Consider the following 49,065-nt stretch of genomic DNA (forward strand, 5'->3'; position numbering starts at 1 on the left):
TCGGGCTCAGCCAGCGGCCCGACGTCGCACAGCCCGATTGCCCGCGCGAGCGCGTCACTCACGCCGGGACAGGCCACATCGGCGTTCGTATGCGCGCTGAACAGCGCCGCACCGCCACGGATCAGCGTTGCCACGACCCGGCCACCCGCATCGGTCTCCGCGACGCCGTGAACGCCCCGGAGGAACAGCGGATGATGGGTGACCAGGAGCTGCGCACCACGATCAACGGCTTCCCGCGCGACATCGACCGTTGGGTCGACGGCGAACAGAACATGCCGGACCGGCATATCCGGGTCGCCGACGGTGAGGCCCACCACATCCCACGGCTGTGCCCAGGATGACGGATAACAACGTTCGAACTCGGCAATACAGTCGGCCACAGTGCAATATGGTGCGGTCACCGTCCGGACACTACCCAACCGTGATCGGGCTGGCCGCTCCGGCGCGTCCATACCGAGGCCGCGTACGGCTACGGAACGCCGCGACGTACCGTGATCTGTGCGGCGGAAGGACCCGGACCGCACGTACATGCTGATCCAGGCATGCTCACGGCCAGGAGGCGCGATTATGGCGCTTCCGCGCCTGTGCGGGCCTCAGGAGACCTACCCGGAGATGGGGATTGCGACATGGTGGATGTGTCCGTACGGTTCCAGATCGCCGGAGACGCCGAGGTGGTACTGAACCTGCCCACCACCCAGGCGGTGCGCCTAGTCGAAGCCATCATGCACAACGTGGCCGAGGCGATGGCGGCGCAGGCGCGCGGGGGCCAGCAAAGCCCACCAGGCCCGCAGGTCCAGCAGAACCAGCACCTTCAGCCGAGCCTCCAGGGAAGCATCGGCTGGGGGGATACCCAGCTGCGGGGCGAGCCGCCGCCCTCGGGCCCCACCCGACGCCCCCTGGGCTGACTGTACGGGCCGCCCGGCTCCCGCTGGCCGGCCCGCGAACGACGGAGGCGAGCCCACTGGATCATGGCGGGCCCGCCCGGCGGGAGCCGGCATCCGCTCCCGCTTCTTCCGGGTGCACACGGTGCTCGGTGGCGCTGGGACCGGCGGACATCACCGGTCGCGGCACCACCCGCCCGTCAGTACTGAGGCACGCCGCCGGCCTGCCTCGGCGCCAGCGCGCACCCGGCCGTTGACGCACATCTGGACCGCTGACGTACATCTGGTTGGTGCCATGCGCCTGGGCCTACCGCATACCACGGGCACCGCTGTGTACCGGAGTACCACCGGGCACCGGAGCACCAGCGCGTACCGGGGCACCAACGCGCCCTGGCACAGAGCCGACGCGGTTTTCGCGTATGCGGTTTTCTCAAACGCAACACAACTCTAGATCAACCCGGTACAACTCCGCACAGCTGCCCAGCGGAAGGGACACAGATCACCCATGGCGGGGGACCTACCAGCCAACGAACAAATTGTCATGATTCATACGGATGCGCAGGCGAGCGGCGCGCCTGCCGGGGAAGCGGATCCGGCCGAACCGCTCACGGCCGCGCGGGAGGGCACGCGGATACTCCACCGCTACGGCCGGCTCAATATCGTCAACACGGCCGGCGCGACCTCCTCCCCGCGACCGAACGCGCGTGCCACCCCAACCACTGAGACGCACATCACCGTGATTGACCCAGCTGAGCTGAACCGGATCGAGCGCCTCGGCCTGGCAGCCTTCCAGCTGCGGAACAGCGCCGACTACATGCGGGCCAAGCAGGACCGGATCAGGGCCGACGAAGCCTGGGACATGGACCGATCCTGTACCGATGTCCCGCCGCCACGAAGCTCGCCCAGACGTGCCCCGGACGCCGTCAGCAGCCCCCCGGCCGAGCGCTCCCCCGGCTCCCCCGGCGCGGGCACAGCGCGGCCGCTGACCGCCACCCCCATCGCCACCGCCGCCGGCGACCAGACGGGCGAACCGGTCGGGCACGCCGCTCCCGCCATGCCCACCAGCGGCTTCATGGAAGGCAGCATCGCCATCGGTCTGGTCATCGTCGAGGGGCCGACAGCCGATCTCCAGTTCACCGCCGCGGAACGCACCAAGGTCGTCGCGGAGGTCCAGAACGGGCTGTCCTGGTATGCAACCACCAATCCCGCCGCGGACCTCACCTTCAGCTACGACATCAGGATCGTCCGGATCTCGACGCCCGCGAACCCCGCCGCCGCCGATCTGGAGGCGCTCTGGCGGGATTCCGCCATGGGCCAGCTCGGATACACGTCGAACTTCGACGGGGTGTACGAGTTCGTCGACGATCTACGCGAGTTCCATGGCACGCGATGGTCCTACTGCGCGTTCGTCACCAAGTACCCATTGTCCGACTTCGCCTACAGCTCGGTCGGCGGCCCCCGGCTCGTCCTGTCCTACGACAACGACGGTTGGGGCCCGGACAACCTCGACCGCGTGTTCGCCCACGAGACCGGGCACATCTTCGGCTGCCCGGACGAGTACGCCGCCAGCGGCTGCGGCTGCGGTGGCGCCTGGGGACGGTTCGGGGCCCCCAACGGCAACTGTGACAGTTGCGCACCCGACAGCATGACCTGCCTGATGCGCTCCAACAGCTTCGAGATGTGCCGGTACACCCCTAGCCACATCGGCTGGGGCCGCGGGGTGGCTGGCAACCCGGTCCTGGTACAGGGCGACTTCGGCCAGGCCGGCAACTTCGAGCTGGTCGTGCCTTCCGCGTTCGCCGGCATGACCCACCTGTGGCGTGACAACGACGCCCCGGGCCTGCCCTGGCGGGAGCCGACCCAGATCGCGCAGGCAATCGGCCGGATCGACGCGCTCACCATGATCCAGAGCCGGCTCGCGGCCCCCGGCGCGCTGGAGGTGATCGCCCGGACCGGCACCTCGCTGGTGTTCCTCTGGCGCGACAGCGGATCGTCGCTGCGCTGGCACGAGCCCACCCAGCTGGTGAACGGCGCCGCGGGGATGCCGTCGCTGATCCACAGCCGGTTCGGCCGGCTGGGTACGTTCGAGCTGCTCGTCCCGGCTCCAGACGTCGGCCTGCTGTACCTCTCCCGTGACAACGACGTCGCCGGTTACCCGTGGAGCCGGCCCGTTCTCGTGGCGGCGAACCTCGGCCGGGTCGATTCGGTCAGCCTCATCCAGAGCAGCTTCGGCGCCGGCGGCCTGGGCGCCGGCAATCTGGAGGCCGTCGCGTCGGTCGGTGGCCGGCTCGTGCACCTCTACCGCGCCGATGACGGGCTGTGGCGGACCTCAGTGGTGTTCGCCGAAGGCACGGCCGGTAATCCCGTGCTCGTCCAGAGCCAGTTCGGCCGGATAGGCAACTTCGAGGTCGTCGCGCCATCCGCCGCCGGCGGCCTGGTCCACCTGTGGCGGGACAACGACGCGTCCGGCTTTCCGTGGAGCGCGCCGCGGGTGTTCGCCACCGAGCTCGGGCACGTCGACACGGTGACAATGATCCAAAGTTCGTTCGACCGGCATCTGGAGGTCGTCGCGAGAGTCGGCGACCGGCTGTATGCCATGGCGCGTACGTCGTCGGGGACATTTGACTGGTTGCCCCCCAGCCGGATCTTCTAGTCCGGCTGGCAGCCCGCCCGTGGACCGGGTCCCGGGGGATCACCCGGGTTTCCGCCGGAGCGGCGAAACCGATCCGGCGGGTCCGGGCGCTGCCGCTCGGGGGAAAGCCGATCGGCGGCGTCCCAGGGCATTCCCTCCCCCAGCCGCCGCTTGCCTGCCAGACGTGCGAGCCAGGCGTCGACGAAAAGGTTCTCCGTCGCGGTCAGGGTCTCGCGCAGGCCCGCCGGCACGGTGTGGGTGAACACGCCTACGACACCGGGCAGGCGGGCCAGCGCGTCGGCGCCCCCCGGCGGGGACACGACCAGGGCAAGCCGCGGTAGCAGGATCGCGGTGACCCGTGCCAAGCCGCGCAGCGTGCCGATCACCTGCCGCTGGTCGCTCCCGGCCGCTGCCGGCTCCGTGTCCCGGTCGCCTGGATCATCACCGGCGTCCTCGGGACCAGCAGGCCCGCGCGACGGCACAGACCCTGCCGACGCGATGACGACCAGCAGCTCCGGTGTGGGTTCGACCACGCAAACGCCTCCCGCCACACCCCACATCTGGGCAACCATATGTCGCATAACAGTAACGCACAGCTGTCCATACACCGTCAGCGCACCCGGACAGCGCCGGACAGCGCGGACCACGAACGGCCCTCAGCGACGCACGCACGATCCCGCCCGGTCACCGTCCGCACGGCAGCCGAGCGTGCCGACACGACATCGAGCGTTCACCGGGCGACTGGCCCATCATGAGCTCGGAGCCTGATCGCGTCCAGCGCCCAGGACCCGCCCCGACCTGAAACGGGTGTTCCCGCCATGACCGAACGACTGGCCCTGTTCCCGCTGGGAACCGTGCTGCTCCCTGGTCTCCTGCTCCCCTTGGAGATCTTCGAGCAGCGCTACCGTGTGCTCGTCGCCGACCTGCTGGACCTTGCCGCGGGCGAACCGCGCCGCTTCGGAGTCGTCGCCATCCGCCACGGGCGGGAGACCGGGACGGACCGCATACCGGTCTTCCACGAGATTGGCTGCACCGCGAACCTCCGCCGGGTCGACCCACATGCCGACGGACGTTTTTCGATCGTTACCTCGGGCGGAGCAAGGTTCCGGGTGCTCGCGGTGGACCAGACCAGCCGCCCCTACCTCATGGGTGACGTGGAGTACCTCAGCGACGGCATCGGTGACGCCCAGGAGGCGGCCGCCCAGGTCCCCGTCGTGGCGAAGCTGCTCCGCGACTACGCCGCCCGGCTCGCCACCTCCCGGGCCGCCGAGATCCGACTTCCCGATCTTCCCGATGATCCCCGGATGTTGTCCTATGTGGTCGCGGCCTCGATGGTGACCCAGACAGCCGAACGCCAGGCGCTGCTCGCCGCGCCCGACGCCGCGGCCCGGTTGCGGGCCGAGCGGACAATCCTCCGCCGTGAGCTCGGGCTCCTCGAACGGTTCACCGCCATCGCCTCTGACGAGCACATCCGGATCACCCCCAGCGCGAACTGAACAGTGGGCGGCCCCGCCCGCGGCTGTCCTTCTCAGCCCGTCGGATCAGCCGGCCGGCCCGCTCCACCACGCGACCTCAGCGAGACCGACAACCAGCTCAGGATCGCGAGCGTGAACAACGACACGCTGGGCAGGACGAGCAGGAAGCCGGACGACCGTAACCGGAAGTCGACAAGCTGGACGGCAAGATCGCCAGCCTCGTGCGGAAGCTGCGCGATGACCCGCGCGGAACGCAGCCCGTGGCCGATCCAGCTGGCCAGCACGGACCCGGCGATCCCGCCCAGCGCGAGTCCCACCGGAACCGGCCAGCCTCCGTTGCGGCCCCGCCAGAACGCGAACGCTCCCCCGGCCAGGCCACCGACCCCGCAGATCATGGCGAAGTACACGTCAGCCCCGGCCTGAGCGCCGAAAGCGAGCTCGCTTCCGTCAATCGCGGCCCGGACATCCAGACGCGGAGCCGCCGCGGCCCAGAGCAGTCCGAGCAACAGCCCAGCGGCGGCCATGGCAACCGCGCACACGACACCGGTGAGGATCTCGGCCCGTCCCACCGCCCAGAAACGGTAGCCACGGTCAGTGGTCACGTACGGGTCATCCGAATCGGCGGCGACCCCCCCGAGAGCGCGCGGCCGCGGAGCCTGGGGTGAGCCCGGCGTTCCTGCATCGTGCGCGTCCGGCAACGGCTTTGTCACCATTCATTTATCGCTGACATCTGTGGCATCCATGATATTTGTGACATTCGCGGCCTTTGGGGCTCTGCCCGGACCGACGGCAGCGTGGCAGGACGCCTGCTGGGCATCGATCCGCGTGATCGATCCGCGCGGCCGACGATCCATCAGGCACGCGCTAGCCCCGGGCATTGCCGGCACGCCGCAGCGCCATGCTGGCCGCGGTCAGCGTGATGACCGCGACCACCGCGCACACCAACAGGTCCGCGGCGGCCGCGGCCCAGTCGACGGACGGGCGGAACGCGGCGGCCAGCACATCCACCGCGTACGTGCTGGGCACCAGGTCCCGTAGCACGTTGGCTCCGGCGGGCAGCCGGTCCGCCGGGATGATGCCCACGAACAGCACGACACTCATGCCGACCTGCCCGGCGACGGTGGCCAGTTCCTGCCGTGGGGCAAGCAGGCCGATCGCGGCCCCGATACCGGCGAGCGAGGCGCCCGCCAAGGCGGCCACCGGTAGCAACAGCCACAGGCCCGACAGCGGAAGGTCAAAGAGCAGCGCGCCCACCACGGCCGTGATGACCGTCCCCGGCACCGCGAACGAGGCATAGGACGCGGCGGTGCCGAGGACCACCGCGCTGCCGGGAATCGGCAACGTCAGGTAGTAGTCGAGCGCCCCGGCCGCGCGCAGCGCCCCGAAGCGCTGCGCGAGCAGGTTGAGCGCGACGAAGGCCACCACCAGCACGGTTGACCCCGCGACCACCTGTTCGCTGGTTGTTTCGTTTCCGGTGTCGACGACCCCCCGCAGCAACAGCATGATCCCGAGGGACTGGAAGGCCGCGACGAACAACAGCGGCACCCGGGCCACCCGCCCGCGTGCAAGCTGACCGGCGTAGACAGCGCGCAGCGCCGGACCGAAGCGGGTGCTGGGTGGCAGCAGCACAGCGCCAGCCACGGTCACGGCGGCACCCACCGTGCCGCCGTCCTGACCGGCACCGCTCTGACCAGCACCGCTCTGACCAGCACCGCTCTGACCAGCACCGCTCTGAGCCAGGGATGGCTCACCGGTGGACTGGGATATCGCGTTATACGCGGCGGCGGTCATGTGCGCTCCAGGGTGCGGGACGCGCCACCAAGGGCAAGGTAGACATCCTCAAGGGACGGCGTCGCCAGGGTGAAGTCGTCGAGGGCGGCGAAGGCCGGACCGGCCGTGAGCCGCGCGAGTGCCTCGCGCGCGTCGGCCGCGGTCATCCGCGTGCTCCACCGGTGACCGGTGATCTCAGCGTGCTGGGCGAGCCGCACGATGGTCGGGTCATCGCGCGGCGGCTCGGACCGCCAGACCAGGTCCAGCCGGACGTCCCCGCTCACCGACGCCTTGAGCCGCCCGGGAGTGTCACAGGCGATCACCCGGCCGGCGTCGAGGACGGCGACACGGTCGAGGACCGTCTCCGCCTCCAGGACGTTGTGCGTGACCAGCAGCACGGTGACGCCCGTGGTGGCGCGGCGCCGTTGCAGCGCCGACCACACCGCCCGCCGGGCCGTCGGGTCCAGCCCGGTCGTCGGTTCGTCCAGGACGAGCACCTGGCGGTCGCCGACCAGCGTGCAGGCAACCGCGGCCAGCCTGCGTTGGCCACCGGACAGGTGCCGCAGCGGCCGGCTCGCGATCGGCGCCAGCCCGAGCTCGTCCATGACGGCTGTCCGGGCCGCCCGGGAAGCGGCGCGGCCCAGCCCGCGCAGGCGGGCGGTCGTCTCCACCGCGACACCCACCGGGAGATCCGCGAGGGCCGTGTCAGCCTGACCGAGATAGGCCGCCAGCCGGGGCGGGATGTCCGGCCGGGCGACGATGTCCCACCCGAGCATCTCGATCGACCCTGCGTCCGGCCGGATGAGCCCCATGAGCTGGCGCACCAGCGTGGTCTTCCCGGCCCCGTTCGGCCCGAGGACGCCGAACACCTCGCCCCGCTCGATGTCGAGGTCGAGGTCGCACGTGGCGAGGACGGCACGCTCACCGACGCCGTGCCGGCGGGTGAGCCCACGCACGGCGTAGCTCAGCACGCGGCCCATTGTCGCAGCCCACGCGCATGGGGGTGGCCGGAGGGCGGGCGCGGGATATGCCCGCTGCCTGTCCCGGCCACGTTCAGCACTCGCCCTTCGCCGGCCGGCGGGCCTGACCGCGGGTCCGGACCCGCAGCGAGCCCAGTATCCACAACGCCTCGACCCCGTCCTTCCAGGTCAGTTTCTTCCCGTCCGCCCGGGTGCGGGCCTTGTAGCTGATCGGCACCTCGAACGGCCGGATACCACGGGCGAGCAGCTTGGCTGTCACCTCGGCCTCCATCCCGAAACCGACCCGAACGACGTCCAGCTCGCGGTACAGGCTGAGCGGCATCAGCTTGAAACAGGTTTCCAGATCGGAAATGTAACTGTCGAACAGGATGTTCGCGGCAAGCGTAACCGCCTTGTTGCCCATCACATACCAGAACGAGTACGCGGTGTTGCTGCTGAACGTCCTCGAACCGTAGACAACCTGGGCCTGGCCAGCGACAACCGGCTCGAGCAGCGCCGGGATCTCTTCGGGCGCATACTCAAGATCCGCATCGCAGATGACGAGATAGTCACCGGTTGCGAGCTGGCTCGCGGCCCGGACCGCCGCGCCCTTGCCACGGTTCACGGCCTGGTGGACGACAACCACTCGCTGATCATCGATGCCGTCGAGAATCGCCCGGGTCCCGTCCGTGCTGCCGTCGTTGACCACTACGAGCTCGACCTCGCAGGGGTAGCTGACATCAAGCACCCGCTTGACCGCGGACGCGAGGGTGGCCTGTTCATTGAACACCGGCATCAAGACAGAAAGCTTCACATTCGCGAACATTACGCCGTGATCATCCGCTGGCCGTTGACCACCACTGTCGGATGGCGCCAGGCCGCAGGCTCGACCAGGGGGTCCGCGGGGAGCCCGACCACGGCCGCGTACGCTCCCGCTTCGATACGCCCCGACGGCCGCTGGCCGTCAAGCCCGGCTGCCCGCGCCGCGCCGGAGGTCGCCGCGCGCAGCGCGCCGAGGCGGCCCAGCCCGGCATAGGCCAGCCGGTCGAGTTCCCGGGGATCGACGCCGGGCGGACGGTTACCCGCGCCGCCCGCATCGGTACCGTAGATCAGGGAGACACCGGCGCGATGGAGCAGCGCCGCGTTGCGCCCAGGCACGGGGCCGGCCCCGGAGTGACACTGCAGGGTCGACACCACCGGCACGCCAGCGGCGGCGATCCGGTCGACGGTTTCGGGCGGCAGCGGCTCCAGCGGGACGTGGGCGAGCTCATCCACGCCCGCCCGCAGCGCCAGCTCCACCGCTGCGACGGTCAGCGCGTGCGCGATCACCGGTAGCCCGGCCGTATGCGCGGCTTCCAGCACGATCGCGAGCTCGTCGTAACGCAGTGGCGACCGCCCAGGCCGCGCCGGGCCCGCAACGTCCCCGAGACACACCTTGATGAGATCAACACCGTCCGCGATGAGGCTGGTGACGACTTTGCGGGCCGCGGCGGGGCTGTCGGCCACAGCCAGCGCGTCGAGCGGGTCCTGTCCGGCCCCGTTCCGGCCAGCCGGGTCGTCTCGGCCCGGCATAACGCCGTTCGACCCGCCCCGGCCCCCGCGCGCCCGGTCCGCGGCCGGTGGGTCTGCCGTCATCTCGCCCTCGGCCCCGCGGCCCGCCGCGCGGCGAAACACCAGCCGGCGTCCGCGGGAGCCGCCCGCCGCGTCCTGGTCAGCGGCTTTCCGGTCGCCGGGCGGAGCGGGCCGCGGATGTCGCGGGTCCGCGGCGCCCACCACCCGCGGGCCGGTCCCGGCAACCGCGATCGGCGCGGCGACACGCCAGCGGGCCAGCCGCACGATCGGGGAACCCAGATCACGCACAGCGACAAGTCCAGCACGCAGCTCATCGTGTCCGGACGCCGCGGTTGCCGCAAGATGAACATGAGCATCGGTGACCCCCGGCCCGATCCAGGCGCAGTCGATCACACGCAGGCCACCCGGCAGCACCACCGTGTCCCGAGGCCCGATCGCGGCCACCCGGCCGTCCATGCCGATCACGACCACACCCTCGAAGGGGAGGTCCGCGATGCCGTCCCAGACCCGGCCGCACAGCGCTACACCCCGCCCGAGCTCCTCACGGACGCGGCCCCGGCCCGTCACAACCCGGCGCGCCGCCCGCAACGGCATGACGACAACGGCGGGCAGACAGCCCGAAGGCGCCTCCTCGTGCCTCACCACGGCCCGCTCAGCATCACGCGCGCAACCAGATCATGAACACGGCCGGGAACAGCGGATCAGACGGCACTGCTCATCCACACCACGATGTCGAGGATGCGCAGCGGGGTCAGGGGCGGTCCGCTGTCAGGGACGAGGGCGGACAACCGCCGGAACTCGTCGGCGTTCTCCCGCAGGTCGTACTGCATCGCCCTGACCAGCAGCTGCATGTACTCACGCCAGGACCGGCCGTCCCGCGGCGCCGGCGGGATGCAGCGCTCATGCTGGTAGAAGATCCTGACCTTCGAGTCGAACAGCGGCACCAGCCCGGCCCGCTTGCGGTGCAGGACCTTGGCGATCAGCGAGCCCTTGACGTCCCGGTCGAAGACGTCGGGATCGTCAAGCGGGTCGTACAGGGCCGCAACAAGATCAAGAGTGACTTCGTCGGCCTCGATCAGCTCGATCCCCGGCGGCAGCTTGTCCAGCGCGCGTTGCAGCAACGGCATCAACGCGGTCAGCGTGTGCATCCGGTCGACATCCACCTGGACACCGAGCAGGCAGGCGGCGAGGAGATCGCCTGTGCACAGCAGATCGGAGTCACCGTTCGTGGTGAGCCCATCATAGTAAGGGTAGGCATAACGCAGGCCTCGCTTGCGCGGACCGAGGTACTCCTCAAGCAGGCTCTCCGCGTCGAAGACCTCCCGGGTGCCCATCGCCAGCTTCACCGCAGGGGCTCCTCAAGTCGTCTCGTCGTGTCGTTGGTGACGGCCGGCGTTGGCCGCCGGGCACCGCAACCTTCATATCGCCCGGCGCCAGCCGTAACGCCCGTCCTCCGAGCATCCTCCTCTGTGACTGTCACGACATGGCAGCGGCCCAGCTCAGGCCGCCGGCCGCGCGCGCATGGCCCGCGGCACGCGGTCGGCAGCCTATCCATCAATATGATCTTTTGAGACCGACAGGGGCAACGAGGACGATCGGGTCAACCGAACCCTAAAAGATCGTCTTTCGCTCGGCAACCATGGTCAGTCACAACCAGGGTCAGTCAATGGACTCGGCGGTGACCCGGCCGGACTTCACGGCCTCGACGAGCGCGGCGTGGTCGCGCTCGTTCTGGTTGGCGTACGCTTCGGCGAACTCGGCAAGAGCCCGGTCGAACACGTCGCTGTTGCCAAGGTAGGAGGCGATGGCGATGCGGTCCCCGGACCTGGCATGCCCACGAGCCAGCGTCGCACCGCACAGGGCCGCGAACGACCGCATGTTCGCCGGGGGCATCTCGTCAACCGGCGCGATGCCCTTCCAGTCATACAGCTGGCGGACGTAGAAATCCCGCTGCCGGCCGTCCGGACCGGTCGCCCGGTGCCAACCGAGAAAAATGTCGCTGGCCGCCTGCATCAGCCGCTGCCCGGAAACAACGCGCTCGCCCTGGTTGGCGTACTCACTCGCCGGCAGATAGTCGGCGAGCACCGAGACGTCCGCCTCCTTCACCTGGAGAAAAAGCGGGTCCTGGTCATCGCGGCCGAGCATCAGGACGATCCAGCAACGGGTACCGACGCTGCCAACCCCGACGACCTTGCGGGCGACATCGACAAGATGGTATTGACTGAGCAGGACGCGACGGTCCGGTGACAGGGACACCCGGTACTGTCCAATCACCTCCGCCAGTTGTTCCGCGATTGCGTCACCCTCGACCCCGGGAAACAGGTCGGCGATCGGTACCAGCAACGGCGGGTCCGCCGCAATCCGGCGCTCACCATCACGGATCGTGGTCAGCTTCTCGAAGGCCCGCAGGCTGTCACGGCGCCGCGCCGCGCCCACCGTCCGCTCCACCCGCTTGCGCCGGGCCTTCGTGAGCCGATCCAGATACTCGGCCTCGAGCCGCTCGACGTCGACACGGGTGTACCAGACGGCGAGGTTGCCCATAGCCGCGAACCGGTGCATCCACTCCCGGTAGAAACGGACCATGGTTGTCACCACCGACCGGCTTTCGGCCCGGCTGAACCCGTTGTGCCGGCCCGCGATGACAAGGCTTGCCGCCAGCCGCTTGACGTCCCATTCCCAGGGGCCGGGCAGCGTCTCGTCAAAGTCGTTGATATCGAACATCAGGCGTCGCTCGGGTGACGCGAGGAGGCGGAAGTTCACCAGATGGGCATCACCGCAGAGCTGCACGGTTATCCCGGTCCGCGGTGTCCTGGAAAGGTCACCGGCCATGATAGCCGCCGCGCCCCGGTAGAACCGGAACGGCGACTCCATCATCCGGCCGTACCGGATCGGCACGAGTTCGGGCAGGCGGGTGGACGACTGTCGCTCGATCACGTCGATCGGGTCGGGTCGCCGTGATGACGGGGAGAACTCGGCATGGCTGGAGCGGGAAGCCGTGGCCCGCGCAGCCCGCCCGCGGGCGGCGCGGGCGTCCGGAGTCGCGAAACGACCGCCGACGTGCAGGGCACGGCGCCCGTTCGCGGATGGGGCAGGTTCTGTCAACGTGTTCATCGAGATCCTCTCCACGGGATGTCGGTCGCGGACAGAACCTGCCCCCGCGTCCTCATGACCAACCCGCCGGCAGCGCTGCCGGCGAGCTGATCGGCGCCGGCGGGCTGATCAGCGCCGCAGGAGAACCCCGTTCGGGCGGCTGGCCGTGAGGGTGACAGTGCCCGACCAGGTCAGGGAGCCGCCCGCCGGCATCATGTCGACGCCCAGCATGAACGCCCGGTCCACCCCGGTCACCGTGATCGTTGACCCGAGGTCGAGCACGCCGGTCCGCACTCGCGCCACTTCGATCGCCGCCACGTCGGCAAGGCGTGTCCCCGCGGGCAGTTCAACCGCGGTGGCCACGGCGCCGTCCCGGCGCAGCGACCAGCCCGTGATGAAATGGTCTGATCGGTAGAGGACTCCGGGGTTCTCCCGCAGCCGGACACCCACGGCCGCGCCGACCCAGCCGAGACCCGGGCCGGCCAGTCCTGTGGTGGTCTTACGGATCACGATGTACAGGTAGTTACGCGGGTCCGACAGCGCGGGCGTGTCCGGCGACGCCACCGGTTCGATCTTTCCCTCTCGCCGTACCTCGGCGGCACAGACCTGATAGGTCCAGGGAAAAGCGTCCATCATCCGCTCCCGGGCCTGCCCCGGCGCGGGTTCGCGGTCGGCGGCGAGCAGAAACCGCATACCGGCATCGACAACCACGTCGCACACCATGTTGTTGGTCGTACACGTCTGGAGCAGCGGATGCCCATGCTCGAAACGCCCGCGGAAAGGCAATGCCACGTGGCCCGGTCCCTGGTAAAAGGCGCTCCCCGGCACCGTGGACCCGCTTGCGTCGACCTCGACCCGGTAGACCCACTCGATGTCGGTCAACCGTCCCCAGAGCGCCTGCTGCGACGCGGCGTCGGCACCGTTGCCGCCGTCCTCGTTGCTCCACATGACGCTGTACTCCAGCACGGTGTGACCAGGCTCTACGGGCACAGCTCCGGCTGGCACGGTGCCGGCTGGCACGGCGCCGGCTGGCACGGCGCCGGCTGGCACGGCGCCGGCTGGCACGGTTGTCCGGGTGTGCCAGGCCAGGAGCGGGGTGTCGGTGTGGCTGTTCTGGAACCGGCCGCCACCGGCAGGCAGGGAGCGTCCGTACAGAACGGGGGCATGTGCCAGCGCGAGCGCGCCGGACACCGGTGTTGCCGGTGACACCGGTGTTGCCGCCTCCGGGGAGGGCGAGACCGACGCCGACAGCACTCGGAGCGTCACCGTCCGGGTGGCTGCCGCGGACGCGTCCGGGTCGAAGGCGAGCGTGAGCGTGTGGATACCGGCATGGACATAGCCAAGCTGGACGCGGCTTGTGATGTCCCGCGCGGACAGCACGACGATGTCGGTGGCGAGCTGACCGTCCACCGCCACCGACACCACCGCGGACTCGGCGCCCCGGGTCGCCCAGTCGGCACCGGGTGCCTGGGCGCTGACCTCCAGCAGGCCCTCACCACCGGTCCGTGCACGCAGCGTCAACGGGTAGGCGGGGCCCGCGCGCTCCAGCGTGATCGGAGTCCCCGGGGCGGCCGACGCGCCACCGGCCCCGCCGCCTCCCACCATGTCGGCCAGCAGGACGGCGGCAACCAACGGCGCCCGGCATGCCCGCCACATCCACCGCCCGTTCAACGCGGTTCGACGTGGTTCAACGCTGCTCGGGCCGCAGCGGAACAAGGGTGGGCGCGGGCGCGGAGGTACCGGGCGGCGCGGTGTCCACCAGCCGAACCGACGCCATCGCGGCGAGGAGGGCAAGCTGATCGGCCGGGGCCCGCACAACCGCCCCGTACAGGCAGGCGCAGGAGCCGCTCAGGGCCACCGCCTCGTCCTCGGCACGCTCCCGCGTGACGGCGTCAGCGGCGGTGCCAACACGGTACGCCGCGCTCTCAGCGGCCCGCGTGAACGCGGCCGGGATGTCACGAGCCGGGTCCCCGACATCGGTGGTCAGGATCGGCCCGTCAGGGGGAACCCGGAAGAACACCCGCACGGTGCGGAAGTCGCCGAGCAGGGCACGTGTCTGTTCCGGCGTCCGGTAGCCGGGGAAGCTGACGGCCGCATAGATGTCGGGCTGCTCGGGAGCGAGCGCCAGCACGGCGAGCCGCGCCTGGGCCGCGGCCAGATAACCGTCCGTCGACTCGGCCGGGCGCAGGGACGTCCGCACGCTGTCCGTCGCGACATCGACCCGTCCACCGGCCGGCCCCCGCCACAGCGCCGCGACCGCGCTCACCCCGATGACGCCGACCGCCCCCAGCGTCATAATCCGTGCGGTCCGCTCGAGCGCCAGCCTGCTGGCGACGCGACGCGCGCCGCCCACCCACGCGGCGGTCCCGGCATCGTCGGGGCAGGCCCGCGCGGGCTGCGCGGCGACCTGCCCGGCCAGGGCATCACCATCGCCGTCGCTATCGCCGGCACCGGCCGGCACCGGCCGGTCGGACCGCGCCCACAACGGGACGACCATGTCCCGCGTCCGGGCCGGCGCCCCGGCGCGGGCCGGCAGCCCAGCGCGGAGGTGCATCGCGCGCACGGCTACGGCATCAAGGACCCGGCGCACAACCGGGAGCGCGCGGTCATCCAGGCGGTCAAGCTGGTCCAGCACAGCCCGTGCCGCCCGCGCGGATCGAGCCGCCGCCCGCGCCACCCCGCGCCCGACAGGTCCGCGCTGAACCAGCGGACCCCGTACCGCCTGGCCCCCGACGGCAATCATGACTGCTGCCGGAGCAGGGACACCGCCCCCGCCAGATCGGCTGGATCAGGGCTGGTGAACGTCATCCACCGCCCGTCCCTGGGATGGGCGAAGGACAGCCGAGCGGCATGCAGCCACTGCCGGGCCAGCCCAAGCCTGCTGGCGAGAACCGGGTCAGCGCCGTAAGAAAGATCACCAACGCAGGGATGCCGCAAGGCCGACATGTGCACGCGGATCTGGTGGGTCCGGCCCGTCTCAAGGCGCACCGACAGCAGGGACGCGGCCCGGAAGGCCTCGTCGGTGTCGTAGTGGGTGACGCTTGGCTTCCCATCCGCAACCACAGCGAAAAGGCCCGGCTTGCGCGGATGACGGTCAATCGGTGCGTCCACCGTGCCACTGGACGGATCAGGATGTCCCTGCACCAGAGCACGATAGATCTTCTCCACCTCCCGCTCCCGGAAGGCGCGCTTCAACACGGTGTAGGCGTGCTCACTTTTCGCGACAACCATGACTCCCGTGGTGCCGACGTCCAAGCGGTGGACGATGCCCTGACGTTCGGCAGCACCGCTGGTCGCAATGCTGTAGCCAGCGGCGGCGAGGCCGCCGATCACGGTCGGCCCACCGAAGCCGGGAGCCGGATGGGCGGCCACGCCCACCGGCTTGCTCACCACGACGATGTCACCATCATCATGGATCACCTCGAGGCCGGGCACCGGGGTCGCCTCCAGCTGGACCGGTCGCGGCGCCGCCGGCAGTTCGACGTCAAGCCACGCGCCGCCGGTCACCCGATCGGACCGGCCCCGCACCGTCCCGTTGACGCTGGCGTAGCCGGCATCAACAAGCGCGGCCGCGGCCGTCCGGGATAACCCGAACATCCGAGCGATGGCCGCGTCCAGCCGCAGGCCGTCCAACCCGTCAGGCACCGGCAGGGCGCGTCTGTCCCCTCCGCCCACTAACGGGCCCCCGCTGCCGCTCACTTCTCGCTTTCATCGGTCAGGTCACGTGCTTCCGTCGTACGCTGCCCGTCGACGCCGACACCCCGCGCCCCGAGGATGACCGCGAGGATCCCGCCGATCACGATCGCCGAGTCCGCGATGTTGAAAACCGGCCAGTGGTGCAGGTGGATCCAGTCCACAACATGCCCGCGCAGCGGGGCCGGTGCCCGGAAGACCCGGTCGCTGAGGTTACCGAGCGCGCCGCCGAGCAGGAGCCCGAGAACCACCGCCCACGGTGTGGACTTCAAGGTCCGGGCGGTCCGCACAATGACCACGACGACCGCGACGGCCACCAGGCTGAACAGCACGGTCGCACCGCCGGCGAGGCTGAACGCGGCCCCGGGGTTGCGGGTGAGCCGAAGGTCGAGCACACCGGGGATCAGATTGATCGGCGCCCGGTCCGACATATGCGCCACCGCGACAATTTTCGTGATCGCGTCTGTGGTGACGACCACGAGACCCGCGCCTACCAGCGTGGCCACCGCCCGCGCCGACCGCGTGGCCGCCCGCGCCGCATCCCCGGCCACCGCCGCTGGTGGCCCGTCCCGCGACCCGGCAGTCCCACTCTCACCGGTGGCTGACGTCTCCTGCACCTGGCCTACTCTACGGCCAGGCCACACCATGGCTGGATCACCCCACGGCCAGACCCGCACCACCGCCGCCAGCCAGCCGCTGACCGTCTTCCCGTCTCCGGGTGAGCAGAACCTGATGGTGCGATTCCAACCAGCAGGACCGGGCTTCGTATGCTGACCGGAGTCAGGCCCTGACCACCGGCAACTGTACCGTGCGCGAGCCTCCGGTGGATGCTGTCAGCCACCGTCACAAGTTTCAGTGGAGCGTGTCCGTGAGCATGTTCTTCCTCAGCTACGCCCATACTGACGGCGTGGGGGGCTGGGTACGCGACTTCTACCTCGATCTCCGTGACGAGCTCACCGGGAAGACAACCCTGGACCCGAGCGCCATCGGCTTCCAGGACGTGAACATGCGTTCCGGTACCCGCTGGAAGGACGCGCTCGCCGACGAACTCGCCCATTGCCAGGTTTTCATACCACTGTTCTCGCCACGCTACTTCAACAGCGACTCCTGCGGCCGGGAGTGGCAAGCGTTCTCCGACCGCCTCCACACAGCGAAGGCCGTGAACGGCGAGACCCCGCCACTGATCTTCCCACTTCTCTGGGAACCACCGAGTGTCCTGTGCTTACCCCAGGTCGCGGTCGCAGTTCAGTACCACGAGTTCACCGAGTACAGCACTGAGTACACAAAGCTCGGCCTCATGAAAATTGTGAAGAACAAGAAGAACCCCTCCCTGGCACTCAAATATGACCAGATACTAAGTGCGATCGCACTGGAGATAATAGATACCACAGCCAGGTACACGCTGGCCCCGGCAGTTCCGCCACCAGCATGGGAGACGACAGGAAACGCCTTCGCAAAGGCGCCGGACGCACCGATCACGGCGGGCGGTACAGCAGGTTCCGACAACACGGCCGGACCGCACCATGTACATTTCATCGTCGCATCGGGAACCGCCACCGAACTGGCCCGGGGCTCCGATCCCTACACCTACTACGGAACCCGTCCGATGGACTGGTCGCCCTTCCTCCCAGATGACGCCGAACCACTCGTCCGCATCGCCGCCGCCATTGCGATCGACCAGAAGATGACACCCTACCCGGAAAAGCTGGACAGTCAGCTCGTTGAACGCCTTGATGCCGCGGACCGGGACAACGAACTGGTGGTGTTACTGGTGGACCCGCGTGCCATGAGCCTGCTGGACCGCATGCAAATCCTTCATACCTATGACAGCCGTTTCGACCCCAACAGCGCGGTCATGATTACCTGGAATAACACCGACGTATCCGCGGCGAATTGCCTCTCCGGGCTGAAAGCCACCTTCCCCAAGAAGAACCGGAAACCCGACCAGAGTTTCTACCGGGCGATACACACTCCGGACGAGTTCCGCCGTACTCTGATTGAGGTACTCGTCTACCTCCAAAAACTGCTGATCGGCGAAGCCGACTCCAGCCGGACCGCCGATAGTGGCGATCATATCCGTCAGCCCCAGCTCACGGGTCCTACGGTGGGTGCATGAGCATGCCTGCCGACCGCCAGCCGGGGAAAATCGTGACATTCTACTCGTACAAGGGTGGAACGGGCCGGACGATGGCGTTGGCGAACATCGCCTGGATCCTCGCGAGCAACGGCCGCAGGGTGCTCGTCGTCGACTGGGATCTTGAGGCCCCCGGCCTACACAGATACTTCCATCCCTTCCTCGTCGACCCCGAGCTGGCCGGTTCGACGGGTGTGATGGACATGGTCTGGGACTATGCGCTGGCCACCCTTGACACGCAGGGCGACCCGTCGCCCGGTTGGCATGAGCCCTACGCTGACGTGCTCAACCACACCGTTTCGCTGCGGGGCTTCGAGCCCGGCGGTGTCCTTTCACTCCTGCCGGCGGGACGCCAGGACGACGCGTACGGCGCCAAGGTCAATTCGTTCGACTGGTCCAGCTTCTACGACAAGCGCGGCGGCGGCGCTTTTGTCGAGGCAATGAAGCAGAGCATGGCCGCGCAGTTCGACTATGTCCTGATCGACAGTAGGACCGGTCTCAGCGACACCGCCGGTATCTGCACGGTCCAGCTACCCGACATTCTTGTCACCTGCTTCACCTTCAGCACGCAGAGTATCGCCGGAACAGCGGCCGTGGTGGAGTCCGTCCGGCGGCAGCGCGGTGAGCGAGATATCACCATCTGGCCGGTCCCGATGCGCGTCGAGGACGGCGAAACCGCCAAGCTGGAGGCAAGCCGCGACCTGGCACGCATCCACCTCGACCATCTTTTGAAAGACCTCGATGAAAATGCCCGAGACCGCTACTGGGGAGCCGTGGAAGTTCCATACAAGACTCTCTACGCGTACGAGGAGACGCTCGCTACGGTAGGCGACCGCCCTAATCAACAGGGCACTATCCTCGCGGCCAGTGAACAGCTGACAGGTTATCTCACAGACCAGGCAATCGTACGGCAGGTCCCCCTGGACGAGAGTGAACGCCGCCAGCTGGCCCGGCAGTTCCAGCGGCAGCCATTTGCGGCGGATTTTCTCATCAGCTACTGTTTGGTGGACAGCGCCTGGGCTGAGTGGCTAACGTGGCAGCTCGAGGCAGCTGGATACCGAGTCCTGATTTCGACAATGGATATCGTTCCTGGAACCAACTGGATAGAGGCTCTCGAGCGGGCTGTGAGCTCGTCGCGCCGCATCGTGGCCATAGTTTCCCAAGCATTCGTCAGATCCCAGTTTGCGAGAGTTGAATGGCAGGCCGCCTTGCGTTCCGACCCAAATAGGGCCACACGAAAGATCATCCCGGTCCGGGTGGAAGACGTACCTCTCCCCGATTTTTTGAGCGGGATTTTCGGGTTCGACCTGTGGGGACTTGAGGAAGATTCCGCTCGCAACGTCCTCCTGAACGGAATTGTCGCGGCGACAGGTGGGGCGACCGGCGGGCGGGCGAAGCCCGTCACGCGCCCCCGATTTCCCAGCCTCGGCAAACCGGAGCCGGGCGCTGGCCGTACCGCGCAGGACCGCCACCCACGGCTCCCCTTCCCCAGCAAGCCGCGGGACGAGTGACGAGTGACGACACCTCAGTGCCGGTGCCTCGAGGCAGTACGAGGCATCGCTGGACAGAACGGGCCATAATCGCCTCTCAGTTCGAAGACTCCCGGGGACCAGGACAGGGTGAGCGAGTGAACGGCGAGTGAGTAGAGTGGCGAACGCCTTCGACGCCTTATGGGGCATCGCGCAGACGGCGGCTGACCGCTGGTGGCAGCTGGCCTCCGGCCGGACACTGCACTGGATCGGGATCATCCTGGGCGTCGCCGTGGCGCTCAGCATCGCCGGGCATGTGGACCGGTGGATCGAGCGCGGGCGGTTCCACATCACCCTGCGGCTGAACGGTTACCGCAGCCACGGCGAGTACGTGGGCGGCCCCGAGTGGCGGGCCAGGCGGCGGCGGTGGCTCACCGAAACCGGCAAGCGTCCGTGCCACATCTGCGGGAAGCCGTGGCGCGACGGTCCGTCCGGCGTCGGCTACCACGCACACCACGTCGACTATTTCCGCGCCGGCTCGGGGCATGAGTCCAACCGGGACCTGGTGCCCATCTGCCACCACTGCCACACCCGCGTCCACAAGGTCGACCGCTACCGGGGGCCGCTCGGGACCCGCGCGCTCGGGCTGTCGCTGCGGCGCTGTACCGGTCTGATCCGCGCTGTCTACTGGCCGGTGCGGGCGCTGCGCGGTGGCTCCGGAAGCACCCACGCGCCCGTGGCCCGCCGGCCGATCCGCCGGCCCCGGCGCCGGGCCGTCCCCCGCGCGCAGGTACCCGGCCAGGACGGCACGAACCAGCGCACCGGCCACCACACCGGCCGTCCCCATCGTCCGACGAGTGCGGGTAGGTGATGGTGGGATCCCGCCGTCCACTACGCTGGTCGTAGCGGACGGCGATGACGGGACGAGTAGCGGCGGGCGCAGCCAGGGACGGCCGGTGACGGGTGTCCAGCGAACCGGGGACGGTGGAAGCCCGGCGGCCAGCGCGTCGTGAAGATCACCCTTGAGCTGCCGGAAGAACAGGGTGTCACCCGCCCTCAGTAGATCCGGTACCGCGCGTGAAGAGTGGTCGTCCAGGCTGCCGCGTACCGGCGTCCTGAACGGCAAGGAGGGTGGTACCGCGGTACCACCGCGCCCCGGTGAGATGCCGGGTACCGCGGGGTGTCGTCCCTCCGTTGGAGCTTGATCCCCGACGGAGACCTGCGATGCCCAGCCACGGAACACCCGCCCACGACATGCCCGCTCACACGATGCCGGCCTTCCCCGCGCTGCCGACCCAGGTTGACCTGCCCGCCCTCGAGCGTGATGTCCTCGAGCGCTGGAAGGACCTGAAGGTCTTCGAGCGTTCACTGGCCGCGACCGCGGACGGGCCACAGTGGATCTTCTATGAGGGTCCGCCCACCGCCAACGGCAAGCCCGGCACCCACCACGTCGAAGCCCGGGTCTTCAAGGACCTGTTCCCCCGCTACCGGACGATGCGTGGCTTCCACGTCCCGCGCCGCGCCGGCTGGGACTGCCATGGCCTGCCGGTGGAGCTCGCCGTGGAAAAGGAGCTGGGCTTCACCAGCAAGAGCGACATCGAGGCCTTCGGGATCGCCGCGTTCAACGCCCGCTGCCGCGAGTCGGTGCTGCGCCACGTCGCGGACTTCTCCCGGATGACCGAGCGCATGGGCTACTGGTGTGATCTGGACAACGCCTACCGGACGATGGACACCCCCTACATTGAGAGCGTCTGGTGGTCCCTCAAGCAGATCTTTGACAAGGGCCTGCTCGTCGAGGACCACCGGGTCACGCCGTACTGCCCGCGCGACGAGACGCCCCTGTCCGACCACGAGGTCTCCCAGGGATACGCCGACGTGGTCGATCCCTCGGTGTACGTCCGCTTCCCGGTGACCTCCGGCCCGCTCAGCGACGCCGGGGTGAGCCTGCTCGTCTGGACGACCACCCCATGGACGCTGGTGTCCAACACCGCGGTCGCCGCGCATCCCGACGTCACCTATGTCGTCGCCCGGACGGCGGCTGGCGGGCGTGACGGTGAGCTGGTGCTGGTGGCCGAGCCGCTGCTCGGTTCCGCGGTGGGCGCGGACGCCGAGGTCATCCGGACTCTCCGGGGAAGCGATCTCGCTGGCGTGACCTACGCCCGGCCGTTCGAACTGCTGCCGATGACGGATTTCAGCGGCGGGCCCGCGCATGCGGTGGTGCTCGCCGACTACGTCACCACGACCGACGGCACCGGGCTGGTGCACCAGGCCCCGGCCTTCGGCGCCGAGGACCTCGCCGTCGCCCGCGCCTACGGCCTGCCCGTGGTCAACCCGGTGGGCCGGGACGGCCGGTTCGTCGCCGGCACCCCGCTGGTCGGCGGGGTGTTCTTCAAGGACGCGGACGCGGCCCTCATCGACGATCTGCGCTCGCGTGGGGTGCTGTGGCGGGCCGAGGACTACACCCACAGCTATCCGCACTGCTGGCGCTGCCACACGCCGCTGATCTACTATCCGCTGCCGTCCTGGTACATCCGGACCACCGCGATCGCTGACCGGCTGCTGGCGGAGAACGAACGCACCGACTGGCACCCCGAACGGATCAAGAACGGGCGGTTCGGCGAGTGGCTGCGTGGCAACGTCGACTGGGCGCTGTCGCGCAGCCGCTACTGGGGCACGCCGCTGCCGGTCTGGCGCTGCACGGCCGATCCGGCCCACCTGACCTGCGTCGGATCGCTGCTGGAACTGTCCGGCCTGGCCGGGCGTGACCTGTCCGCGCTCGACCCGCACCGGCCGTTCGTCGATGACGTGACGATCACCTGCCCGGCCTGCGCGGCGGTGGCGCGGCGGGTACCGGAAGTGATCGATGTCTGGTACGACAGCGGAGCGATGCCGTTCGCCCAGTGGGGAGCCCCGCACCGCAACGGCGAACAGTTCGAGGGCCAGTACCCGGCGCAGTACATCTGCGAGGCCATCGACCAGACCCGCGGCTGGTTCTACACGCTGATGGCCGTGGGGACGCTGGTGTTCGACCGCTCCGCCTACGAGACCGTGCTGTGCCTGGGCCTGCTGCTCGACGCCGACGGCCGCAAGATGAGCAAGCACATCGGTAACGTGCTGGACCCGTTCGAGCTGTTCGACCGGCACGGCGCGGACGCGGTGCGCTGGCTGATGCTCGCGGCCGGGTCCCCCTGGGCGGACCGCCGGGTCGGTCATGAGGCCCTTGAGGACATCGTCCGCAAGGTGCTGCTGACCTACTGGAACACCGCGTCGTTCCTCGTCCTCTACGCCAATGCCGGCGGCTGGGCACCAGGCCGTGCTCCCGCGTCCGACCCGCGGACGCGCCCCGTACTCGACCGCTGGGTGCTCTCGGAACTGCACGCGGCCATCACGGAGGTCACCGAGGCGCTGGACGCGTTCGACTCGCTGCGGGCCGGCCGATGCCTGGCCCGCTTCATCGACGACCTGTCCAACTGGTACGTGCGGCGCTCCCGGCGGCGCTTCTGGGAGGCCGATCCGGACGCCCTGGACACCCTCTACGCCTGCCTGGACGGCCTGACCCGGCTGATGGCCCCGTTCACGCCGTTCCTGACCGACGCGCTGTGGTCGAAGCTGGTCGTCGGCGTCCGGCCGCAGGCCCCGGACTCGGTCCATCTGGCCGACTGGCCGCGGGCCGCGTATGATCTTGTGGACACCCGGCTGGCGGCCCAGATGGACCTCGTCCGCCGCCTTGTCGAGCTCGGCCGGGCAGCCAGAGCGAGCAGCGGTGTGCGCACGCGCCAGCCGCTGGCACGCGCGGTCGTGGCGGCGCCCGAGTTCGCCGGGCTGCCCGCGGACCTGCGCGCCCAGATCGCCGACGAGCTCAACGTCGCCGCCGTCGAGGGCGCCACCGCCGACGTGGTCGACGTGACCGTGAAGCCGAACTTCCGGGCGCTGGGCCGCCGGTTCGGCAAGCGGACCCCGCTGGTCGCGGCGGCCATCGCGACCGCCGGCCCGCCCGTGCACGGCCGCCTCACCGTCGAGGTGGACGGGGATCGGCTCGACCTCGACGGCGATGATCTGATCATCACCGAAACGCCCCGGGAGGGATGGGCTGTGACATCGGAGTCAGGCCTGTCCGTCGCTCTCGATCTGGAGATCACTCCCGCGCTGCGGCGCGCCGGCATCGCCCGGGACGTGGTGCGGGTCCTCCAGGACGCCCGCAAGACCTCCGGCCTGGATATCACCGACCGCGTCGACATCCGCTGGTCGGCGGACACCCCGGCTACGGCGCAGGCCCTGCTGGAGCACGGCTCCGCCGTGGCCGCCGAGGTCCTCGCCGTGAGCTTCACGCGGGCTGCCGGTCCCGACACTGCCGGTCCCGACAGCGGTGGCTCCGCGCCGGCCGCTGGGACCGGGCATACCGCACCGGATCTCGGGCTGACCTTCTGGCTGAGCCCGGCCGGCGCGGCAGGCTGACCGGCGGCTGGCTGGTGGCAGGCTGGCCGGCGCGGCTCGGGAGACCTATTCCCGGGATGAGCGCCGAGCCTGCCGGAGCACGCCGACCGGCAACAGGGCAGCCGAGACGAGGCCGGTCACAAGGGACGCGTAGGCGAACACGGCGTCACCGAGGACCCCCATACCGAGCAGCACGGCTGAGAGCAGAGCCAAGATCCCACTGACGGTAATCATATGTGCCCGGGACGTCAGCGGAGCTGAGTCCGCGCGCTCTTCGACCGGCTAGAAATCCTGTAGTCCGCTGGAGTCCCGGCGGGCCGGTTCGATGTCGGGACCGCGGACACCGCCGTTGTCGCTTCCCCGTGCCATCGCTGCTCCCGCGCCCAGCGGCGGCCCAGGCGGGAAAGCGGACGCGGCGACGGAACTCGCGGCCGGCTGCTGTGAGCCGGCGGTGATCCCGGTCGGCGGCGGCGGGGGCGCGGACCCGGTACCGGGGTTGAGCGGCGGGCGCGGGGTACCGCCCGGACCGACCGCCGGCTGCGTCGGCATACCGTCCAGATCGCGTAGCTGCATCTCCAGGTAGGCACGCAGCCGTGTGCGGTATTCACGCTCGAAGGCACGCAGCTGCTCGACCTGGCCCTCCAGCCGGCGCTTGTCGTCCTCGAGGCCACCGAGCTGCTCGGCAACGTGTGCCCGTGCCTCGCCGATGATGCGGTCGGCGTCCGCCCGGGCTTCGCGGCGCGCACGGTCAGATTCGCTGCGGGCCTCCCGCAGCGCCTCGTCCGCCGTACGCTGCGCCAGCACGAGCGTGCGGGCCACCCGCTGTTCGATCTCGGCATCCAGTTGGGAGTTGCCGGTGCGGGCCGGGGCCTGGGCCGACGCGGGCACCGCCGGCATCACCGCGGTCGCGGCCGCGGTCGCCGGCTGCGCCGCCACAGGACGCTCGCGGGCGGCCTGCGCGGCCTGCACCGCCTGTGCGGCCTGCGCCTGGGCCTGCGCCACCTGGCGCCGCGCCTCCTCCAGCTGCCGGCGCAGCTGCTGGTTCTCCTCAAGGACCTGAGCGGGTACGCCTGGGCCGCCACCGCCCACGCGGCGTGCCTCGTCGAGCTGCCGACGCAGATCGGTGTTCTCGTCCAGAAGCCTGGTGAGCTCACTCTCGACATCATCGAGAAAGGAGTCGACCTCGTCCTCGTTGTACCCGGTGCGGAACCGAGTCGGACTGAAGACCTTGTTCTGCACGTCCTGCGGTGTCAGAGCCACGTCGCCTCCTCATGATGCGGCATTGCCGCTCCCCCGGAGAGGGCGGTCCAGCGGCAGTCTGCCGTGCGCGTTCGCCGTGCGCGCGACTTGGTCACAGCCCACCCGCGAGTCTCCGCAAGACCATGATAACAATTAAGATCAATAAGAAACCAAGGTCAAATGCAACGCTGCCCACCCGCAGAAGAGGAATAAACCGCCGGACGAATCTCAACGGAGGGTCCGTGACCGTGTACACGGTCTCAAAGACTAGTACCAGAACTCCGGCTGGTCTGAAGGTGTGGTTCAGCGAGAGCACAAGATCTATCACCGCGCGCGCAATCAGCAGCAGCAGATAGACAAGCAGCAGCGCGGAGATCACGTCACCAAGTGCACTGATGGCGGACTCTCCTGTGCCTGCGGGGACCGTGGTCCGATGACGGTTGATACGTGATCATGACTGATTGTAGAAGCCACCCTCACGGATGCGCCGTTTGTCGGTCTCGGTGACCTCGACGTTATGCGGCGAGAGCAGGAACACCTTGTTGGTGACCTTCTCGATCGACCCCCGCAGGCCGAACACGAGGCCCGCGGCGAAGTCGACCAGCCGCTTGGCATCGACGTCATCCATCTCAGTCAGATTCATGATAACCGGAGTCCCGTCGCGAAACTCCTCCCCGATCTGCCGCGCCTCATTGTAACTACGCGGTTGCAATGTGGTAATACGATAGGGCGACGGCTCCTCGACCGCGGACGGCCTGCGCATCGGGACTGGGCCTGTCGGCCGGAGCTGTTCGACCGGGGGGCGACGCGGCATCGCAGGCGGCTCCTCACGTGCATCAATACGACGGACCGACCGCTCCGCGGGCATGGGCTCACGGGCGTCACGCCGGTCGTCATGACCGGCGTCGTGACCGCCATCGTCGTACTCGTCCTCGAGGTAGTCTTCGTCCTCCTCGGCCAGACCGAGGTAGACCATCGCCCTGCGCGCGACACCCATGGGCGCGACTCTAAGGGACACCACGCCGTTGACCGAACAAAGCCGTCCCGATGCGAAGGTGTGTCGCGCCTTCGGCCACCGCCTCCGCAAGGTCCCCAGACATACCCGCGCTGATCACCGACGCCTCGGGATGCCCTCGCCGAAGCACGTCCGAAACCTCACGTAACCTGGCGAAGGCCGGGCGAGCCGGCGCGCCGCGGGGCGCAACCCCCATCACCCCGGCGAGAACGAGCCCCCGGCTGCCCACCACCAGATCGCCGAGGGCGGGTATGTCCGCTGGCGACGCGCCGCCTCGACCGGCGCTGGCGCTGTGCCCGTCCAGCGACACCTGCAGACAGACGACGATCTCGCGACCGTGTGCGACCGCCGCGCTGGACAGCGCCGCGACCAACGGCGCCCGGTCGACCGACTGGACCCAGTGCGCCCACTGCGTCACCGAACGGGCCTTGTTGCGCTGGAGCTGACCGACGAAATGCCAGCAGGGCGGGGACAACGGCACGGGCGCCGGGCCCGGCGGGCCGGCCTGGCGCGGTTGGCCCACCCGGCGCCCCCGTTCGATCCCCTGGCCGGTCCCCTGATCGATCCACTGGTCGGCGCCGCGCGAGCCCGACCGCGACGCGGCCGAAACCTCACCGTCAAAAAGGTGTTTCGTCACAGCTGCCGCCTTTGGGCGAGCCTCCTGCTCCCGGTTTTCCGCGAAGTCGGTGACCCCCAGCTCACGCAGCAGCACAACATCCGCCGCTGGCCAGGTCTTGCTCACCGCGACAAGGGTGAGCTCGCCGGCCGCACGCCCTGCCGCGGCCGCCGCGACGGTGATCCGGTCACGGACGTCGGCGAGGTTGAGCCGCAGTTCCGCACGCCGGCCAGCATCCGCCAGCGGTGGCCCGCCAACGGCGCTCACGACTGGTCCCGCCCACGCGGTGCCGGCGGCGGTAACATCGCCGCCGGCACCGGGCCGGAGCGGCCAGAGACGCTCATAGGGCCGCTACCGACACGGACAGCGGCGGACACGGACACGACCGGCCTGGGCGCGGCCGAGCGGGCCCGGGCCGGCACCGTCCCCGACTACTTGAGAAAGTCGGGGACGTCGAGCTCGTCGTCATCCTCGGCGACCGGCCGGACCGACCGCCGCGACGTCGGATAGCTCGGCCGATGGCCCTCCCGCGGCTCCCGATACGGCGGATAGCCCTCATCGGCGCCGGACTCGGCACCGTCGCGTCGAGACATGGACCCGTCGTGACCGTAGTCCCGGTCGTCGGACACATCCGTCACATGCCCGGGAGCGGACGTCCGCGGCTGGCCCGGCGAGGACGGGGCAAAAGTCGGCGAGGGGCTGTAGGCCGCCGGCGAGGAATAGGTCGGCTGCGGGTTCGTCGAGGGCTGGGACGAGGGGGTGTGTGCCGCCTGCGTCGCCACGGAAACCGGCCGCGGCTGCGGCGTGGACGCCGCGAAGACCGGCGGTGATCCGACCGTCGCCGGCGGGGCGGACGGCGTGGTGGCGGACGGCGCCACGGTCGCGCCGGGCGTGACGGCAGGCGCCCCACCGGCTCCGGCGGGGCCCGGACCGGTGGCCCCGGGCCCCGCCGGCTGACCGTTACCGGGCCGTCGGGTGCTTGCCAGGCCACGAGTCCGGCGGTCCTGGACGGTGTCGAAGCCCGCGGCGATGACCGTCACCCGGACCTCGTCGCCGAGCGCGTCGTCGATGACCGCGCCAAAAATAATGTTCGCTTCGGGATGGGCCGCGTCCGCCACCAGCTCGGCCGCGGCATTGATCTCGAACAGGCCAAGATCGGATCCGCCCGAGATGTTCAGCAGCACCCCTTGGGCGCCGTCCATGCTCGCCTCCAGGAGAGGCGAGGCGATGGCCTGTTCGGCCGCGACAATGGCGCGGTCGTCTCCGCGGGCACGCCCGATACCCATCAACGCGCTGCCCGCATGCGACATGACGGTCTTGACATCGGCGAAGTCGAGGTTGATCAGACCCGGGGTGGTAATGAGATCGGTAATGCCCTGAACACCGGAGAGCAGGACCTGGTCCGCGCTGCGGAACGCGTCCAGCACACTGATGTCACGATCCGTCATCGCCAACAGCCGGTCGTTCGGAATGACGATGAGCGTGTCAACTTCATTACGCAGGGCGTCGATTCCAGAATCCGCCTGGGTTGCCCTGCGGCGCCCTTCGAACGTGAACGGGCGGGTGACGACACCGATGGTCAACGCGCCGAGCGACCGGGCGACGTTGGCCACCACCGGCGCGCCGCCGGTGCCGGTACCACCGCCTTCCCCCGCGGTCACGAACACCATGTCGGCGCCCTTGAGGACCTCTTCGATCTCCTCGCGATGATCTTCGGCAGCCTGGCGACCGACCTCCGGGTCGGCGCCCGCGCCGAGCCCTCGGGTGAGCTCCCGGCCGACGTCGAGCTTGACGTCGGCGTCGCTCATCAGCAGGGCTTGGGCGTCGGTATTGATCGCGATGAACTCGACACCCTTGAGCCCAACCTCGATCATGCGGTTGACGGCATTGACGCCGCCACCGCCAATCCCGACGACCTTGATCACCGCCAGGTAGTTCTGAGGAGCTGCCATGCGGTGTCGGTCCTCCAGCGGCATCGGTGGGCGGACGGGGGACATGCCCCAGCCGCCCGGTGCAGCGGGGAAGGCGGCGCCGAGTGGATGGAGCGGGGAACGGCTGATGAGCTTCAACCTTCACCGTCAGCTAGACGGTTAATGTTATGTCAACTTCCAACCGTGGACCGGACAGTAGGGACGCGCAGCGCGGGGGTCAAGGACGCACCCGGCGCGTCACCCGGAACCTTTGCGTCCATCGGGTCACATCATTGCGCACCCGGGAAACGATCGCCTCCCATCCCGCAAACCGAGTACTATGCCGCGCCACCCGCCACCCCCTGACGCGTCTCAGCCTCGGGAGGTGACCACCCTTTCGAACGGGAAGATCTCGCATCCGACACGAACCACAAACGACGGCCGCGCAATGACCAGACTATGACCGCAACCACACTATGACCACAAGCACGGTATGACCACAACCACGATATGACCGCACGCACGATATGACCGCGCTCGGCCGGCCCTCGATGCCAGCCCGCTCCACCTCCGCGCATCGGCCTGGCCAGGTCCGGCAGCCCGGCCACCCGGACGCCGCTCCCTGATCGAACGCCCTCCCGCCAGCGCCTCCACGGCGGTGGTTCTCACCTGTCCGGCCTGCCATCCAGCGCCGCGAGCAGGCGCGGACCGATCTCGGTGATCGTTCCAGCGCCGAGCGTCAGCAGCAGGACGCCGTCCGGCGCGGCTGGCAGGCTCACCGACAGATCGGTCACCAGCCGATCGGTGAGTCCCGCCCACGGAACGTAGTACGTCGTCTCCGGGACGAAAATCTTCTTGGCCAGGTCACTGGCGTGCAGGCCCAGGGTGTCGTGCTCGCGGGCGGCGTAGATGTCGGTGACGTACACCCGGTCGGCATCGATGAACGCGGCGGCGAAGTCATCCATCAGGGCGGCCAGCCGGCTGAACGTGTGCGGCTGGACGACAGCCCACACCTGGCGCGACTGGGCCCGCTGGCGGGCCGCCGCCAGCGTCACCAGGATCTCGGTCGGGTGATGGGCATAGTCATCAACGATCTCCAACGGGCCGCGGCGGTCAGTAGGCGCGGCCGTGCCGACCCGTTGGAACCGCCGGGCCGCCCCGGTGTAGGTCGCCAGCGTCGCAAGCGTGTCGGGCACGGCAAGGCCCAGCTCGGTGGCCACGGCAAGTACCGCGAGAGCGTTGAGGACGGTGTGGGTGCCCGGCAACGCGAGGTCGAGCGTCCCAGCCTCCTCGCCGCGGTGGCGCACTGTTGCCCGGACGCCGCCGCCCGGCGTCGCCCGCGGATCAACCGCCCGCCAGGCGCGGCCCGCGTCCAGACCGTAGTCGACGACACGCGCGTGGCCGTGCGGCAAGGCCGCAAGCACCATCCGGACACCTGGATGATCACCACAGGCGACGAGCGTCCCCCCCGCGCGGACCCGCAGGGCGAACGCGGTGAAGGCCGCGCGCACGGCCGCCTCATCGGGGAACACATCGGGATGCTCCCACTCGATGTTGGTGATCACCGCGAGAACGGGGTCGAGGTTCGCGAACGCCCCGCCGTACTCGTCAGCCTCCAGGACGAACACCCGGCCGGCGCCCACCAGCGCGTTACCGCCGAGCTGAGCGACCTCGGCACCGATGACCGCCGTCGGGTCGAGGCCCGCGGCCCGCAGCACGAGGCTGAGCATGGCGGACGTGGTGGTCTTGCCGTGCGAGCCGGCGACCGCAAGCAGGTCGTAGCCAGCGGTCAGCTCGGGCAGCCAGTCGCCGCGGCGGCGGACGGGAATCCCAGCGCGCCGGGCAGCCAGCAGCTCGGGATGATCGTCGGGGAACGCGCTGGAGGCGACCACCACGTCCACCCCGACCAGTTCCGCGGCCAGCTCGCCGGGGTCCGTGACAGCCCCCACCCGCACCTGTGCGCCAGCGGCACGCAGCGCGTCCAGACGAGGAGCGTCCTGGGCGTCACTGCCGCTGACCGCGCCGCCACGGGCAAGATGGACATGGGCGAGCGCGGACAGCCCCGCCCCCGCGATACCGAGGAATCGGACATGCTGAGAGTTCTCGCGGTTCACAGCAGGCAGTGAACACCACACCCCACCCCGCCTCCCCCGCAGCCACGCCCCAGCTGCTGCGGGCCACCGCTACACTGAAGATCGGATCCTGCTCGGGCGTCCCAGCGGGCAGCGCAGGGGAGGTCGACGTGACGATCGTGCACCCGGCCCCTCCGCTGCTGGTCCAGCTGCCCGGACGGGCGCTCACGCTGGATGACGTGACTCAGCTGGCCACGGCCGACGAGCTCCACCGATACGAACTCGCCGAGGGGAATCTGCTGGTCATGCCGCCAGCCGACGCCGAACACGCCGCGCTGATCACACAGATCATCGTATGGCTGGTCACCCACGGCCACAGCGCAGACCGGGTGCTCGCCACGCCGGGCCTGCGGATCACCGAGTCCTCCAGCGGCCGTAGCCCGGACGTTCTCGTCCTGTGCCGCCCGGCCCCACGCGGCACCGTCTGGATCGACCCAGCTGACACCCTGCTCGTGGTGGAGGTCGTCTCACCGGGATCGGAGAACCTCGACCGCATGATCAAACCGGGTGAGTACGCCCGCGCCGGCATCGCCCGGTTTTGGCGGATCGAACGTGACCGCGGCCCGGCGACAGCGCACATGTACGCACTGGGCACCGACGAGCGCGGCGAACCGGCCTACATCAGCCACCGGGCCACCCTGCTCGACGAACTCCTCGCCGCCGCACCGCCGCACCTGCCCTGACGCCACGGATCAGTTCCTCGGCACGGCTCCGCCGAGGGCGGCCGGTTCCGGCACGGAGGCGGCTTGGGCGGTCTTCCCGCCGCAGCGTGGCGCGGCTGCCTCGCACCGATGCAGCCTTCCTCATTCGGGCCAGCCACCACAACCGTTGCCTGGGAGCTCCTGGTCCGCACCGCAAGTAGCAGTCCGCCCCAAACCGCGGCAGGATCCCAAACAGTGCGGTCAATGCGGCGGTAACATCGGCAGTCCGGTGGCTCCACTACTTCGGTCTGGTGTCGAGACCCGCGGACTGGTCGTATTGAAGGGGCGGGGTCAGTACGGACAGACGCTACGCCAACATGGGTTCAGGTTCACGGTCAAAAAGATCGGACCCAAGAACAGCGACGAGCTCGGCGGCGTGTACGTGTACGTTGCCTGGCTCTGACACCGGCAAAACGATTATCACGAACGAGATCTTCGACCATTGACACAATCGGAGTCGATGCCGGCTGGCTCGCGACGCCGCAGGCTCGGGCGTTCCTTATGATCAGCTGGGGAGGGTGGCGCGTTCGGCGAGGACGCGCAGGATCTCCCCGCCCAGCAGGGTCACGTCACCCGCGCCGACCGTGAGCACCAGATCGCCCGGACGCGCGAACGCCGCGACCCGGCCCGCCGCGGCCGACCAGGATGGCTCGTAGACGACCCGGTCGGCGGGAAGCGGCACGCGGGCGGCGATCGCCGCGCCACCGGCCCCGGGGATCTCCCGCTCCCCCGCGCCGAAGACATCCATGATCACAACAGCGTCCGCAAGGCCCAACGCGGCGCCGAACTCGGCCGCGAAGGCCGCCGTCCGGCTGTACAGGTGCGGCTGGAACGCGACGACGACACCGCCGCCGTCGGCAACGTCACGGGCGGTCCGCAACACAGCCATGAGCTTGGTGGGATGGTTGGCGTAGTCGTCGATCACCCGGATGCCCTCGACGGTGCCCTTGGCCTCAAACCGGCGGCGGACACCGGCGAACCCCGCCAGCCCCGCCAGCAGACCAGTCGCGGGCAGGCCGAGCTCCAGCCCGGCGGCCAGCGCGCCCGCGGCGTTCAGCAGGTTGTGCCGCCCGGGTACCCGCAGGGTCAGCTCGCCCAGCCGCCGGCCCCGCACGACCACCTCACAGGTGGAACCGGTCGGCGAGACCATCGCGAGCTCCACCCGGACGTGGGCGTCCACCGACTCGCCATAGGTGGTGACCCGTGGCACCTTCGGGCCTTCGCTGTCCCGCAGCGCGGTGATGAGCCTGGCCGCGCCGGGGTCGTCCAGGCAGGCCACCACAAAGCCGGCCGGGTCGACGCCGCTGACGAACCGCGCGAAGGCCGTGTCGACGTCCGCACGCTGACGGTAGTAGTCAAGATGATCGGCCTCAACGTTGGTGACGACCGCCGCGAACGGCTCGAGGAGGAGGAATCCGCCGTCGCTCTCGTCGGCTTCGGCGATGAAGATCTCACCCGAACCGGCATGCGCGTTGGAGCCAGCCTCGTTGATATCACTACCGGTGACGAATGACGGGTCGGCTCCACATGCCTGCATGGCGACGGTGGCCATCAGCGTGGTCGTCGTCTTCCCGTGGGTACCGGCGACCGCGAGCCCCTGGAATCCCCGCATCAGCGCGGCCAGCGCGGCGGCCCGTGAGACGACGCGCAGGCCGCGCCTTCTCGCCTCCTCGACCTCCGGATTTCCAGCCGGAATGGCCTGGGAAAAGATCAACGTATGGATGTCGCCGACATGCCGTGGATCATGACCGATCATCACCTCCGCCCCGAGCGCCCGTAGCGCGGCCAGGTGACGGGTGTCGCGGGCATCGCTTCCGGACACAAACGCGCCGCGCCGCAGCAGCAGGCGCGCGAGGCCGCTCATACCGGCGCCACCGATCCCGACGAGGTGCACGCGGTCGAAGTTGTCCGGTAGCGCCCGAGCTGTCACAGCTGACATCTTGCCCCATCCATCGCCTCGGACCGAGGTTCAGCGGGCAGCGTGGCGTGCCGGTTGCCGCCGGCGGGAGGCCGCGGCATCCCTGATCATCGACACGATCGCGTCCACGGCACCGGGATGCCCGCAACCGGCGCAGGCCGCCGCCATCTTCGCCAGCCGCTCGGCCGAGGTAAGCAGGCCCAGCAGCTCCGCGCGCACCCACTCCGGGGAGAGCCCGGCATCGTCGACCAGCAGACCGCCGCCGGCCTCCACCGTCGCCAGGGCATTACGCCGCTGTTCACCATTACCGTGCGGAAGCGGAACGTAGACAGCGGGCAGGCCGACCGCGGCCAGCTCCGCGCAGGTCATCGCGCCGGACCGGCACAGGGCCAGGTCCGCCGCCGCGTACGCGGATGCCATGTGATCGAGATACGGCCGCACCACATAGGGCACAGGCAGGTCCGGGGGCAGCGCCGCGAGCACCGTGTCGACGTTCTTGGGCCCGGCCGCGTGCAGGACCTGGACCCCGCTCGCAGTGATCTCCCTGGCCGTCGCACTGATCACGTCGTTGAGCCGCCGAGCCCCCTGCGAACCACCGAAAACCAGCAGCGTCGGGTGACCCGGGTGCAGGCCGTAGCTGATCCGGGCGGCCCGAGCGGCCGTCGGCGACCGGTCCAGACTCAGAATCTCCGGACGCAGCGGGATACCGGTGAGCCGACCGCCGCGCAACGGAGTGCCCGGGTAGGACACCGCCACAAAAGACGTGAACCGGGCACCGATGCGGTTCGCCACCCCCGGCACCGGGTTGGCCTCGTGCACGACGATCGGGATGCCCGCCCGGCGCGCGGCGAGGTAGGCCGGGACGGACACGTACCCGCCGAAGCCCACAACCACGCTCGCGCGCACCCGCAGCAGCGCCGCCGACGCCTGGCTGACCGCCCCGGCGAGCCTGCCGGGCACGGTGAGCAGGGACGGCGTGGGTTTACGGGGCAACGGCACCTTCGGGATGGTCACCAGCTCGTACCCGCGGGCCGGCACGAGCCTTGCCTCCAGCCCGGACTCCGTCCCCAGGAGGGTCAGGCGCATCCGGGGGTCAGCGGCCCGCAGGGCGTCCGCGACCGCCAGCGCAGGTTCGACATGGCCCGCCGTGCCACCGCCGGCGAGCACCACACTCCTCAGCATCGTCCACGACGATGACACACCTCAGCGACGGATCGCTCTCCGGGTCCCACCAGCGGCGGCGACGGCCGCTGCCTCGCGCGGCCGGGCGCACCGGTGACGCGAGGAACAGCACAGAGGAACAGCACAGAGGAACAGCACAACCGCGGCCGGCCCTCCCCGCGTCAGGACGTCAGGACGTCAGGACGTCAGGCCCGCGGCCCGAGGGCCGCGGCCGCGGCGTCGGACAGCCGGCGGGCGGCGAGCTCAAGACGTTCCGGGGAGCTGCCCGCGAATGACATCCGCATCGTCGTGGAGTCGGGATTGTGCACAGCGAACTGCGGACCGGACACGTAGGTCACCCCGCGGCGGACTGCGGCGTCGAGCAGGTCGTCCGCGGACAGGCCGGGCGCGACGACCCGCCCCCAGACGAACAGCCCGCCAGCGGGATCGTTGACCTCGACAATCCCCGCCAGATGCTCGCTGATGGCGGCACGCAGAGCCGCGCACCGCCGTCCGTAGATGGCCGGCAGGGTCGCCAGGTGCGCGTCGTACCAGCCCTCCCGGCCGAAGAGCTCAAGCAGGGCGTACTGCGTCAGCGTGGAGGTATGCAGGTCCGACCAGAGCTTCGCGCGGCCTACCGCGTCCACGAGCGCGGGCGGCACCAGCACCCAGCCGACCCGCAGCCCCGGTCCGAGCGTCTTGGAAAAGGATCCGATCGTGATGACTCGATCACCATAGGTGGCAACCGGTGGCACGGGATCTCCCCGGAAGCGCAGTGCCGGGTACGGCTCGTCCTCGGCCACCAGGAACCCGTACCGCTCGGCCAGCTCCGCGAGTTGCCGCCGCCGGGCATCGGTGAGCGTGGCCCCGGTCGGATTATGGAAGGTCGCGACCGTGTAGACGAGTTTGGGACGCTGGCCGCCGGCCAGCCGTTCGGCGAGCGCGCCGACATCCAGGCCGTCGTCGTCAACCGGGATCGCCAGGAACTCCGGCTGGTACATCTCCAGGCAGTGCAGGGAACCCGGGAAGACGGGCTCGTCAATGGCTACAAGATCCCCGGGGTCGAGCAGGGCACGCGCGATGATGTCCAGGCCCTGCAGCCCACCGGCGGTCACCACGACCTGGCTCGGGTCGACCGGGCGCCCACGGTCCACCGACGCCCGGTCCGCGATCCAGGCGCGCAGCGCGGGAAGGCCCTCAGCCGCCGAGTACTGCAACGCGGCCGTCGCTGCCTTCGAGGTCGCCACCTGGTGCACGGCCGCACCGATCTCCGCCGCGGGCAGTGTCTCCCCGGCCGGCAGCCCACCAGCGAGCGAGATGACGTCACGGACCTCGCCGAGCCGCAGCGGGTCACGCATCACCCACGTCCCGATCTCACCCATCCGCCGGGCGAGCGGAACCGGCCCCGGCAGGATCGCCTCGACCGACTCGCTGTCGCTCATCCCATCCTCCACCCCTCGGCCGGGACGCCATTCGGGGAAAACTATCCTGGGGACGGCCAGCCGTGACAACGGCCCGGCCTTCGTGCGGCGCGGCCGGCGTCATGATTGTCGATCATCTGTCACCCGCGGCGGGCGGCCGTCTCGGCATCGGGTCAACGGTGCGCGGCCGCGGAGATCCTCTCGGCAACGTCATCATCACCGCTGTCGCCGCGGCTGCCCCGGGCCACCCGCGCGCGGGCCCGGAAACGACGCCCGCCGCCCGCCGCCGGCTCACCTGCCTCCCGCGCCTCGCGCCGGGCTGCCGCCCTGGCACTGAGCATCGCGGTCGCCGCGGGCTCGTGCCGGGCGAACGACAGCAGCATCCCGACCGTGAGCATCGTGGGAACCAGCGCGGAGCCCCCGAACGAGACCAGCGGAAGCGGGATTCCCGTGATCGGGAGCAGGCCCACCACAGCGCCCATGTTAATCATGGATTGGCCAAGCAGCCAGCCGGTGGCGGATGCCGCGGCGAGCTGGACGAACGGGTCAGCGCTGCGGTGGGCGACCCGGATGCCGGCGAACCCGAGAACGGCGAACAGGATGACGACGACCAATGTGCCGAGCAGGCCCAGCTCCTCACCGATGATCGCGAGGATGAAGTCGGTGTGGGCGTTGGGCAACAGCCCCGGCCACTTCTCCCGGGACGCGCCGAGCCCCTCACCCCACCACCCTCCCGACGCCAGCGCGTACAAGCCCTGGACCGCCTGGAAACCGGTGTCATGGGCATCGGCGAACGGGTCGCGATAGGACAGCAGCCGCTCGAACCGGTATGGCTCCCGGATGGCCAGGACGGTGCCAGCCAGCAAGATCACACCGCTGATGGAGACAAAGACCCGCAGCGGCGTCCCGACCACCCACAACAGCATGAGCATGATCAACAAAACCACGATCGTGGTCCCCATGTCGGGCTCAAGCATAATCAGGACGCAGATCAGCAACGCCCCGGGCACAAGCGGGACCAGCAGGTGCTTCCAGTCGCCCAGCAGCTTGCGTTTACGCACCAGCAGATCCGCGCCCCAGAGCACAAGGCCGAGCTTGGCGATCTCGCTGGGCTGCAGGGTGTACGAGCCCAACTCGATCCATCGCTGCGCACCGTTGATCGACTTCCCGAACTGCGGGGTCAGCACGACCGTCAGCAGTACCAACGAGACAATCATGACCGGGTACGCCAGTACCCGGAAGACCCGCACGGGCAGCCGGCTGGCCAGCACCAGCAGTGGCAGGCCGATGCCCACCCAGGTCGCCTGCCGGGCGAACACCGCGTAGGACGAGCCCAGCTCGTCGAACGACCGCACGCTGGATGCCGACAGCACCATGACCAGCCCGAGCAGCAACAGCAGGCCAGCCGAGGAGAGCAGCAGGTAGTAGGAGGCCAGCGGCCGCGCAAGCACGGGGACCCGGGTGCCGTCGACAGCCGGCCCGCCCCGCTCAGGCATACCGAGCGTGGGCTCGTCGCCCCCGGTCACCACGTCCCGCTCCCCTGCTCGTCAAGGAACACACATGCAACACGCCCACCGAGAGCACCGCCGGAGTCACGCGGTTCTTCTGGGTGAACGCGGTTATGGTCCCCCATCGAATAGTCCATGCCGCCAGCCTGTTCGACACCGACCATCATGGGTGTGTCGAGCACCCATCAGCCCGCCCGCGGCCTCCGGCCGGCATATACAACCCCACGGAGTCAAATCCTGACATAGTGTATGTGATCGGCCACTATCGTTACAACCGCTCCCCTCGGTCCGGTCAACGCCACCGACAACACCGATCGGGGGTCACGACTCTGAGACGACACTGAACCATGTCACGAAACCAGCTGGTCCAGACGCTGCGAAACACGGTCGGCGACGCCCGGGTGCTGACGGATCCAGAAATCATGGCCGGGTACGTCCGGGATTGGACCGGCCGATTCGTCGGGCGGACGGTGGCGGTGCTGCGTCCGGTGGACACCGCGCAGGTGGCGGCCATCGTCCAGGTGTGCGCGGAGCACGAGATACCGCTGGTGCCCCAGGGCGGCAACACCGGGCTTGTCGGCGGCGGCGTGCCGACCCGCGGGGAGATCGTGCTCAGCCTGCGCGGCCTCGCGGACCCCCCGTTGATCGATACTGCCGCCGGCCAGGCCACCGTCGGTGCCGGCGTACCGATCAGCGTGCTGCGCGCCGCGGCGTCCGCGGCGGGGCTGGCCTACGGCGTCGATCTCGCGAGCCGGGACACGGCCACGATCGGCGGCACCGTGGCCACGAACGCTGGTGGCCTGCGGGTACTCCGGTACGGGGACACCAGGGCGCAGCTGCTCGGCGTGGAGGCGGTCCTCGGCGACGGCAGTGTGGTCTCCCACCTCGCCGGCCTCGCCAGGGACAATACCGGCTACCATCTGCCCTCACTGCTTGCTGGTAGCGAGGGCACGCTCGGTGTGATCACCGCGGCACGGGTCCGGCTGGTGCCGGCCGCCCGTGCGCGGGCGGTGGGTCTGCTCGGCCTTGCGTCCGTACCGGACGCGGTCGCGGCGGCGTCCCTGCTGCGAAACAGCCTGCCCGGACTCGCCGCGGCCGAACTCATGCTCGCCGCGGGCCTGGATCTCGTAACGGAGGCATGCGGCCTGTCCCGGCCGCTGCGCGGAACGCACGCGGCCTACCTCCTCGTCGAGGTCAGTGGGGACGCGGCCGACGGCGAGACACCGCTGAACACGCTGGCGGAGGCCGTCGCCGGTCTGGCCGGCGTCACCGACGCCTCGCTCGCGGGCGACCAACGCGGCTGCGAGGCCCTGTGGGCCTACCGGGAACGGCACACCGAATCGATCAGTACGCACGGGACACCGGTGAAAATGGATGTCACCCTGCCGCTCGCCGGCCTGCCCGCGTTCGTCGAGGCCGTGCCCGACACCGTCAGGAGTATCGCGCCGCGGGCGAGAGCCTGGCTGTTCGGGCATGTCGCCGAGGGCAGTGTGCACGTGAACGTCACCGGCGCGGGTACCGCCGGCGAGTGGGTGGAGGACAGTGTGTTCCGGCTCGTCGCCGCGAACGGTGGCAGCATCAGCACCGAGCACGGGATCGGCACAGCCAAGCACCGCTGGCTGCCGCTCAACCGTTCACCGGTCGAGATCGCCGTGTTCCGGCGGATCAAAAAGGCCTTCGACCCCGCGGGCATCCTCAACCCGAACGTCCTGGTACCGCCGGATACTCCGTGACCAGCACGTACACGTTCTGTGCGGATGGGCGCTCTCAACCGACTGTCGCGCGGTGGCGGCAGCTACTGTCGCGCGGAGGCGGCGCAGGCCCGCATGGCGAGCGCGAAGGCGGCGCCACGCTCGCGGTAGTCACGGAAACGCCCGAAGCTCGGCGCCGCGGGTGACAACAGAACGATGCCATCGGGCCTGGCCCACCGGTAGCCCTCAAGCACGGCGGCGGTGAGGTCAGGCGCGTCCACGATCGTGACATGCGGGCCGGCACCAGCCTCGGTGACCTGCCGGCGGATGTCGGGGCCGTTGTCCGGCACGGTGAGGACAAGTGTGTCCAAGGTGCGGGTGCGTAGGCCAACGGCCAGCGGCCGGTAGTCGATACCCCGGCTCTGGCCGCCCACGACCGCGGCGATCCTGCGGTCACCGAAGGCCTCGACAGCGGCGAGTGTCGGCAGGACGTTGGTGGACAGGCTGTCATCGACGAAACAGACCCCGTCCACTTCTCCGATCACCTGGAGCCGGCTGTCCAGCCCGCGGAACCCCTCCGCCGCGGTACGCAGCTTGTCGCCGTCGTCCGCCTCGGGTACGCCAAGTGCCCGCAGACAGGCGCCGGCGATCAGGGCGTTACGCCGGTTGTGGAGACCGAGCAGCCCCAGCTGCCGCAGCCAGTCGCCGTCCGCCGCGGCGTCCGCACACACCCACCGCACCCTGGGCCCGAGCAGCTGCCGGTGGGCGCGGATCAGGTCGCTGTCACCGTTGGCGATGGTGAGGTCGGCACCGGGCTGGGAGCAGGCGGACAGTTTGTCCCGAAAGTAGTTCTCCGGATCATCACCGTGCCATGGCAGGTGGTCGGGATGCAGCGAGGTGACAGCGACCACCGGCGGGGAGCACGCCAGGTCGGTCGCCTGGTAGCTGGACACCTCAATGATCCAGAAGTCGTACCCGTCGCCCGCGAACGGATCATGCGGTGGCATCCCGATGTTGCCTGCGACCAGGCACCGGTAACCGAGTCGGGTCAGCAGGTGCCCGGCAACCGCGGACGTCGTGCTCTTGCCCTTGGTTCCCGTCACGCAGACCACTTTCGACCGGTCCGCCTCGGCGAGCCACAGCCCCACTCCACCGACCACCGGCACCCCGAGCCGCTCGAGCTTTCGCACGGTCTCGCCGTACCGCGAAATTCCAGGAGCCTTGACAACGACATCACAATGAGTGAGCGCATCGAAGCCACCCAGCGCGGTCACCAACAGTGGCCTGCCCTCGATGTCCGTCCGGGCGGGGGCGTCGTCAACGAGCACCGGCTCGATCCCCCGCGCCCGGCAGGCCCGCAGGTTGGCCTCGCCCTCACGGCCGATCCCGTACAGACCGACCGCGCGGCCACGCAGGTCAGACCAGGAGATCGTCGGGCGCATACCGGTCCGGGACGAAGTGTCGGCCATGCGGGACGAGCAGCTCCTCGGGCGTGGGCTCTCCCGGTAGCGGGCCAAGCGCGGCGAGCACGGGCGAGGCGGCCCGGTCACGGCGCCCGGCGGCGAGCAGGGTAGCCACCCGGCACTCGGTGACGTCGCCGACGCATTCCCAGGGCTTGCTGTCCGCGGACAGGCCCAGCAGCGCACGGAAACGACCCAGCAACGCCACGTCAGCCAGTGGTTCACGCCCGCCGAAGACCTGCCGCAGCGTCGGCTCGTCCAGGAAGGGGGAAAGGATCAGATCGATGAAACAGCACTTGTCACACTGGCCGCACCAGCGGTCCAGCCGCTGAGCGGGATCGATGTGGAAAGCGCGGTTACAGCTGCGGAAGTGGTCGAAGTACTGGGGCAGCGCGGCGAACCGCCGGGCGATCCACAACTCCGTGAACGGGCGTAGCAGGGAGAAGTACTCCGGCCTGCCGCCGAGAGCCTCGACGAGGACCGACCGCAGGGCGGTCTCGAACGCCTCGCCCTTGGAGTACTGGTGGTTGATGGAGCGGCCGTCGACCGTGATGGTGCCCGCGGAGGCCGACCACTCGTTGGACATCACCACCGCGTCCCGCCCGTCCAGCGCGGCGGCCATCACGGCGATCACCGAAAGAATTCCCGTGACCGGGACATGCCCGTTGAGGAAACCGAGTTCCGCCGAGCGCAGCACCTGGGTGTCGATGAGCCGCTCCGCCCGGAGGACCGGCAGGCCGGTGGCAGCGGCGGCCCGTTCGATGGCCTCGAAGCGGTCACCGGGATGGTTGACGACAAACAGCGCCGGGTCCTTGGCCCGGGGCCGCAGCAGCTCCGCGGTGACGATGGAGTCCACCCCGCCGCCGAACGGCACCAGCGGCCGGCCCTCGTCGGGGCTGACAGCCACCGGCGTTTCGCGCGCCAGCGCCGGGCCGATGATCCGCAGCCCGGAAAGATCAAGATTGTTACGGTGCGCGAACTCCCCCAGGCCGTCGAGATAGAACTCTCGCAGGAAGGCACGCTCGAGGCCGGTGACCGCGGTATCACCGAGGTCGACGACCGGCGGGGCCGCCGTCTTGTAGTAGGAGACCGCCGTCAGCAGGAACACCAGGCGGGCCGCTTCGGCCACCGCGGGCTCGCTCCATGCCCCGCCGCCGGGGAACGTCACGTCCTCGCGGAACTCCCGCCCGTCCAGGCGGTAGCGGCACACGAGCCGGTCATGCGACGGGTCGATGTCGTAGCCCACATAGCGAAAACTCTCGCCACGCCGCGGTGGCCCGATCACAGAACGTCCTTCCCGCGCAGGCGGGCCACCGCGGCGAACCGTCCGCACGGGTTCTCCGCCCGGTGGCTGAAAAAGGGCGTGCCCGGACCGGTGCCCACCCCCGCGACGTGGATCTGACGTTCCGGCACGCCCTCGGCAACCAGCTGCATGACGTTCGCTCCGGCCACGTCAAACGTCCACTTCCCGAGCCCGTCGGCGCGGATCACCTCGTCCGCGCGCCCGTCGAAGGCGGCCCGGACGGCGGCCACGACCTCCGCCCCAACCTGGTAACGGTCCGGGTCGATCGCGGGCCCGACACCGGCGACGACATTCGATGCGGCGGCGCCCAGCCGCCGCATGGCCGCCAGCGCCGCGGGGACGGCGCCGCGCACGGTCCCGCGCCAGCCGGCATGCACACACGCGAGCACCCCGGCGACCGGATCATGCAGAACGGCCGGGACGCAGTCCGCCGCCAGGACAGCCAGCGCAATCCCGGGCGCCGTGGTCACAAGCCCGTCGGTCAGCGGCAGCGCGTCCGAGGCCGAACGGCTGCCCCGCCCACGGTGCTCATCGGTCACGATGGCGATATTCGGGCTGTGTGCCTGGGCGCAGAACACGAAGTCGTCCACGGTGGCGCCGAGTGCCTCGGCCACTGTCGCCCGGTTCGCCAGTACGTCCGCGTCGTCGTCCCCGGCCCGCAGACTCAGGTTGAGTGAGGTGTAGGCGCCGCGGGAAACACCGCCGGTACGGGTGGTGACAAAGACATCCACCAGCCGGTCATCAAAGCCCGGCCAGCACAGTACCTCCAGGCCGGACGGTGTTCGGCGAAACCGCGATGCCGCCACGCCGGCAGTCATCTCCGACGACCTCGCCAGCTGTCGGCTCTCAACGTCCGGTACCGTCCGTTTCAACGTGGCTGGCCACTGATGTTAATCCATAACCGGAAACCCCGGGACAACATGGCGGACACCCCGCCACCACCGGCCGGGACCGCCTGCGTCGAGGATACACATCAGGAACCGCCGTGCGAGAGGAACTCCGCGTAGAACAGCCCGAGCCCGAACGCCACGGCGAGTCCGGAGACAATCCAGAAGCGGATGATGACCGTGGTCTCCGGCCACTCAGCCAGTTCGAAGTGGTGGTGGATCGGCGCCATGTTGAAGACCCGCTTCCGGGTGGCCCTGAAGAAGGCGACCTGAATGATCACCGAAAGCGTCTCGACCACAAAAAGCCCGCCGAGGACGAACAGCAACAACTCGGTCCGGCTGACGATCGCGATACTCGCGAACGCCCCGCCGAGGGCCAGCGAGCCGGTGTCACCCATGAATATCTTCGCCGGGCTCGCGTTCCACCACAGAAATCCGAAACAGGCGCCCATGGCTGCGGCCGCGACCAGCGCCACGTCCAGCGGGTCGCGGACGAAGTAGCAGCCGTCCTGCGCGGGACCGCGCCCGCAGAGATTGCCGAACTGCCAGAAGGAAATCACCACATAGGCGCCGAACACCATCGCCGAGGTACCGGCGGCCAGGCCGTCCAGCCCGTCGGTGAGGTTCACCGCGTTCGACGTCGCCGCAATGATTATCCAGGCGAGCAGCGGAAAACCGATCAAACCGATCGAGAAATCGGTGTCCCGAACGATCGAAACAAACGTCGACCCCGGCAGCAGGCCGTTGGCGTTCTTGAAGCGGACGGCCAGCAGGCCGAATGCCAGCGCCACCGCGGCCTGACCGGCGAACTTGGTCCGCGCGGTGAGCCCGAGACTGCGCTGCTTGCGGATCTTTATGTAGTCATCGAGGAAACCGACCATCCCCAGACCGGTCATGACCAGCAGCACCAGTAACCCGGACGCGGTGAATCCGTTCATCGTGATCAGATGCGCGACGAAGTAGCCGGCCAGCGTCGCCAGGATGATGACCGTGCCGCCCATCGTGGGTGTGCCACGCTTGGTAAGGTGGCTTGACGGCCCGTCCTCGCGAATTTCCTGTCCGTAACCCCGCCGGCGGAACAGGCGGATGACCGATGGTGTGCCCAGCAGCGACGCCACGAGGGCTACCAGCGCGGCGACCAGTACGCCTCTCACCCGTGCGCACCTCGCTCGACGGGCCGGGCGGGGCCCGTCGGTTCACCGGCCGCGAGGTCGTCCGCGATCCGCTCCAGCCCGAATGCCCGGGATGCCTTCACCAGCACGACATCACCTGGCGCCACTCGCTCCCGCAGCAGCCCGCAGGCCGCCTCGACGTCCGCTACCCAGACGGACTCCCCTGACCACGAGCCCTCCAGCGACGCCCCGAGGTGTATCCGGCGAGCCTCGGCCCCCACCACCACCAGCCGCGGCACACCCAGGCGGACCACCAGCCGGCCGAGCGCGTCGTGCTCGTCGTCCGCGGCCGCGCCGAGTTCTCCCATGCCCCCGAGCACAGCCCAGGCCCGCCGGCCGCGACTCATCTCGACCAGTGTCTTCAACGCCGCCCGCATCGATTCCGGGTTGGCGTTGTAGGCGTCGTTGATGACGGTGACGCCGTTGCCGGTCACGGTGACCTCCATCCGCCAACGGCTGCGGGCCTGGGCGTGGGACAACGCGGCCGCGGCTCGCCGCGGGGACAGTCCGAGACGGATCGCGGCCGCCGCCGCGGCCAGCGCGGCCGCGACGTAGTGCGCGCCGACGAGGTTCAACGAGACGGGATGCCGTTCGCCGGCCGTGAGCAGGTCGAACCGCGCGCGCCCGCGGTCGTCGACACGCACGCCGTCGGCCCGCACGTCAGCCCGAGCGCTCTCACCAAACATGATCACATCACCGCGAGCCCGGGTGGCCATGGCCGCGACCAGCGGATCGTCGATGTTCAGCACGGCGGCGCCCGACGCGGCCTCGGCGAGCTCGGCCTTGGCCCGAGCAATCCCGGCACGCCCGTCCGCGTACTCACCGACATGCGCCGAGCCGACGTTCAGCACGACCCCGACGTCGGGCCGGGCCACCTCGCACAAGGCGGCGACATGGCCGAGGCCACGAGCGCCCATCTCCAGCGCGACGAACCCGGTGGTCGGCTCCAGGCCCAGCAGCGTCAGCGGCAGCCCGATCTCGTTGTTGAACGAACCGGGCGCGGCGACCGTCGGTCCCAGCTCACCCAGCAGATCGGCGAGCAGATCCTTCGTGGTGGTCTTGCCAGACGATCCGGTCACGGCGACAACCGTCGCCGACGAGCGGGTGCGTACCTCGGTGGCGAGCGCCGCGAGCGCGGCCGTGGGGTCGGGGACCACGACCGCCGGTACGCCGACCGGCCGGGCCGCCAACACCGCGACCGCGCCGGCCCGTACCGCGTCCGCGGCGAAGTCGTGGCCGTCAACCCGGGCACCGGGCACGGCGACGAACAACGCACCGGCACCGACCTGGCGCGAATCGATCACAACACCGGTGACCGGCGCGTCCGGATCGGGCACGGCGTCGAGCCGGCCGCCGACGACGGCCGCGACCTCACGCAGGCAAAGCGGTATCACCGGTGAGCACCTCTGCGGCCGAGGCCCGGACGCGATCCGGTGCCGGCCTGGGCCAGCTCCGCCCGCAGCACGTCCCGGTCGTCGAAGGGTGTCACGACACCGCCGCGCTCCTGCCCGGTCTCATGTCCCTTGCCGGCCACCACGACCGCGTCCGTGGGTCTGGCCAGGCTCACCGCGAGACGGATCGCCGCGGCACGGTCGACCTCCACCAGCACACCATCGGCGCCCCCGGAAGGCAGCGTCGCGGCGCCCGCGCGCATCTGAGCGATGATCATTTCCGGATCCTCCGACCGGGGGTTGTCACTGGTGAAGATCGCTATATCGGCGCCGCGGACCGCGGCGGCTCCCATCAGGGCACGCTTGCCGCGATCACGATCGCCACCACAGCCGAGCACGATGATCACACGCCCGTCGACCAACGCCCGCACGGTACTCAGCAGCGTCTCCACCGCGTCCGGGGTATGGGCGTAGTCGACAAGGCTGACGAAGGGCTGGCCCGCGTCGATCCGCTCCATCCTGCCCGGCACGCCGGGCAGGGCCGTGAGCCCGGCCGCGGCGGTGCCGGCCTCCACCCCGGTGGTGACGAGCAGCGCCAGCGCCACCAGGGCATTGCTGACGTTGAAGGCGCCAGGCAGCGCGATGCGCACCTCGACGTCCACCCCGTGTGGGCCGTGCGCGCGGAAGGTGCTTCCCGCGGGACCGGCGACGACGTCGCTCGCACGCCAGCGCGCGTCAGCAGCGCGCCCGCAGGTCACCGCCGTGGGGACCGCGGTGGCGAGCCGGCGTCCCCACGGGGTGTCGGTGTCGATGACGGACACCTCGGTCCGCTCGGGGGTGAACAGGGCGGCCTTGGTCGCGAAGTAGGCCTCCATGGATGGGTGGAAGTCGAGATGATCCTGGCTGAGGTTGGTGAAGGCCACACCGGCGAAACCGATCCCATCCACCCGGTGCAGCGCGATAGCGTGACTGGAGACCTCCATCGCCGCCGCTGTCACTCCCTGTTCGACCATGACCGCAAGCAGCCCCTGTAGGTCGGTCGCCTCCGGGGTGGTACGCACCGAGGGGACCGCGGCACCGGCCACCCGCGTCGAGATGGTGCCGAGCAGCCCGGTCGTGTGACCGGCAGCACGCAGCCCTGCCTCCAGCAGATATGCCACGGTTGTCTTGCCGTTGGTACCGGTGACGCCCAGCAGCCGCAGGGAGTGTGACGGGTCGCCGTAGACCCACGACGCGGCCGTTCCCAGCACGGCGCGCGGGTCGGCGCTGGTAAGCACAGGTACCCCGGCCCGCCCGGCCGGGAGCTGGGCTACCCGGTCGGCGCCGGCCGGATCGGTGAGCACGGCCACGGCACCGGCCGCGAGCGCCTGCTCGGCGAAGGCCGCGCCGTGCACGCGAGCGCCTGGCAGCGCCGCGTAAAGATCGCCTGGCTGGACCGCCCGTGAATCATGGGTGATACCGCGGACGACAACCCCTCCTGGCGGAGCACCGAGAGAAACAAGATCAACGCATCGGGACATCAGGTCGGTGAGCACCCGCGCCGGCGGGGCGACCGGACGCAACACCGGTGAGGTCACGGCACCGACCCTAGTATCCAGCCGTCCCGAGCCCGCGACCGGTCAGCGCCTGGCATCGCGATCGAGAACGAACCTGGGTGCTGTTGTGCCAGGCGGGGGCACCGCGAGCGTCGCCAGCGCGAAGGTCATCACCTTCTGGAACACCGGCGCGGCGACCGTCCCGCCGAAGTGGCCGTCGCGGGGGTTGTCGAGTACCACCTCCACCACCACCCTGGGCTGGTCGGCGGGGGCGAAGCCCACGAACGAGGCGACATAGCCGCTGTAGTGACCGGACGGGCCGAGCCGCTGGGCCGTTCCGGTCTTGCCCGCGACGCGGTACCCGTCGATGGCCGCCAGCGGCGCGGTCCCCGAGTCGGTGGCCACCGCTTCCAGCATCTGCGAGATGGTCGTGGCGGTGCTCGCGGCGACCACCCGGGTGCCAGGGTCGCGAGGCGTGGTGTGCACGGCCCCGTCCGGTGAGGTGGTGCTCTCCACCAGACGAGGCGCGACCCGCACCCCGCCGTTGGCGATGGTCGCGTAGACCGACGCCATCTGGATCGCGGTCGCGGACATTCCCTGTCCATAGGAGATCGTGGCGGCCTGCTGGGGATCCCAGGCCGACGATGGTTTGAGGATGCCCGCGCTCTCGCCCGGGAACCGCAGCCCGGTCTTTGACCCGAGCCCGAAGGCGCGCAGCGCGGTCTCCAGGTTGGCGGAACCGATCCTGCTCGCGATCTGGATCGTCCCGAGATTGCTCGACCGCGCCAGCACCCCGGCCGCGGTGAGGTGCTCCACACCGTGCGGCTCCGCGTCCATGAAGGTCTGGCCCGCGATGCGCATACTCGGCGGCACCGTCACCGGCGTCTCCGGCGAGATCAGGCCGCGGTCTATCGCCGCGGCCATAGTGATCACTTTGTTGACGCTCCCGGGCTCGTAGACGTCCTGGGTGGCGCGGTTCTTCAGCGTCGACGGATCAGCACTGGCAATCTTGTTGGGGTCGTAGTCCGGCGCATCCGCCATCGCCAGGATGTCCCCGCTGCCCGGGACCATGACCACAACGCTTCCGCCGTCCGCCTGGGTAGCGCGCACCGCGTCGGCGATCGCGCCCTGCGCGGCCCACTGGATGTCGCGGTCGAGCGTGAGCCGCACGCTCGAGCCCGGCACCGGATCGGATTCCCGGCTCGCCGCGGACGGGATGGGCCGGCCCGCCGGATCCATCTCGACGCGGCGCGCCCCGTCGATGCCACGCAGCACCCGATCGTAGGCGCCTTCGATACCGCCACCGCCCACGAGGACATCATTGTCACCGACCGTGGTGAAACCCACGACGTTGGAAGCCAGGGAACCGGACGGGTACAGCCGGCGGCGCTCCTCCAGGACACCGATACCGGCCAGCTGGAGCTTGGTCACCGTCGCGCCCACGGCCGGGTCGAGCCCACGGGCGAGGTAGACGAAACGTCCGCTGCTCCTGAACTTGGCCACCAGGGCGTCCGCGGGTACCTGAAGGATGGGGGCGAGCAGGTTGGCGACGGCACGGGCATCGGTGATGTTGCGCGGGTCCGCGTACACCGAGCGCGCGTCGACATCCTGCGCCAGCACCGCCCCACCGCGGTCGGTGATGACACCACGGACCGCGGGCAACGCCGCGATGTGCAGCCGCTCCTGCTCGGCGCGCCGGGCGTAGGTGGACGCCTGGAACGCCTGCAGCTGTGTCAGCCGGCCGGCGAGCACGATCAGCAGCAAACACAGGATGACGACCGCGGCCCGCAGCCGTCGGCGCGGACTGCCCAGCCGCAGCGGTGGACGGGCTGGGCCCGTGCGGGGCGGTGGCCGGCGTGCCCCGGCCCCGCGGGCCCGCACCGGACGGCCGCCCGG

General features: G+C 69.8%; 40 protein-coding genes. 9 read left to right on the forward strand and 31 right to left on the reverse strand.

Translation table 11 applies throughout. The annotated features are described in order from the left end of the window. Positions 1 to 380, reverse strand: a 380-nt coding sequence (locus MJ777_RS02665; protein WP_370652627.1) for a Nif3-like dinuclear metal center hexameric protein, incomplete at its 3' end; no start/stop codon positions are given. 246 nt (positions 381 to 626) lie between these two features. Between MJ777_RS02665 and MJ777_RS02670 the strand changes: the two genes are divergently transcribed. Together MJ777_RS02670 and MJ777_RS02675 are read left to right on the forward strand one after the other, a co-directional pair. Beyond that, on the forward strand, positions 627 to 905 hold the full coding sequence (locus MJ777_RS02670) for a hypothetical protein (protein ID WP_239311621.1): 279 nt from the start codon (positions 627 to 629) through the stop codon (positions 903 to 905). 517 nt (positions 906 to 1,422) lie between these two features. Further along, positions 1,423 to 3,534 carry a hypothetical protein gene (locus MJ777_RS02675; protein WP_370652628.1) on the forward strand — a complete coding sequence of 704 codons (2,112 nt, stop codon included), beginning with the start codon at positions 1,423 to 1,425 and terminating at the stop codon, positions 3,532 to 3,534. Here the strand turns inward: MJ777_RS02675 and MJ777_RS02680 are convergent. Beyond that, the gene (locus MJ777_RS02680; RefSeq protein WP_239347045.1) at positions 3,531 to 4,046 is read right to left on the reverse strand and encodes a hypothetical protein; all 516 of its coding nucleotides are present in this window, start codon (positions 4,044 to 4,046) and stop codon (positions 3,531 to 3,533) included. The two genes, MJ777_RS02675 and MJ777_RS02680, sit on opposite strands and share 4 nt — an antisense overlap. A 285-nt stretch (positions 4,047 to 4,331) precedes the next feature. On the opposite strand from MJ777_RS02680, the gene MJ777_RS02685 reads away from it, so the two are divergent. After that, positions 4,332 to 5,009: an LON peptidase substrate-binding domain-containing protein gene (locus tag MJ777_RS02685; RefSeq protein ID WP_239311626.1), complete on the forward strand. Its 678-nt coding sequence runs from the start codon at positions 4,332 to 4,334 to the stop codon at positions 5,007 to 5,009. A 32-nt stretch (positions 5,010 to 5,041) separates the two neighbouring features. Here the strand turns inward: MJ777_RS02685 and MJ777_RS02690 are convergent, their stop codons facing one another. The 11 genes from MJ777_RS02690 to lspA all read right to left on the reverse strand — a co-directional run bounded on the left by MJ777_RS02690 (position 5,042) and on the right by lspA (position 16,689). Continuing rightward, positions 5,042 to 5,590, reverse strand: a complete 549-nt coding sequence (locus MJ777_RS02690; protein WP_239311628.1) for a hypothetical protein — start codon at positions 5,588 to 5,590, stop codon at positions 5,042 to 5,044. 262 nt (positions 5,591 to 5,852) lie between these two features. After that, on the reverse strand, positions 5,853 to 6,779 hold the full coding sequence (locus tag MJ777_RS02695; protein ID WP_239372884.1) for an ABC transporter permease: 927 nt from the start codon (positions 6,777 to 6,779) through the stop codon (positions 5,853 to 5,855). Further along, entirely contained in the window at positions 6,776 to 7,738 is a 963-nt protein-coding gene (locus tag MJ777_RS02700; RefSeq protein WP_239311631.1) for an ABC transporter ATP-binding protein, read from the reverse strand. Before MJ777_RS02700 ends, MJ777_RS02695 begins: the two co-directional genes overlap by 4 nt. A gap of 73 nt (positions 7,739 to 7,811) precedes the next feature. Then, positions 7,812 to 8,543 carry a glycosyltransferase family 2 protein gene (locus MJ777_RS02705; RefSeq protein WP_370652629.1) on the reverse strand — a complete coding sequence of 244 codons (732 nt, stop codon included), beginning with the start codon at positions 8,541 to 8,543 and terminating at the stop codon, positions 7,812 to 7,814. Continuing rightward, positions 8,543 to 9,931: an amidohydrolase family protein gene (locus tag MJ777_RS02710; RefSeq protein ID WP_239372898.1), complete on the reverse strand. Its 1,389-nt coding sequence runs from the start codon at positions 9,929 to 9,931 to the stop codon at positions 8,543 to 8,545. The genes MJ777_RS02705 and MJ777_RS02710 overlap by 1 nt, the downstream gene beginning before the upstream one ends. Positions 9,932 to 9,990: 59 nt before the next feature. Next, positions 9,991 to 10,635 carry a DUF6308 family protein gene (locus MJ777_RS02715; protein WP_239312355.1) on the reverse strand — a complete coding sequence of 215 codons (645 nt, stop codon included), beginning with the start codon at positions 10,633 to 10,635 and terminating at the stop codon, positions 9,991 to 9,993. A 313-nt stretch (positions 10,636 to 10,948) separates the two neighbouring features. Further along, complete coding sequence (locus tag MJ777_RS02720; protein ID WP_239372900.1) at positions 10,949 to 12,400, reverse strand: DUF2252 domain-containing protein; 1,452 nt, start codon at positions 12,398 to 12,400, stop codon at positions 10,949 to 10,951. Positions 12,401 to 12,508: 108 nt separating this feature from the next. After that, on the reverse strand, positions 12,509 to 14,035 hold the full coding sequence (locus tag MJ777_RS02725; protein ID WP_239372902.1) for a hypothetical protein: 1,527 nt from the start codon (positions 14,033 to 14,035) through the stop codon (positions 12,509 to 12,511). Positions 14,036 to 14,066: 31 nt separating this feature from the next. Beyond that, a complete protein-coding gene (locus MJ777_RS02730; protein ID WP_239372904.1) occupies positions 14,067 to 15,122 on the reverse strand; it encodes a hypothetical protein in 1,056 nt (351 codons plus the stop codon). Further along, positions 15,119 to 16,024, reverse strand: coding sequence for an RluA family pseudouridine synthase (locus MJ777_RS02735; RefSeq protein WP_370651714.1), 906 nt, complete (start codon positions 16,022 to 16,024; stop codon positions 15,119 to 15,121). The genes MJ777_RS02730 and MJ777_RS02735 overlap by 4 nt, the downstream gene beginning before the upstream one ends. 50 nt (positions 16,025 to 16,074) lie before the next feature. Continuing rightward, a complete protein-coding gene (gene lspA / locus MJ777_RS02740) occupies positions 16,075 to 16,689 on the reverse strand; it encodes a signal peptidase II (RefSeq protein WP_370652630.1) in 615 nt (204 codons plus the stop codon). A gap of 257 nt (positions 16,690 to 16,946) precedes the next feature. Between lspA and MJ777_RS02745 the strand changes: the two genes are divergently transcribed. The 4 genes from MJ777_RS02745 to ileS all read left to right on the forward strand — a co-directional run bounded on the left by MJ777_RS02745 (position 16,947) and on the right by ileS (position 24,130). After that, positions 16,947 to 18,188: a TIR-like protein FxsC gene (locus MJ777_RS02745; protein WP_239347061.1), complete on the forward strand. Its 1,242-nt coding sequence runs from the start codon at positions 16,947 to 16,949 to the stop codon at positions 18,186 to 18,188. Beyond that, positions 18,185 to 19,717 carry a KGGVGR-motif variant AAA ATPase gene (locus MJ777_RS02750; RefSeq protein WP_239347056.1) on the forward strand — a complete coding sequence of 511 codons (1,533 nt, stop codon included), beginning with the start codon at positions 18,185 to 18,187 and terminating at the stop codon, positions 19,715 to 19,717. The genes MJ777_RS02745 and MJ777_RS02750 overlap by 4 nt, the downstream gene beginning before the upstream one ends. Before the next feature lie 127 nt (positions 19,718 to 19,844). Continuing rightward, positions 19,845 to 20,546, forward strand: coding sequence for an HNH endonuclease (locus tag MJ777_RS02755; RefSeq protein ID WP_239312361.1), 702 nt, complete (start codon positions 19,845 to 19,847; stop codon positions 20,544 to 20,546). A gap of 353 nt (positions 20,547 to 20,899) precedes the next feature. Further along, positions 20,900 to 24,130 (forward strand): isoleucine--tRNA ligase, encoded by a 3,231-nt coding sequence (gene ileS, locus MJ777_RS02760; RefSeq protein ID WP_370652631.1) that lies wholly within the window; start codon positions 20,900 to 20,902, stop codon positions 24,128 to 24,130. Between the two features lie 45 nt (positions 24,131 to 24,175). Here ileS and MJ777_RS02765 read toward each other — a convergent pair whose 3' ends face one another. The 7 genes from MJ777_RS02765 to murC (MJ777_RS02795) all read right to left on the reverse strand — a co-directional run bounded on the left by MJ777_RS02765 (position 24,176) and on the right by murC (MJ777_RS02795) (position 31,003). Beyond that, complete coding sequence (locus MJ777_RS02765; protein WP_239312189.1) at positions 24,176 to 24,343, reverse strand: hypothetical protein; 168 nt, start codon at positions 24,341 to 24,343, stop codon at positions 24,176 to 24,178. A gap of 48 nt (positions 24,344 to 24,391) precedes the next feature. Beyond that, the gene (locus tag MJ777_RS02770; protein WP_239312191.1) at positions 24,392 to 25,369 is read right to left on the reverse strand and encodes a DivIVA domain-containing protein; all 978 of its coding nucleotides are present in this window, start codon (positions 25,367 to 25,369) and stop codon (positions 24,392 to 24,394) included. Positions 25,370 to 25,460: 91 nt separating this feature from the next. Beyond that, the gene (locus MJ777_RS02775) at positions 25,461 to 25,715 is read right to left on the reverse strand and encodes a YggT family protein (RefSeq protein WP_239347064.1); all 255 of its coding nucleotides are present in this window, start codon (positions 25,713 to 25,715) and stop codon (positions 25,461 to 25,463) included. A gap of 84 nt (positions 25,716 to 25,799) precedes the next feature. Then, positions 25,800 to 26,345: a cell division protein SepF gene (locus tag MJ777_RS02780; protein WP_239312200.1), complete on the reverse strand. Its 546-nt coding sequence runs from the start codon at positions 26,343 to 26,345 to the stop codon at positions 25,800 to 25,802. A gap of 10 nt (positions 26,346 to 26,355) precedes the next feature. Next, the gene (locus MJ777_RS02785; RefSeq protein ID WP_239312193.1) at positions 26,356 to 27,246 is read right to left on the reverse strand and encodes a YggS family pyridoxal phosphate enzyme; all 891 of its coding nucleotides are present in this window, start codon (positions 27,244 to 27,246) and stop codon (positions 26,356 to 26,358) included. Positions 27,247 to 27,410: 164 nt separating this feature from the next. Beyond that, the gene (gene ftsZ / locus MJ777_RS02790) at positions 27,411 to 28,931 is read right to left on the reverse strand and encodes a cell division protein FtsZ (RefSeq protein ID WP_239312195.1); all 1,521 of its coding nucleotides are present in this window, start codon (positions 28,929 to 28,931) and stop codon (positions 27,411 to 27,413) included. Between the two features lie 623 nt (positions 28,932 to 29,554). After that, positions 29,555 to 31,003, reverse strand: a complete 1,449-nt coding sequence (gene murC / locus MJ777_RS02795; protein ID WP_239372906.1) for a UDP-N-acetylmuramate--L-alanine ligase — start codon at positions 31,001 to 31,003, stop codon at positions 29,555 to 29,557. An 8-nt stretch (positions 31,004 to 31,011) separates the two neighbouring features. On the opposite strand from murC (MJ777_RS02795), the gene MJ777_RS02800 reads away from it, so the two are divergent. Then, entirely contained in the window at positions 31,012 to 31,704 is a 693-nt protein-coding gene (locus MJ777_RS02800) for a Uma2 family endonuclease (protein ID WP_239372908.1), read from the forward strand. A 523-nt stretch (positions 31,705 to 32,227) separates the two neighbouring features. On the opposite strand, the gene murC (MJ777_RS02805) is transcribed toward MJ777_RS02800, so the two are convergent. The 4 genes from murC (MJ777_RS02805) to ftsW form a co-directional block, all read right to left on the reverse strand. Continuing rightward, a complete protein-coding gene (murC, locus tag MJ777_RS02805; RefSeq protein ID WP_239372910.1) occupies positions 32,228 to 33,661 on the reverse strand; it encodes a UDP-N-acetylmuramate--L-alanine ligase in 1,434 nt (477 codons plus the stop codon). 30 nt (positions 33,662 to 33,691) lie between these two features. Then, the gene (gene murG / locus MJ777_RS02810) at positions 33,692 to 34,822 is read right to left on the reverse strand and encodes an undecaprenyldiphospho-muramoylpentapeptide beta-N-acetylglucosaminyltransferase (protein WP_239311154.1); all 1,131 of its coding nucleotides are present in this window, start codon (positions 34,820 to 34,822) and stop codon (positions 33,692 to 33,694) included. A gap of 185 nt (positions 34,823 to 35,007) precedes the next feature. Then, on the reverse strand, positions 35,008 to 36,243 hold the full coding sequence (locus MJ777_RS02815) for a PLP-dependent aminotransferase family protein (protein ID WP_239372920.1): 1,236 nt from the start codon (positions 36,241 to 36,243) through the stop codon (positions 35,008 to 35,010). A gap of 152 nt (positions 36,244 to 36,395) precedes the next feature. Then, the gene (ftsW, locus tag MJ777_RS02820; RefSeq protein WP_370651642.1) at positions 36,396 to 37,751 is read right to left on the reverse strand and encodes a putative lipid II flippase FtsW; all 1,356 of its coding nucleotides are present in this window, start codon (positions 37,749 to 37,751) and stop codon (positions 36,396 to 36,398) included. A 326-nt stretch (positions 37,752 to 38,077) separates the two neighbouring features. Between ftsW and MJ777_RS02825 the strand changes: the two genes are divergently transcribed. Next, positions 38,078 to 39,463 (forward strand): FAD-binding oxidoreductase, encoded by a 1,386-nt coding sequence (locus MJ777_RS02825; RefSeq protein WP_239372922.1) that lies wholly within the window; start codon positions 38,078 to 38,080, stop codon positions 39,461 to 39,463. Positions 39,464 to 39,525: 62 nt separating this feature from the next. Here the strand turns inward: MJ777_RS02825 and murD are convergent, their stop codons facing one another. From murD to MJ777_RS02860, 7 genes are all read right to left on the reverse strand, one after another. Continuing rightward, a complete protein-coding gene (gene murD / locus MJ777_RS02830; protein WP_239311151.1) occupies positions 39,526 to 40,890 on the reverse strand; it encodes a UDP-N-acetylmuramoyl-L-alanine--D-glutamate ligase in 1,365 nt (454 codons plus the stop codon). Further along, on the reverse strand, positions 40,838 to 42,166 hold the full coding sequence (locus tag MJ777_RS02835) for a hypothetical protein (RefSeq protein ID WP_239372924.1): 1,329 nt from the start codon (positions 42,164 to 42,166) through the stop codon (positions 40,838 to 40,840). The genes murD and MJ777_RS02835 overlap by 53 nt, the downstream gene beginning before the upstream one ends. Next, entirely contained in the window at positions 42,163 to 43,002 is an 840-nt protein-coding gene (locus tag MJ777_RS02840) for a polyphenol oxidase family protein (protein WP_239311149.1), read from the reverse strand. The genes MJ777_RS02835 and MJ777_RS02840 overlap by 4 nt, the downstream gene beginning before the upstream one ends. 155 nt (positions 43,003 to 43,157) lie before the next feature. Continuing rightward, entirely contained in the window at positions 43,158 to 44,225 is a 1,068-nt protein-coding gene (gene mraY / locus MJ777_RS02845; protein WP_239311148.1) for a phospho-N-acetylmuramoyl-pentapeptide-transferase, read from the reverse strand. After that, positions 44,222 to 45,637, reverse strand: coding sequence for a UDP-N-acetylmuramoyl-tripeptide--D-alanyl-D-alanine ligase (gene murF / locus MJ777_RS02850; protein WP_239347077.1), 1,416 nt, complete (start codon positions 45,635 to 45,637; stop codon positions 44,222 to 44,224). The genes mraY and murF overlap by 4 nt, the downstream gene beginning before the upstream one ends. Continuing rightward, positions 45,634 to 47,211 carry a UDP-N-acetylmuramoyl-L-alanyl-D-glutamate--2,6-diaminopimelate ligase gene (locus tag MJ777_RS02855; protein WP_239311146.1) on the reverse strand — a complete coding sequence of 526 codons (1,578 nt, stop codon included), beginning with the start codon at positions 47,209 to 47,211 and terminating at the stop codon, positions 45,634 to 45,636. Before MJ777_RS02855 ends, murF begins: the two co-directional genes overlap by 4 nt. 42 nt (positions 47,212 to 47,253) lie before the next feature. Beyond that, a partial coding sequence (locus MJ777_RS02860) for a penicillin-binding protein 2 (RefSeq protein ID WP_239372926.1) occupies positions 47,254 to 49,065 on the reverse strand: 1,812 nt, incomplete at its 5' end.

The sequence above is a fragment of the Protofrankia sp. Cj5 genome, assembly GCF_917627405.1.
Classification (GTDB): Bacteria; Actinomycetota; Actinomycetes; order Frankiales; family Frankiaceae; genus Protofrankia.

What these genes read in the sequence shown, in the direction of transcription:
- MJ777_RS02815 (WP_239372920.1), bottom strand. Translation starts at nt 36,243, where the DNA reads ATGAGCGACAGCGAGTCGGTCGAGGCGATCCTGCCGGGGCCGGTTCCG.
- MJ777_RS02695 (WP_239372884.1), bottom strand. Translation starts at nt 6,779, where the DNA reads ATGACCGCCGCCGCGTATAACGCGATATCCCAGTCCACCGGTGAGCCA.
- MJ777_RS02730 (WP_239372904.1), bottom strand. Translation starts at nt 15,122, where the DNA reads ATGATTGCCGTCGGGGGCCAGGCGGTACGGGGTCCGCTGGTTCAGCGC.
- murC (WP_239372910.1), bottom strand. Translation starts at nt 33,661, where the DNA reads ATGTCAGCTGTGACAGCTCGGGCGCTACCGGACAACTTCGACCGCGTG.
- MJ777_RS02840 (WP_239311149.1), bottom strand. Translation starts at nt 43,002, where the DNA reads ATGACTGCCGGCGTGGCGGCATCGCGGTTTCGCCGAACACCGTCCGGC.
- MJ777_RS02685 (WP_239311626.1), top strand. Translation starts at nt 4,332, where the DNA reads ATGACCGAACGACTGGCCCTGTTCCCGCTGGGAACCGTGCTGCTCCCT.
- MJ777_RS02725 (WP_239372902.1), bottom strand. Translation starts at nt 14,035, where the DNA reads ATGTGGCGGGCATGCCGGGCGCCGTTGGTTGCCGCCGTCCTGCTGGCC.
- MJ777_RS02765 (WP_239312189.1), bottom strand. Translation starts at nt 24,343, where the DNA reads ATGATTACCGTCAGTGGGATCTTGGCTCTGCTCTCAGCCGTGCTGCTC.
- murD (WP_239311151.1), bottom strand. Translation starts at nt 40,890, where the DNA reads ATGGCCGACACTTCGTCCCGGACCGGTATGCGCCCGACGATCTCCTGG.
- MJ777_RS02825 (WP_239372922.1), top strand. Translation starts at nt 38,078, where the DNA reads ATGTCACGAAACCAGCTGGTCCAGACGCTGCGAAACACGGTCGGCGAC.
- MJ777_RS02670 (WP_239311621.1), top strand. Translation starts at nt 627, where the DNA reads ATGGTGGATGTGTCCGTACGGTTCCAGATCGCCGGAGACGCCGAGGTG.
- ftsZ (WP_239312195.1), bottom strand. Translation starts at nt 28,931, where the DNA reads ATGGCAGCTCCTCAGAACTACCTGGCGGTGATCAAGGTCGTCGGGATT.
- MJ777_RS02700 (WP_239311631.1), bottom strand. Translation starts at nt 7,738, where the DNA reads ATGGGCCGCGTGCTGAGCTACGCCGTGCGTGGGCTCACCCGCCGGCAC.
- MJ777_RS02745 (WP_239347061.1), top strand. Translation starts at nt 16,947, where the DNA reads ATGTTCTTCCTCAGCTACGCCCATACTGACGGCGTGGGGGGCTGGGTA.
- MJ777_RS02705 (WP_370652629.1), bottom strand. Translation starts at nt 8,543, where the DNA reads ATGTTCGCGAATGTGAAGCTTTCTGTCTTGATGCCGGTGTTCAATGAA.
- ileS (WP_370652631.1), top strand. Translation starts at nt 20,900, where the DNA reads ATGCCCAGCCACGGAACACCCGCCCACGACATGCCCGCTCACACGATG.
- MJ777_RS02675 (WP_370652628.1), top strand. Translation starts at nt 1,423, where the DNA reads ATGATTCATACGGATGCGCAGGCGAGCGGCGCGCCTGCCGGGGAAGCG.
- murG (WP_239311154.1), bottom strand. Translation starts at nt 34,822, where the DNA reads ATGCTGAGGAGTGTGGTGCTCGCCGGCGGTGGCACGGCGGGCCATGTC.
- MJ777_RS02720 (WP_239372900.1), bottom strand. Translation starts at nt 12,400, where the DNA reads ATGAACACGTTGACAGAACCTGCCCCATCCGCGAACGGGCGCCGTGCC.
- MJ777_RS02750 (WP_239347056.1), top strand. Translation starts at nt 18,185, where the DNA reads ATGAGCATGCCTGCCGACCGCCAGCCGGGGAAAATCGTGACATTCTAC.
- MJ777_RS02780 (WP_239312200.1), bottom strand. Translation starts at nt 26,345, where the DNA reads ATGGGTGTCGCGCGCAGGGCGATGGTCTACCTCGGTCTGGCCGAGGAG.